The organism is Neisseria sicca (genome assembly GCF_003044565.1).
Classification (GTDB): Bacteria; Pseudomonadota; Gammaproteobacteria; order Burkholderiales; family Neisseriaceae; genus Neisseria; species Neisseria sicca_A.
The window spans coordinates 287028-344109 of sequence record NZ_POXG01000003.1 but is presented as its reverse complement, the minus strand read 5'-3'; the positions used below and the strand labels follow the sequence as shown (position 1 = coordinate 344109).

Below are 57082 nucleotides of genomic sequence, written 5' to 3'. Positions count from 1 at the left end.
GATATTTGACTGCCTAACCACCTTTAGCCTTACGCCATCCATAACTCGAAAGAATAAAAAATGTCTGCAAACCTGTCTTCAGCATTGGAAACCTTCAAACAGCAGCGTGATGCCGCCGAAGCGCATTATTTAAAAGCCAACCGCGTGTCGGTATTTTTCAGGGAATATACGGCGGCAGTCGAAACCTTGCTGGCGGCACTTTGGGACAAACATTTCCAAAACAGCGGTTTATGCCTGATGGCAACCGGCGGCTTCGGGCGCGGCGAGCTGTATCCTTATTCTGATTTGGATTTGGCGGTCGTGTCGTCTGAAACCGTTTCAGACGACCTCCAAGAGAAAATCGCGGCTTTTGTACAGGATTTGTGGGACATGAAACTTGCGCCGTCGGTCAAAAGCGGCAGCGTTGATGAGCTGTGTGAAAGCGTGCGCGATGATATTACGGGGGACACAGCGTTTTTAGAGGCTCGTTTTTTGTTCGGCAACCGCCAGACAGCAGACGAGTTGACGGAAAAAATGAACGCGCAACGCAATGTAGCGGCGTTTATCGAAGCAAAACTGGTGGAGATGGAACACCGCCATGCCAAATCGCAAGGCTCAGGGGCGGTGTTGGAACCGAACATCAAAAGCTGTCCGGGCGGTCTGCGCGACATCCACACCCTGCTTTGGATAGCGAAAGCGCAAGGTTTGGCAACCAATCTTCCTGCGTTGGTACAACAAGGTATTCTGACGCGCACCGAAGCCGGTATGCTTTCGCACGGCTACCGCCGCCTCGCCCACATCCGCATCCATCTGCATTTAAACGCGAAGCGCGCCGAAGACCGCCTGCTGTTCGATTTACAGCCGCAAGTCGCCGAAAGTATGGGCTATCAAGACTTGAATCTCCGCCGCCAAAGCGAAGAACTGATGCGCGTGTTTTACCGCGCGATTAAAACCGTCAAACAATTGAGCGGCATCCTCACGCCCATGCTACAAAGCCGCGTTTCTTCGACGCCGATGCGCGTTACCCTGCGGATTGACGACGACTACATCCAAGTGAACAACCAAATCGCCGCGCGGCACACCGATATTTTTTTCAGACGACCCGAACACATTTTCAAAATCGTCGAAATCATGCAGCAGCGCAACGACATTACCGCGCTCGAACCTCAAACCCTGCGCGCATGGTGGGGCGCGACGCGCAAAATCAACCGCAGCTTCTACCAAAATCCCGAAAACCGCCGCCGTTTCGCCGGCTTTTTCCGCAGCGGCAACGGACTGACCCAAACCCTGCGCTTTCTCAACCTCTACGGCGTGCTCGGCCGCTATCTGCCCGCATGGGAAAAAATCGTCGGTCTGCTCCAGCATGACCTGTTCCACATTTATCCTGTGGACGACCATATCCTCGCCGTCGTCCGCAACGTCCGCCGCCTTGCCCTAGACATGCACAGCCACGAGCTGCCCTACGCCTCCGCACTGATGCAGTCCTTTGAAAAACAAGACATCCTCTATCTCGCCGCCTTCTTCCACGACATCGCCAAAGGACGCGGCGGCGACCATGCCATACAAGGCATCGCAGACGCGCGCCAATTTGCCGCCGACCACTTCCTGACCGAAGAAGAAAGCGACCTGCTCGCCTGGCTGGTCGAAAACCACCTGCTCATGTCCACCGTCGCCCAAAAAGAAGACATCCAAGACCCCGACGTACTCGATGCCTTCTGCAAACGCGTACAAACCCACGAACGCCTCAGCGCACTCTACCTTCTCACCATTTCCGACATACGCGGCACCAATCCCAAACTGTGGAACGCATGGCGCGCCAGCCTGCTGGAAAGCCTGTTTCACGCCGCCGGACGCTACCTCGCAGGCAACGGAGGCAACCCGCACGCCCTCTTCGGCCGCCGCCAACAAGAAGCCGCCGAATTGCTTACCCGCGCCGCCGTCCCCGAAAAACAGCAGAAAAAACTATGGAACGCGCTCGGTTCTGCCTACTTCGCCCGCCATCAGTCCCGCGAAATCCTGTGGCACGCCGCCAACCTCGTACATGACTTTGAAACTCCCATCGTCCGCAGCCGCATCCTGCCCAAAAGCGACAGCTTTCAAGTCATGGTCTTCATGCCCAACGGTCCGCGCCTGTTCGCTCGCCTCTGCCGCATCTTCAGCCGCCACGGCTTCGACATCCTTGCCGCCCGCGCCTTTATCACCGAACACGACTACATCCTCGACACCTTCATCGTGCAAATCCCCTCGCAACACGCCCCCGAAGACTACCCCGACATCCAAAGCGCGCTCGAAGCAGAACTCAACAGCTTTATCCACGGACACACCGTTTCCGAAACCCAAAGCCACAGCCGCCGCATCAGCCGCCGCAGCCGCTACATGCCGATTGCACCGAGCATCACCATCACACCCGAAGAAGACTATCCCGACTGGTATTCCGTCGAAATCACCGCCGTCAACCGCCCCTTCCTGCTCGCCGACATGGCGGAAGTCTTCTTCGCCCACAACGTCAGCCTGCGTTACGCCAAAATCTCCACGCTGGACGAACGCGTCGAAGACAGCTTCATCGTCTTCAGCCCCGATTTGAAAAATCCGAAAACGCAGTCGTCGTTGAAACAGGCTTTGTTGGAACAATTGTCGGTGTGATGGGTGGATTTAAGGGAAAAGTAAGAGGTCGTCTGAAAACCTGTTTTCGATTTTCAGACGACCTCTGTTTTTGGTTTTGAGACAGTTTTCAATCAAAAACCTATTTCTTTTGTTCTGCCTGTCGATGTGAATCAACTTAGCCAACAGGCAATCGTTCACACTTTTTCACCCGTGTTTATAGTGGATTAAATTTAAATCAGGACAAGGCGACGAAGCCGCAGACAGTACAGATAGTACGGAACCGATTCACTTGGTGCTTCAGCACCTTAGAGAATCGTTCTCTTTGAGCTAAGGCGAGGCAACGCCGTACTGGTTTAAATTTAATCCACTATAAAGCTAATATAAATGTTCTCCTTATATCAAAAGGTCGTCTGAAACCCTATTCCCAGTTTTCAGACGACCTTTCTATCTATTCCTTTTAAGCCAATAATTCCCGCCAGCGTTTGACTTGGAAGCGCACTTGTTCCGGCGCGGTTCCGCCCAAGTGGTTGCGCGCGTTCAGGCTGCCTTCGGGTGTCAGTACGCCGTACACGTCGTCTGAAATCAAGTTGCTGAAACCTTGCAAGACTGCAAGCGGCAGTTCGCTCAAATCGACGCCCGCTTGATCGGCGTGGCGCACGGCTTGGGCGACGACTTCGTGGCTGTCGCGGAAAGGCATGCCTTTTTTTACCAAGTAATCTGCCAAATCGGTGGCGGTGGCGAAGCCCTGCATGACGGCGGCGCGCATATTGTCGGGTTTGACGGTCACGCCGCGCATCATATCGGCGTAAATCCGCAGTGTGTCGATGAGCGTGTCGGCGGTGTCAAACAGCGGTTCTTTGTCTTCCTGATTGTCTTTGTTGTACGCCAAGGGCTGAGATTTCATCAGGGTAATCAAGCCGATAAGGTGTCCGATGACTCGACCGGATTTGCCGCGCACGAGTTCGGGAACGTCGGGATTTTTCTTCTGCGGCATGATGGACGAACCCGTACAGAAACGGTCGGCAATGTCGATAAAGCCGAAACGCGGACTCATCCACAAAATCAATTCTTCAGACAGGCGGCTCAGGTGGATCATAATCAACGATGCTGCTGCGGTGAACTCAATGGCAAAATCGCGGTCGGATACGGCATCGAGCGAGTTTTGGCAGATTTGTTCAAAGCCCAGCAATTCGGCGGTGATTTCGCGCTGAATCGGATAAGTCGTACCGGCAAGGGCGGCAGCGCCGAGCGGCATACGGTTGACGCGTTTGCGACAGTCGGTCATGCGCTCGAAATCGCGTCCGAGCATTTCGACATAGGCGAGCATGTGGTGTCCGAAGCTGACGGGCTGGGCGACTTGCAGATGGGTAAAACCGGGCATGACGGTTTCGGCGTTTTGTTCCGCCAAATCGACCAAAGCCGTTTGCAGGCTTCGAATCAGGTCTTGAATAACGGTAATTTGATCGCGCAGCCACAGGCGGATGTCGGTGGCGACTTGGTCGTTGCGGCTGCGTCCGGTGTGCAGGCGTTTGCCCGCATCGCCGATTTTATCGGTCAGACGGCGTTCGATGTTCATATGGACATCTTCTAAATCCAGCGACCAAGAAATAGTACCGTCCTTGATTTCTGCTATAATCTCCGCCATTCCCTGACGGATCGCCGCCAAATCTTCTTCACTCAAAACACCTGATTGAACAAGCATTTGCGCGTGCGCCAGCGAACCCTGAATGTCCCACTCGGCAAGCCGTTTATCGAAATCGATCGAACCGGTGTATTTTTTTACCAGTTCGGAAACAGGCTCGTTGAAACGGCCAGACCAGGTTTTGTCCTTACTCATGGTTTCATCCTCAGATAAAATAACAGAGCCGATAAGGCTCGTATAAACGCATTAAAAGAAAACGGTTGGAAATATTTTATGTCTATTATACGTCAAATCAACAATACATTCGCCGCCCCGGACCTGCGCAATTCCGCGACAGTCGTGCGCCTTTTGATTATTGTCTTGGGCAGTCTGTTTTTTCTACCCTTAATCAGCGATTCCTCACTCTCCTATTCCGCAGAGATTTACCACCACTCCAAATGGATATTCCCCGTACTTTTGGGCATTTTGGTCAAAGCCTATTTCGTCAATATATTCGTACCTTCCATCAAAGAAGCACCCTACGGCGTCATTATTACCTATCTTTTGAACCTGTCGATATTTGTGATTGTTGATTTTATCGTTTTAAAAACGAATGGCAGATCGCTGTCGCAACATTTTTTCCTATTCAACCTGTTCCTGCTCGGGCTGATGTATTACGAAGGTTCGCGCCGCAACGGGCTTGCGCCTTCGGTTTCCGAAGCCCGCCTCAGCGCGCTGACCGCCCGTATCCGCCCGCATTTCCTGTTCAACAGCCTCAATGCCGCCATCAGCCTGATCCGCCTGCGCCCGTATGACGCGGAAACCCTGTTGGAAAACCTCGCCAACCTGTTCCGCGCCCAACTGCGTGACGGCAGCCAAAGCAGCACTTTAGGACAGGAAATCGAGTGGGCACAGGAATACATCGCCATCGAACAAATCCGTATGGGTCATATGCGCGTGCAGGTTATGTGGCAGCACCAAGCGCCCGATGACGCGGAAACGCCGCACCTCCTGCTCCAACCCCTTTTGGAAAACGCGGTCTTCCACGGCGTCGAATCGACCCACCGCCCCGGCATGATTACCGTGTTTACCAAGCTCAACAAATCATCCATTTACATCCGCATCGAAAACCCGTACACCCCGCCTGAAAGCAGCGAAAACGCCAAGCCGCACAAGGGCAACTCGATGGCGCTGCGCAACCTCAAAGAACGTCTGACACTGATGTACGACAACGACGCCAAAATCCAAAGCCGCCAACTCGACGGCATTTTCCGCGTCGACATCCGCCTGCCTTACCGCAAAAAAGCGTCTGATGTGAACAGACTGTTCGGTTGATACAAGCATTTCCCACCCATAGACTTCTACGGCAAGCGCACACTTCTCAATCAGATTTACACCGAAAGCCTCATCAAAAAGGTCGTCTGAAAAATTTCAGACGACCTCAAACAAACCACCGTCAACCTTATGAAAACCAAAACAATCTTAAAATGGCTTCCCGTGGTTTTGTCCGTCTTGGGCGCATTGGGTTACAGCTCGCGCGATACCGAAATCATCCGCTCCGGCGTGCAATTCGCTTCTGCGCTCACAGGCAGCAGCCATTTCGGCATGGAAGCCTTCGGCGCATTATTATCGGAAACCGTCAAATCAGGGTCGTCTGAAAATAATGCACACCAAAGCCGTCCGCACACTCAAAAACGCAATCCCGCCGCGCCCCATACCTATCGCGGCAAAATCTCCAAAATCCACGACGGCGACACGCTCCACGTTATCGACGAAGACGGCGCGAAACACAAAATCCGCATGGCGTATATCGACGCGCCCGAAATCAATCAGGCATACGGCACACGTTCGCGGGACAACTTAATTGACGCCGCCGACGGTAAAAAGGTGAAGGTACTCGTATTTGAAACAGACCGCTACAAACGTGAAGTCGCGCAAGTTTCCGTCGGCACAACCGATTTGAACCTCATGCAACTGCGCGACGGAGCGGCATGGCATTACGACAGCTACGCCAAAAAGCAGCAAAGCAAAACCGCCTACACCGACTACGCCGCCGCCCAAAAACAGGCAAAACAAAAACGCAAAGGCTTGTGGAGCGGTAAAAATCCCCAAGCCCCGTGGAACTTCCGCCGCGAAGAGCGCGAAGGGCAAAACGGCGGACACAACGACCGCCGTGAAGAATCAGGCGGACAATGGTTTGGGATTTGGTAACTAGCAGCTTTCGACATTTCATTTTTCAAGTGGATTTTTGTTCATAAAGCGGAAGATTCAAGGCGGAAACCGCAACAAGGTTGGACGCCTTGCGAGGATTTCCAACGCAGAAAATGCCGCTTTGGGGATAAAAAGGCACAGAAACTATTGAATGTCGACAGCCCATAGTATAAGCAAAGGTCGTCTGAAAAGCGTTTTCAGACGACCTTTTGACCTTTTAATGAATCCAACACATTAACGGCATTGCAGCCAAGTACGTTTGAGATGATCGACATCCGTCACTTTGCAGACATTTCCGGAGCAGTTGACCGAATAATCTACCTTGACCGGACTGCCCCATTGTTTGAAGCTGGCACGAATTTTGCCGTTGGACAAGGCAGACACGCTGACCTTTACTTCGGTTTCAGGATCCTGACTGTTCCATATCGGATCAGCCTCCACACACAAATCCGCCGACCGAGAAGCAGTACGGATGGCTTTTTTCAAAGAAGCATCTGCATATCGGTTCAAAATCTTCACGCCCGATTCATCATCGCGGCTTGCTTCTTGATAAATTTTCTTAACCAAATGAATCTTGGCGGCATTGTCTCCGCTTGCAAAAGAGACAGACGGCACCAGTAACGCAGCGAAAAGTATTGTCGCTATTTTGTTCATATTATGTTTTCCTAAAATCGAATCATGCCTAGCCTACCGCCCAATACCCTATTGAAACCATACTCAGTATTGACTTGGCAGGCATCAACCGTAAAAATACAAAAAGAATTATATCCATTGGATATGTTTTTTCAAACCGATTTAAACGTCATCAACACATTACCCATCCTATAAAGAGGTCGTCTGAAATGCCTGTCATGCTGATTGTCCGTCCGTCCGCGCGTGCGGGAGATGATGTGCGCACCTGTTCGCAGGCGGGGTGGAGCGCGCGGGTGTTGAGTCCGGTTGAAATCGAGCCGGATGAAACGGCGTTGCGCGGCTTGAAAGAACAGTTTTCCCGTGCGGACGCGGTATTTTGGGTCAGTCCGACGGCAGTTGAAACCGCTGCGCCGTATGTGGATTTTGCAGACGACCTGAAGGCTCAGATTGCGGTCGGTCAGGCAAGCGGTCGGGCGTTGGTACGCTGCGGCGCTAAAAATGTGTCTGTGCCGCAAGAAGGCAACGACAGCGAGGCAGTGTTGCGGCTGCCAGTTTGGGATACGCTGCCGCAGGGCGCACGCATATTGATTGTGCGCGGACGCGGCGGGCGCGATTTTTTGGCGGAGTCGTTAAAGAAAAAAGGCTTTGCGGTGGAAATCGCGGAAGTGTATTTCAGACGACCTAATGAATTGAATTGGCAGGATTTTGATGCCGAATCCATTGATGCCGCCTTTATCGCTTCGGGCGAACTGGTGCGCGGGCTGTTTACGCAGGTTCCGCCGCAATTTTCCCGATTCTTCGAATCCTTGTTATACTTCACCCATCATCCGCGCATAGCCAACGCGCTTCGCGAGGCGGGTGCGCGCCACATACGGGTCGTCGCTTCTTTGAAAGCGGCACTTTCATCATTTCCTAAGGAGCAAACCGATGAGCCGGTCTGAAGACAATCCATCCGAAGCAAACGAAGCCGGTCGGCCGATTATCGTCGACAGTCAGGGCAATGCGGGGTCGTCTGAAACAGCGGCTCCGAAAAAGGCAAAACAGCCTAAAACCTCCGAATACGCAGGAACACACATGTCTGAATCTAAAAATCTTCCCCAAAACCAACCCGCCCCCGTCATCATTAAACAATCCGGCGGCAGAGGGCTGGCAGCAGGCGCGCTGGTGCTGGCGCTGCTGGGTTTGGGCGTAAGCGGCTTTTTGTTTGTACAAGGGCAGAACGTTTTGAAAAACCAAGAGCTTTCGTTTAACCAAAAGCTCGATAAAGCTGCCTTGGGCGAATCTGAAAACGCTTTACTCCTGAAAGACCATTTAAACCGCCAAACCGCCATCCAAGCCGAAATCGACCGTTTGGGCAAAGCGCAAATGGCAAACAGCGAACAAATCCTGTTGACGCAAAAAGCGTATCAGGAGCTGACCAAAGGGCGCGTCAACTGGCTGGTTGACGAAGCGGAAACCATGTTGAACCTTGCCTCGCAGCAACTGCTGTTGTCAGGCAACGTACAAGGCGCAGCCGCAGTATTGGAACACATCGACGGCCGCCTGAGCCGTTTCGACCATCCCGAACTGCTGCCTATCAAACAAGCCGTCAGCCATGATTTGGCGGCATTGAAAAACCGTCCGTATGTCGATATTTCCGGCACGGCGTTGCGCCTCGACCGTTTGGAAACCGCCGTTTCCGGTCTGCCGCTGGTGTTGGACGGCGTATTGCAGCCGGGCGAGCAGGCGCAAAGCAACGGCGCATCTTCAGGCTCTTGGTGGCAAAACGCTTGGGATAAATCTTTGGTTGCGCTTAAAGGGCTGGTGGAAGTCCGCCGACTCGACAATAAAGACGCGATGCTGCTGTCGCCCGAACAGGCGTATTTCGTCCGCGAGAACCTCCGCCTGCGCCTTTTGGACGCGCGTACCGCGTTGTTGCAGCACAACGGCGAGGTTTATCAAAGCGATTTGAACTACGTCGAAGCGGCGGTCAGACAATACTTTGACGGCAAATCGCCCGCAACGCAGGCATGGCTGAAAGAGTTGTCCGAATTGAAAGCGCTGGATGTACGCATGATTTCAGACGACAGCTTGAAAGCCAGCCTCAGCGCAGTCCGCGCTTATCAAGACGGCACACGCGTTCCGGTCGCACTGCCTGAGCCTGTAACCTCCGCCGCGTCCGCGCCTCTGCCCTCCGCCGCTTCCGAAGCTGCCGCTCCTCAAACCGCCGCACCCGCAGGCGAAACTGCTTCTGCACCGAAAACCGCATCAGCTCCGAAGGCTCCCCATCCTGCCAAAGCAAGACCTGGTCCTGCGCAGAAACCTGCTCCAGCCGCCCAAACAGAAGCGAAACCTTTAGAAGCTCCGGCGCTGCCTTCCGAGACCAAGCCGCAAAACATTTCCGAGCCGGAAAAGAAAGCCGCTCCTGAAAAACAAAACCGCCCTGCCGCCGATGTTGAGACCAAAGGAGGCCGCGCATGAAAGCTGTCGTCTGGATTGTCGTTTTATTCGCAGCCGCAGTCGGTATCGTCCTAACTTCCGGTGTTTACACGGGTAATGTCTATATCGTCGTCGGACAAGTTATGATGCGGGTCAACCTGCACGCCTTTGTCTTAGGGTTGGTCCTTTTTGTCGTTGCCCTGTATTTCCTGATCAAATTCATCGTCGGCCTGATGAACATCCCCACCCGTATGCAGCGTTTCGGCACGGCGCGCAAAGGTCGTCAGGCAGCCGTCGCTTTGAACAGCGCAGGTTTGGCGTTTTTTGAAGGCCGCTTTGAAAAAGCGGAGCAAGAAGCCGCCAAAGTATTGGAAAACAAAGAAGCCGGCGACAACCGCAATCTCGCGCTGATGTTGGGCGCGCACGCCGCCGACCAAATGGAAAACTTCGAGCTGCGCGACCACTACCTGAAAGACATCGAAAAACTGCCGAACAAACAGCAGCTTTCCCGCTATCTGTTGTTGGCGGAATCCGCACTCAGCCGCCGCGATTATCCAACCGCCCTGGAAAATCTGAACGCCGCCGCGCGCATCCATCCCAACCTGTCCCGCCTCGCCCGCCTACAACTGCGTTATGCCTTTGACCACGGCGATGCGGAAGATGTGTTGGCGAAATCTGAAAAACTGATGAAAGCCGGCGCGATAAACGATTTTGAAGCGGAACAATACCAAAGCTGGGCATACCGCCGCCTGTTGGCGGAAGCATCAGACGCAGCTCGTCTGAAAGCCTGTCTGAAACGCATTCCCGAAGCACTCAAAGCGGACGAATTGTGTGTCGCCATTGCCGAAAAATACGAGCGTCTCGGACTCTATACCGAAGCCGTCAAATGGGTACGCCACTATTATCCGCAAAACCGCCGTCCCGAACTTTTGGAAGCCTTTGTCGAAAGCGTCCGCTTCTTCAACGAACGCGGTCAGCAAAAAGCCATCGACCTTGCCGATTCTTGGCTGAAAGACAAACCTGACGACGCGCCGCTCTTGATGTACCTCGGACAGCTTGCCTACGGTCGTAGCCTGTGGGGTAAAGCGCAAAGTTACCTCGAGGCCAGCATCGCCCTGCAACCGAGCATCGCCGCCCGCCTCATGCTGGCGCGTGTACTCGACGAAACCGGACAACCGCAAAAAGCTCAGGAACAACGGAAGTTGGTTTTGGAAGCCGTCTCCGAAGAAGAACGCCACGCAGCGTTGGAGCAGCATAGCTGAGTTTAGGAAAACACTCTTATCTAGGAGAATTTGATGGGACTTTCAGATTCCTTTAAGTCAAAGAAAGAAATATTTGAAATTGGAACGCCTGCTTATAATCAAAGGTTGATTGATGTTTGGAAAAAGAGCATTAAGGGAGATGAAAAATCTTGGGTGCTCTTTGAAAATGGAACTTGCGTCATTTTACTTGAGCCGGAAAAAGATTTAGCGAAACAAGCTAAAGAGATATTAAGCAAATGGGGCAGAGTTCAAACAGGATCACCATCTGCAGACTTTGGCATTATCACTTTAGACAGTGGCGATGGATATGCCGTTTCATGCCATCATCCCGAAATTTTTACCCTGGTCCTAAAAGAAGAAGGATTGGATGAAGATTTCAAAATCGGTATCGAAGGGCGTTCTAATCGCGATTGTGATGCTGAAGAACTCAAAGTTATCCATATCGAAGATAAACGCGCTATACAGACCTCGTAAAAGGCTGCTGCCGTTTAATCACCTACTGATGATTGTCCCTAGATAAATATGTTCGTCTCCCCCCTTTTCAGACGACCTTTCATTGCGAAAACCGCCGCAAAGGTCGTCTGAAAACCGTTTTCCTTCCCTGTTTTACAAACAAACTGAAAGCCCCACATGACCTCTTTGAAAAACGACACTTTTCTCCGCGCCCTGCTCAAACAGCCCGTCGAATACACGCCGATTTGGATGATGCGTCAGGCGGGGCGTTATCTGCCCGAATACAAAGCCACGCGCGCGAAAGCGGGCAGCTTCCTCGATTTGTGTAAAAACACCGAATTGGCAACGGAAGTCACCATCCAGCCCTTAGAACGCTTCGATTTGGACGCGGCGATTCTGTTCTCCGACATCCTGACCGTTCCCGACGCAATGGGCTTGGGACTGTATTTTGCCGAAGGCGAAGGCCCGAAATTCGAACGCGCCTTGCAACACGAAGCCGACATTACCAAGCTGCAAGTTCCCGATATGGAAAAACTGCAATACGTTTTCGACGCGGTAACTTCCATCCGTAAAGCATTGGACGGTCGCGTACCGCTTATCGGTTTCTCCGGCAGCCCGTTCACGCTCGCCTGCTACATGGTCGAAGGCGGCAGCAGCAAAGAATTCCGCACCATCAAAACCATGATGTACTCGCACCCCGATTTGCTGCACAAAATCCTCGACACCAACGCCCAAGCCGTTACCGCCTACCTCAACGCCCAAATCGACGCGGGTGCGCAGGCTGTGCAGATTTTCGACACTTGGGGCGGCGTCCTGAGCGACGCGGCGTTTAAAGAATTCAGCCTCAAATACATCCGCCAAATCGTTGCCGGATTGAAACGCGAAAGCGAAGGCAGACGCGTTCCCGTCATCGTGTTTGCCAAAGGCGGAGGACTGTGGCTGGAAAGCATGGCGGAAATCGGCGCAGACGCATTAGGCTTGGACTGGACGTGCAACATCGGCGAAGCACGCCGCCGCGTCGGCAACCAAGTCGCCCTGCAAGGTAACTTCGACCCGTTTGCCCTCTTCGGCACGCCCGAATCCATCCGCACCGAAGTCGCGCGCATCCTAGCCGACTACGGGCACGGCAGCGGCCATGTCTTCAACCTCGGACACGGCATCAACCAACACGCCGACCCCGAACACGCCAAAATCTTAGTCGATACCGTACACGAACTGTCGCGCCAATATCACGCCTGATTGAGCGCGTAACGTAAAAGGTCGTCTGAAACCAAGCTTCTTGAGCAGTTTTGGTTTCAGACGACCTTTTGTTTTGCGTTAGGTTAAAAGTAAAAATAAGACATTTTCTATTTAATCGACTGCATATTTACCAAAATCAAATCAGATTGATTTCACATATTTCAAAAGGTGGGTATGATAACGTTCTTTCAAAACTACCATTCCAATTTCAATAAAACCCACTTTTTTAGGGGCTGTCAACAGCCCCTCTAGGAACACATACATGAGTTTTCAAGACTATTTCGTCAATCTGATATTGAGCGGCGTGATGATTATCGGCGCTTATCAATTTTACTTCTATACCCAACGCCACCCCTTGCGCAAAGAGATTATTTGGAATTCCCCAATAGACGAAAAAATCCCTTTCCGCCCGCGTTGGTCGTGGATATACAGCTTCCTTTACTACCCCGCCATCCTCTACCTCAACATCATCGCCACCGACCACCGTCATTTCAACATGATGGCGTTCAGCTTCCTGATGTTGCTGTTTATGCAAATGCTGTTCTTCTGGCTGTTTCCCGTTTCCACTCCGCCGCATTGGCGCAGCATCAATACCGGCAAAACACCGTCTGAATGGTTTTTACAATTTGTTCAAAAGTTCGACCAAGCCAGCAACTGCTTCCCCAGTATGCACGTTTCCGTCGCCATGTTGACCGCCCTGCACGCGCTGCCGACTTTGGGTGCCGCCGCGTTCCTCTTTCCCGTATTGATTGCCCTGTCCTGCATCTTTACCAAACAGCATTACCTGATTGACCTGCCCGCAGGCGCGGCATTGGGCGGCTTTGCCTACTGGCTGTATCTTTTAGTGCTTTGACGCACCCAAGCCCGTAAAAACAAAACCTAAAAGGTCGTCTGAAAACGAGCGCAGCGAGTTTCGCTAAAAAGAAAAATACCCGCTTATCGGTGTAAACTCGTTTTTCAGACGACCTTTGTATATACTCATCATCTGAACCTTACCGTCTCAAACCAGTCAGATTCAAAAATATAGTGGATTAACTTTAAACCAGTACGGCGTTGCCTCGCCTTAGCTCAAAGAGAACGATTCTCTAAGGTACTGAAGCACCAAGTGAATCGGTTCCGTACTATCTGTACTGTCTGCGGCTTCGTCGCCTTGTCCTGATTTTTGTTAATCCACTATACATCCGCTCCCGCCATTCCTCCACCGCCTATCGAACATGACTTTTCTAAAAGACATCACCTGGACAGAAATCTTCATTTTCGCCCACACCTGCGCCGCACTCGGCTGCGTCTTGCGAGTGTTGTACAAACAAAAAAACATCGGCTCCACCTTCGCCTGGCTGATTATCCTCTTCCTATTCCCCGTCTTTGGTACCATCGCCTACCTGCTTATCGGCGAACCCCGACTCGGCACGGCGCGGGCAAAGCGCACGGGCGAGATGAACCGCTTCTACCAAAGCTTTGCCGAAAGCTACCTCTCCGAGATCTACCTCGGTGTCGGCGACAACGTCAAATCCCGTTATCACGGCATCAGCAGAGTCGCCGCCAAAGGAACGGGACTGGGCGCAACGCGCAACAACGCCATGACGCTGCTGTCCACCACCGATGAAATCATCGACACCATGCTTGCCGACATCCGCGCCGCCCGCCATTCCTGCATGCTCGCCTTCTACATCATCGAACCTGAAGGCAGGATAGAAGAACTGTTAAACGAACTCCTCGCCGCCGCCGACAGAGGTTTGGATTGCGCCATCCTTGCCGATGCCGTCGGCAGCAGCCGCTTTTTCGACAGCGGCTGGGTAGAAACCCTGTGCGAAGCCGGCATAGAAGTCCACGCCTCATTGCCCGTCGGCGTCTGGCGCACCTTCTTCACCCGCACCGATCTGCGCAACCACCGCAAAATCCTCGTCATCGACAGCAAAATCGGCTACACCGGCAGCTTCAACCTCGTCGATCCCCGCTTCTTCAAAAAAGATTCAGGCGTCGGCGAATGGGTGGACGTCATGATGCGCTGCACCGGCCCGATGGTACTCGAACTCTCCGCCGTCTTCTTTGCCGACCTCGCCGTCGAAACCGACGAAAACCTCGAAGGCGTACAACAATATCTGACACAGGCGCAAGAGCGCATTCCCGAAATCCTTCCCGAAAAAATGCAGCAGGGCGACATCGTCGCCCAAGTCATCCCCTCCGCGCCCGAACAAGGCAGCCACGTCATTTACGAAACCATCATCAGCGCGATTTACGCCGCCACCAAACAAATCACCATCACCACCCCCTATTTTGTCCCCGACGAACCCCTACTGATGGCATTGACCATCGCCGCCAAACGCGGCGTCAAAGTTACCCTGATTCTGCCCGATAAAGTCGATTCCTTCATGGTGCGCTACGCCTCCCGCGCCTACTACCCCATGCTGCTCGACGCAGGCGTCAAAATCGCCATGTTCAAAGGCGGACTTCTACACGCCAAAACCATGACCATAGACGAAGACTACGCCCTCTTCGGCACGGTCAACATGGACATGCGCAGCTTCTTCCTCAACCTCGAAATCAGCCTCGCCATCTACGACCGCGACATCACCAAACAAATCTGCAACCTGCAACGCGACTACCTCAAAAACAGCAGCTACATCACCGTCAAAGCATGGCAGCAACGCTCCAAATTCCGCGGGTTGATTGAAAACACCGTCCGCCTGATGAGTCCGCTGTTATAGGCAGGCTTACCGTTCGTACAAGACCAAAGGTCGTCTGAAAAGCTTGAAACCCTTTTCAGACGACCCTTTTGTTTGGATATAGTGGATTAACAAAAATCAGGACAAGGCAACGAAGCCGCAGACAGTACAAATAGTACGGAACCGATTCACTTGGTGCTTCAGCACCTTAGAGAATCGTTCTCTTTGAGCTAAGGCGAGGCAATGACGTACTGGTTTAAAGTTAATCCACTATAACAGTTGTCAGCCCGAAGACAGATAGATAATATAAACCGAATATTTTTCATCTCGCCCGCGCCCCGTAAACAAATATTCCCGGGCTTGGTGCTTGTAAAATTTGAATTAAAAGGCAATCAACAATGAAAAAGACTTGGAACCAAATACTTGAATCGGCGCAACCCGTGGTTGATTTTTTGTCATCAGACAGTTTCTTTTCCCGTCCTTATGATGGAGATCGTGAAAAGTTTATCGTTACCACCTCTCCGGAGGAAGCCAGATATCTGTTAGGCGACGAATGGGATGAGTGGGAGGAGATTATAGATACTCAGCAATTCTCGGGCTTGGAGGATTTCGATTGGCACTACTTGATTGGTGCTAAATTAATTAATACCAATTGCCTGGGAGCCCTAGATAAGGATTTTCATGGTGCAGATAAAAAGCTCACGATAGAGGGGGTAGTAAACCTACTGGAAGAAACAATGCCTGACAATATGAGGATTTTATTGAATTGTTACGCCAATAACTATATACCGGAGATTTGGAAAGATATCTTATATGTTTACCAACATAACGGTCTCCCTTGTGGTTGGAAAGGAGATTATCCGGAAGGGAAAATGATCATTTTTTCCAATGAATAAATGATGAGAAAACTGTACCCCGTTTGAAATCTTAATTCATGTGTATGGGTGGGCTTGAAAAGGTCGTCTGAAAAGTTCAAATCTATAGGAAATATTGAAATTTTTGATTCTGTAAAAAGAAAATAGATTAAATAAACGGCACCTTCATCATTTATTCTAAAACAGGGTCTCGAAACCGAATAATTTCTGAAATTAAAAGCGCCTATGATGTATTTTTATATAGATAGCAATAACATATGCAAGGTTGAACGTAAAAATTTAAAATCATCTGATGAAATGATTGCAGATTTTCTGGAAGAAGATGTTATGGGAGTAGCAAATACTGTTGATTTAATAATAGACAATATTAGTCAAGTCCAAAACGGTAAAATAGAAATTTGGGAAGGTACGGGTAATGCACACACAATTTCCATAACAAAAGATAAGATAAATATTTTTAACGAATTTACTGAAATGGATGTGACCATTTATGACTTTGGATACTTTTTGTCCCTTTTATATCAATGGAGAAAATTGATTGAAAGTAGGACCATAAATCAAACTTGATTTTTTGATCATTATTCACAAAGTTAGTTTGAGTCGAAGACCCAACATTTAAAAAGGTCGTCTGAAAAGCTTGAAATCCGTTTCAGACGACCTCTTAAAACAAACCCTGCTTACAAAGGAAATAACCGCATGAACCCCATCCGCTCCTTCTTAGACCATACTCCGCAAGTCCATGAGTCCTGCCTTATCGATGAAACTTCGGTCATCATCGGCAAAGTGTCGCTTGCCGAAGACGTATCCGTCTGGCCGTATGCCGTTTTGCGCGGCGATGTGAACAGCATCAGCATCGGCGCGCGCAGCAATGTACAGGACGGCAGCGTCTTGCACGTTTCGCACAAAAACGCGGAAAAGCCTGAAGGTTCGCCCCTTGTCATCGGCGAAGACGTTACCGTCGGACACAAAGTCATGCTGCACGGCTGCCGTATCGGCGATCGTGTGTTAATCGGCATGGGTACGACTATTTTGGACGATGCCGTCGTCGAAAGCGACGTAATGATAGGCGCTGGCAGCTTGGTACCGCCGCGCAAACGTTTGGAAAGCGGCTATCTTTATGTCGGTTCGCCCGTCAAACAAGTCCGCCCGCTGACGGACAAGGAAAAAGAGTTTTTGAAATATTCGTCCGCGCATTATGTGCGGTTGGCAGGACAGCACAAGCAGTCAAAATAAGCCCTCTGCGCGCCCTATCGCTATAATTGATGGGGCTTCGCTGTCTGCTCCCGATTTTCAGACGACCCATCCCGATACCGACCATGAACCCCGAAACCCTGCAAGATTTCCTGCATACCCACATCCCTGCGACCGCCCTGCTCGATCTAAGCGTCTTGGAAACTACGGCGGAACAAACCGTACTTTTCGCGCCCCACGCCCCCAACCGCAATCATAAAAATACTGCCTTCGGCGGCAGTATCGCGTTGGCGGCAACCGTCGGCGGCTGGGCAACTGTGTATCTCAACTGCCCCGAATCGGATGGCAATATCGTCATTCAAGAAGGCAGCACCCGCTACCTGCGCCCTGCACGAGGCGATCTGACCATCATCACACGCAGTCCGCCGGCTGAAGAGTGGCAAAAACTCAAAACCATGTTCGAGCGCCATAAAAAAGGAAAAATCGCCCTGCAAACCGAAATCTATTCGGAAAACGAATTGGCTGCCGTCTTTGACGGACGGTTTGTCGTATTGGGATAAGGTATCGGCTGTTTCATAGACAAAGGTCGTCTGAAATTTTCAGACGACCTTTTTATATCCAGCGGATGCCTGTTCACACCCACAACCACGCCCAAACGCTGCGCCCTTCGCCTTGCAGCAACACCAGCGTTCGGCAGGCGGAGGCTGTGTTCATACATTCCAACCCGATGCCGTGTGCGGCAAGTTCGGCGGCGATTTTCGGATGGAGGAACTGCTGCTTCTCCCCCGTGCCAATAATGATGACTTCGGGCAAACTGTCCGACTCGGAGGTCGTCTGAAACAGGTCGGCGGCAGTCAGTTCGGACGGCGTTTGCACGTTCATTGCTTCGATTTTGCCGTTGCGCCAGATGATGGGTGTGGTGTAGGTTTTGCCGCCCGCTTCGATTGCGCCCGCCCGATAAGCGGTCAGGCTCAGGGTTTCATCGGTTTTGTTTTCTTCAATCAGCATTTTTCTTCCGTTTCTTTCTCGGCTTGATATATCAATTTCAAACAGGCTTGCCGCCCTTTCGCCGCGTTCCGTAAAAAAGGTGCAAAATCAGGCAATTTCAGGTAGGATGGGCGACTTTAGCCTGCGCCTTCCGCCCTTGCAAAATCAGCATTATATCAATCTGCGGCGGCGGTGCGTTTCGGGCTTTCTGAATTTCTGTTTTTACTTTTTGATTTAAGAGAATCGGCTCACAAGGAGGCACAATGAAGCCAGTAAACATCGGTCTTTTAGGTTTAGGTACGGTCGGCGGCGGTACGGCTGCCGTGTTGCAGGACAATGCGGCGGAAATCAGCCGCCGTTTGGGACGCGAAGTGCGCATCAGTGCCGTATGCGACTTGAGCGAAGAAAAAGCCCGCCAAATCTGTCCGTCCGCAGCCTTCGTCAAAGACCCGTTCGAACTGGTGGCGCGTGAAGACGTCGATGTCGTCGTCGAATTGTTCGGCGGTACCGGCATCGCCAAAGATGCCGTATTAAAAGCCATTGAAAACGGCAAACACATCGTTACCGCCAACAAAAAACTGCTCGCCGAATACGGCAACGAAATCTTCCCGCTGGCGGAAGAAAAAAACGTCATGGTGCAATTTGAAGCGGCAGTAGCAGGCGGCATCCCGATTATCAAAGCCCTGCGCGAAGGCCTCGCCGCCAACCGCATCCGCAGCATCGCCGGCATCATCAACGGCACCAGCAACTTCATCCTCTCCGAAATGCGCGAAAAAGGCAGCGCATTTGCCGACGTATTGAAAGAAGCGCAGGCATTGGGCTATGCCGAAGCCGACCCGACCTTCGACATCGAAGGCAACGACGCAGGCCATAAAATCACCATCATGAGCGCGCTGGCATTCGGTACGCCGATGAACTTCCCCGCCTGCTACCTCGAAGGCATCAGCAAACTCGACAGCCGCGACATCAAATACGCCGAAGAACTCGGCTACCGCATCAAACTTCTGGGTATCACCCGCAAAACCGACAAAGGCATCGAATTGCGCGTCCATCCAACCCTGATTCCCGAAAGCCGCCTCTTGGCAAACGTCAACGGCGTGATGAACGCCGTGCGCGTCAACGCCGATATGGTCGGCGAAACCTTATATTACGGCGCGGGCGCGGGCGCATTGCCGACCGCTTCCGCCGTGGTCGCCGACATCATCGACATCGCCCGCCTGATTGAAGCCGATACCGGCCACCGCGTACCGCATCTGGCGTTCCAACCCGCCCAAGTCCAAGCGCAAACCATCCTGCCTATGGACGAAATCACCAGCAGCTACTACCTGCGCGTCCAAGCCAAAGACGAACCGGGTACGCTGGGGCAAATCGCCGCGCTTTTGGCAAAAGAAAACGTGTCCATCGAAGCCTTAATCCAAAAAGGCGTGATCGACCAAACCACCGCCGAAATCGTGATTCTGACCCACAGCACGGTCGAGAAAAACATCAAGCGCGCGATTGCCGCCATTGAAGCATTAAACTGCGTGGAAAAACCGATCACCATGATCCGTATGGAAAGCCTGCATGACTGAGCCGAAAAACGAAATGTCCGCCGAAGAGCAAGCCGCGGCGCGTAAAAAAGCGAAAGCCAAAATCCGCACCATCCGCATTTGGGCATGGGTCATTTTGGCACTGCTCGCCGCGACTGCCCTGCTCTCGCAATGCGCCATGTCCAAACCGCAGGCGAAGCAGAACATCTTTGAATCTTGCGTGAAAAACATCCCCTTTGCCGAAAAATGGCAAAACGATTTGAAAGCAAGAGGCTTGGATTCAAACAACAGCAAACTCGCCGCCGATTACTGCACCTGTATGTGGGACAAGCCTTTGGACAAGCTCTCTGAAGAACAAATCCGTTCATTGGGCAAACTCAGCCCGCAAGAACAGCTCGACCTGCTTGGCGGCGCGCAAGCGTTTGAAGATCGCGACAGGCAGTGTGTGGCAGGTTTGAAGGCAGAATAATCCGGTTTTAACATAGCAAAAAGGTCGTCTGAAAAAACTCCGTTTGTTTTTTCAGACGACCTTTTTATTAATAAGGGATTCACTGCACATCAGGATGGAACAACAAACTATGCTCGTGCGGTCGGTTTCTTCCCTTCCAACCATGCCTTCAGTTTTTCCTCATCCAAAAACCAATGGCAGATTTCTTCGTCCCCATCCAATAACACGGGGACAAGTTCGTTATACTTTTCTTCTAAAACAGGGTCTTCATCGACATCGAAGATTTCCAACTCAAAACCGAATGCCTCTTGATACGGCTTGAGCTGTTCACGCATTTTGTGACAGAGACTGCAATATTCTCGAAACATCAGGGTCAGCTTCATGGCGGATGCTTTGCGGTGTGGTAAACGAAAAACGGATTGTAAGATAAAGGCTGCCGTCAATGCAAAGGTCGTCTGAAACCCTGATTGCGGTTTCAGACGACCTTTGATAATGCTTTAGACAAGATTAGGATTGCACATTGATACCGGCGGTAACTGTCGTTTGTGCACTGTTGGCATTCAGGAAGGAAGCCGCCAGTTCGCCGCAGCAGCCGCAGCAAGTGGCAACGCCCAATTGAGCCTGCAAATCGCTCATGGTACTCGCGCCTGCAGCGATGGTTTCTTTGATGTCGTGGTCGGTAATGGCGTTGCAAATGCAAACAAACATGATGTGCTCCGTGTTTTCTTTCGCTCAGTATTGATAGTGTGTTTTATTCTTAAACGTAAATATAAATAAAAACAGTTTGCATTGCAAGACCGGTTCGAACGGTTTTATTTGGTAATTTTCTATTGATTTTCTTGTTTCGATTGATTCAATAGATTGGAACCATATTCTAAAAACAACCAAGCCGCGCACGTCATCGAGATTCACAGCAAATAAAAAAATACAGGCTGCGCAACGGCAAGCCTGTATTTTTTATCTTTTCATTTTGCAATACCGCTATTTCCCTTTCACATCAATTACCCACACTTCCGACTGCGAACCCAAGCGCAGCGGAATCCCCCAGAAACCGTAGCCGGACGTGACAAAAAAATGTCTTCCGCCGATTTCCTCGTAGCCGTAGGCAAGGCGGTAGAGTGTGTGCACAATCAGGTTTGCCGGCGCGATTTGACCGTTGTGGACATGACCGGAAACTTGAACGTCAATAGGCAGCTTGGCGTGCGCCTCGACTTCGGTCGGGCGGTGATCCATCAACAAAACGGGCTGGTCGGTATTGTGGTTTTCCAGCAACTGAGAGACAGACGGACGGTCGTGGTCCAAATCGTCGTTGCGGCCGACGAGCAGGAAAGCATCGTGTTGCAACACTTGGTTGCCGAGTACGGTAATGCCTGCCGCTTCGAGGTCATGGCGGATGCGCGCGCTGTCGCCGAACATATCGTGATTGCCCAAAGTCGCGTAAACGCCCAGCGGCGCTTTCAGACGACCCAGATGCGGCTGCATATTCTCTTTGCGGTAGGCATCGACGTTGTCGTCCATCAAATCGCCCGGCAACAGGATTAAATCGACTTTTTCGCGGTTCATGATGTCCACCAGCTTATCCAGTTGCCGCGCGCCGAACAAAATCCCTAAGTGCAGGTCGCTTGCCATGCCGATACGCAGCGGTTTGTCCATTTTCTTATCGATCACGACGGTCTGATGACGGACGACGGGCGTATAGGCGTTGTACATCCCCAAGCCGACCAAACCTAATACGAACAGCGGCGCAAACAAGCGCAGACTGCGCGACAGCGATCGGCTTGCCACAAATTTGCGCAGCAGCAGAAACAGAACAAACGTCGCCAGTGCCGCATACATCACAAACAGCAGCAACACCATCCAAAACGCCATGATGCGGAACATAAAATGTCCCAATTCCAACAAAAGCCCCGCCAACAGGCCGTTAGTCACGAAATACGACACCCCCATCAGCCAACGCCTGCCCGCCTTGCCGACCACCGGCGCGAACAGCCATTGCAACGAACGCCCCAGTCCGAACGTGAAAAGCTGGAGCAATACAATCATAATCAAAAACATCGTACCGAACATAAAGCGAACCTGTTGAAAATCAAAAAACAAACGGCGGATTCTATCATATCCGCCCTTTCAGACGAGGTCGTCTGAAAACCTTAAGTGCTATAATACCGCCTGAAAAATCCAATAAACCGAAAAGGAACCACAATGCCCCGCCCGCAAACCGCCATCATCCCCGATCACGCCCAAGCCGGCATATTTATCGAAGCCGACATCCGCGACGGTCGCTACGATGACATCAAAACCGCCTGCCGAAGCTCGCTTGAAGCTTTGGCGAAGCTGAAAACCCGCTTTCCCGAAGATATTTTAGGCATGACCATCGCCTTCGGCAGCGACGCATGGAAAGCATTCGGACACGCAGAAGAAGGCAGCGAAATCAAACCCTTCCCCGTCATGGGCAACGGTCTTGCCCCCTCAACCCAACACGATATCTACATCCACATCCAAGCCTACCGCCAAAAAGCCGCCTTCGCACTCGCACAATCCGTCTTTGCCGCGTTCGGCGACAGCATCAGCATCGCCACCGAAGAACACGGCCTGCGCCTTTATGAAGACCGCGGACTGGACGGCTTTGTCGATGGAACTGAAAACCCGCAAGGCGATGAAAACGTCCGCAATGTCGCCATTATTCCCGAAGGCCGACCCGATGCCGGCGGCAGCTACGTCCTGCTGCAAAAATACCTGCACGACCTGAAAAAATGGGATGCCGTCCCCGTTGCTGAACAAGAAGCCAGCGTTGGCCGCAGCAAAGAAGCGAATGAAGAGTTCAGCAAAGACGTGCGCCTGCCCGATTCGCATTTAGGCCGCGTCAACCTGAAAGAAAACGGCGTGGGTCTGAAAATCGTCCGCCGCAGCCTGCCCTTCGGCAAAATCAGCGGCGAACACGGCCTGATGTTCACCGCCTACTGCCACACCCTGCACAACATCGAAGTGCAGCTTTTACATATGTTCGGCGATGCCGACGGCAAAACCGACCTGCTGCTCAAGCATCTTTCCACCGCCGTGTCCGGCGCATATTACTACGCCCCTTCGGTCGAGCGTTTGCAGGATTTGTAAAACCGCATTGCCGATGTGAAATATTGAAGCCCTAAGACGAAAGGTCGTCTGAAAACTTGAGATTCAGGTTTTCAGACGACCTTTTTCATGACGTTTGTAGGAAATTCAATTATTATCCCCACCTGATTTCAAAGCTAATAATAAAAAGGGAAACAGTTTTGCTGAAATATTATGGATTACCGTTTTGGGCAGTCGGCGTCATTGCCTCGTTCGCTTTGCCGTCCGTACCGCATTGGGCTGTGTGGCTGGCAGCAGCATTGGTTTTGCTGGCGGCTTCGCGGCGGTTTGCGGTGGCAGGAATGATGCTGTGCGTCCTACTTGGCGCAGCTTACGGCGTGTTTCGGACGGAAGCGGCTTTGTCGTCGCAATGGCCGCTGAACGGAGCTTCGGAGTCGGTGTTGACGGTTGAAGTCGCGGATATGCCGCGCGGTGACGGGCGGCGGGTGCAGTTTGCGGCGAAGGCGTGGACGGAGGACGGGCGGCAGTTTGATTTATTGCTGTCGGATTATCAGAAACGCGATTGGGCGGTGGGCAGTCGCTGGAAGGTGTCGGCACGGCTCAAGCCGGTTATCGGCGAAGTGAACCTGCGCGGGCTGAACCGCGAAGCTTGGGCGTTGGCAAACGGTTTGGATGGCGCGGGTACGCTGGGCAAAGGCAGGAGCTTGGTTCGCAAGGGCGGCAGTGTCGGCTTGGCGGTGTGGCGTGATGCGATCAGCCGTCGTTGGCAGGCGGTCGGGGCGGGAAGTCCCGATTTTTCGGACGGTATCGGTCTGATGCGGGCTTTGAGCATAGGCGAACAATCGGCGTTGAGGCCCGAACTGTGGCAGGCGTTCCGACCTTTGGGCTTGACGCACCTGGTCAGCATTTCGGGGCTGCACGTTACGATGGTGGCAGTTTTGGCGGGTTGGCTGGTCAAACTGATTTTCAGACGACTGCCTTGGATACCGGCAAAACCGCGCATGTGGATTTTGGTGGGCGGCGCGGCAGGGGCTTTGTTTTATGCACTGCTGGCGGGCTTTTCCGTGCCGACGCAGCGAAGCGTCTTGATGTTGGCGGCGTTTGCCTGGGCTTGGTGGCGCGGCAGTCTGTCTTCGGGTTGGGCGGCGTGGTGGCAGGCTTTGGCGGTGGTGTTGCTGATTGATCCGTTGGCGGTTTTGGGTGTCGGCACTTGGCTGTCGTTCGGCTTGGTTGCCGCCTTGATTTGGGCTTCGGCAGGTCGTCTGAAAGAACGTGGCTGGCGTTTGGCTGTACGCGGACAATGGGCGGCGACGGTGTTGTCGGTGGTATTGTTGGGCTATATTTTTGCGTCGTTGCCCATCATCAGCCCTTTGGTCAATGCGGCGATGATTCCTTGGTTTTCTTGGGTATTGACGCCTTTGGCGCTGCTGGGGTCGGTGTTGCCGTTCGCGCCTTTGCGATGGGCGGCGGCAGGTTTGGCGGAATACACTTTGCGCGGCTTGGTTTGGCTGGCGGAGGTATCGCCTGAATTTGCCGTAGCCGCCGTGCCTGTGCCGCTGTTGGTTTTGGCTTTTGCAGCGGCTTTGCTGTGGCTGTTGCCGCGCGGTCTGGGTTTGCGACCGTGGGCTTGTTTGGTGTTGGCTGGATTTGTGTTTTACCGCCCAGACCGTTTGGATGACGGGTTGGCGCGGATTACCGTGATGGACGCGGGACAGGGGTTATCGGTGTTGGTACAGACGCGCGACCGCAACCTGCTGTTTGACACGGGTACGGCGCAGGCGGCGCAAACGGGTATCGTGCCAAGCCTGAACGCCATGGGCGTGCGCCGTTTGGACACGCTGATTCTGTCTCATCACGACAGCGACCACGACGGCGGTTTGGACGCCGTTTCCGATATTGAAATCGGCGAAACGCTGGCGGGGCAGCCTGAGTTTTATCCGAACGCAAAACTTTGCGCCGAAGCGCAATGGCAATGGGACGGCGTGGATTTCGAGTTATTGAGGTCGTCTGAAAACCCGGCCGGCGAAGACAATGACAAAAGCTGCATCTTGCGCGTCGTTTCCGACGGACAGGCATTGCTGGTTACGGGCGATTTGGGCGTCAAAGGCGAAGCGGGGCTGGTAGAACGCTACGGCAGCTCGCTGTACAGCCAGGTTTTGATATTGGGACACCACGGCAGCAATACGGCTTCATCAGGCGGCTTCCTCAACACGGTCGCCCCCAAATACGCCGTCGCTTCCAGCGGCTACGCCAATGCCTACAAACATCCGACGCCCGCCGTCCAAACCCGCGTCCGCGCATACGGCGCGACTTTGTTGCGGACGGATTTGTCGGGCGCGCTGGTGTTTGAATTGGGCGGCGATGAAATCTTTAAAGGTCGTCTGAAAAAGGATAAGTTTTATTGGCAGAAAAAGCCGTTTGAGTAAATGTGTCTGCTGTATGGTATAGTGGATTAAATTTAAATCAGGACAAGGCGACGAAGCCGCAGACAGTACAAATAATACGGCAAGGCGAGGCAACGCCGTACTGGTTTAAAGTTAATCCACTATAGAACGGATTTTCAGACGACCCCGAAGCATGATGAAGAAAAAATATAGTTATCCTTGCTTTATGTGAATCCAGTTGTGGATATATTGGATTACTTTTTGATACTAAAAGGAAAAATAATACTGCCCAAAAAACAGGCAAGGGCGAAATAGAGATTTCAGACGACCTTCATCACGCGATTGCGATCATCCGATTTTATTTGCCGTCGCCCAAATGGCGGCGGTAAAACCGGTCGATATCCGCTATCGCCTTTTTATCATTCGGCCTCAAATCGATTTTCAAATCGGCAAGCCGTATCAGCATCAGGTCTTCTTGTTCCGCCACAGCGCAGCTGACTTCCCCGCTGCTGCGCAGATGGGTGATGAGTTCGTCCAACTGCCGCAGGGCGTTTTCGTAGGCGACATTTTGTTTGTCTTCTGCCATAGGGATTCCGTTTCTTATAGACAATATAGTGGATTAAATTTAAACCAGTACGGCGTTGCCTCGCCTTGCCGTACTATTTGTACTGTCTGCGGCTTCGTCGCCTTGTTCTGATTTAAATTTAATCCACTATAAAAAAATGGCGGGGAATCAATCCCGCCATCATTCTACGGCATAAGCCGTGCATTTAATTAAGCAGCCTGAATGTTAGCAGCTTGTTTGCCTTTAGGGCCGGTGGTTACGTCGAAAGATACGCGTTGACCTTCTTTCAGGGTTTTGAAACCATCCATGTTGATCGCTGAGAAGTGAGCGAACAGATCTTCGCCACCTTCATCAGGAGTGATGAAACCAAAACCTTTAGCGTCGTTAAACCATTTTACGATACCGGTTGCCATTAGAAACTTCCTATACTTAAAAATTAACAAAATCAGCAAAATAAGGCATACAGCAAACTTAAACGTTCAGCGTTTCTCCCTAGCTTTATATACTTGGTCGAATGCCGGCTTCTGCTTAACCGTCTTTTTACATTTGTTAAGTCAAAACGTCAAGCCATATAAGGGAAAAAGTGCGAAAATGGCGGAAACAGACCAAAATACAACAGAAATTGAAATCAAACTCTATAATCACTATATTTATAGATTCATTTGGTATCAAACCTTTCAAAAGGTCGTCTGAAAACAAACCCTCTTCCATAAAGCCATAAATATTTATGAACAACCTAAACACACATCACGAATCCGATACTCTTTTAAGCGACCAAAAAACCGCCCCGCCGAAACGTTACGGCGTATTTTTGCTGAACGACGATTACACCACGATGGAATTTGTCGTCGAAATCCTGACCGAAATCTTTATGCTCGGACAGGAGCAGGCGGTGGCGGTGATGCTTTTGGTTCATCACGAAGGCAAAGGCTTGTGCGGCACTTACACACGGGACATCGCCCAAACCAAACAACAACAAGTCATGCAGCATGCAAAAGCCGAAGGGCATCCGCTGCAATGTATTGTCGAGGAGATTTAATATGCTTTCACCCGAATTGGAACAGATTTTGCAGCAGCTTTACCGCGAGGCGCGTAAAGCTCATTATGAATTTATCAGCCTCGAGCATCTGCTTTTGGTGTTAATCGAAGAAGATGCCTCCATCCCCAACGTCCTCAAGCTCTGCGGCGCGGATTTAAAAGTGGTGTCCGAACAACTCGCCGCCAGCGTTGCCGAAAATACCCCACAGATTCCCGACCACCTTTTAGATACGGTCGAAACCCAGCCCACACTCGGCTTCCAACGCGTCATCCAGCGCGCAATGGTGCATACCCAATCCGCAGGCAAAGGTTTGGTCGAGCCTTTGGACGTTTTGGTGGCGCTGATGAGCGAAACCGACAGCCACGCCGTTTATTTCCTCAAGCTGCAATCGGTTACGCGTTTTGAAGTTTTGCGTTGCATTGCCCACGGTGCAACCGAAGACGATGAACACAAAAGCTTTTCAGACGACCCCGACAATGATTCAGACGACCCCGTCGAGTCAAAAAGCGGTTCGTTGTCGGACTACACTGTAAACCTCAATGCCGAAGTCAAAGCCGGCCGCATCGACCCCTTAATCGGCAGAAAACACGAAATGGAACGGCTGGTGCAAATCCTCTGTCGCCGCCGCAAAAACAATCCGCTTTTAGTCGGCGAAGCAGGCGTGGGCAAAACCGCACTGGCGGAAGGCTTGGCGCATCAAATCGTCAACGGCGATATTCCCGACGCGCTCAAAGAAGCGGAAGTGTACGCGCTGGATATGGGTTCGCTTTTGGCGGGTACAAAATACCGCGGCGACTTTGAAGCGCGGGTCAAATCCGTCTTGAAACAGCTCGAAAAAATCCCGCAAGCCATTTTGTTTATCGACGAAATCCACACCATCATCGGCGCGGGCAGCACCAGCGGCGGCACGATGGACGCGTCCAACCTGCTCAAACCCGCGCTGGCGAAAGGCTCGCTGCGCTGCATCGGCGCGACCACTTACGACGAATACCGCACCATTTTCGACAAAGACCACGCCTTAAGCCGCCGCTTCCAAAAAATTGACGTGGTCGAACCCACCGTCGCCGAAACCGTGCAAATCCTGCGCGGCTTGAAGCCGATGTTCGAAGGCTTCCACCAAGTCCGCTACACGCAAGGCGCACTCGAAGCCGCCGCCGAACTCTCCGCCCGCTACATCAACGAGCGTTTCCTGCCCGACAAAGCCATCGACGTGATGGACGAAGCAGGCGCGGCGCAACGGATTTTGCCCAAATCCAAACAGAAAAAAGTCATCGGCAAAGCGCAAATAGAAACCGTCATCGCCAAAGTCGCGCGGATTCCTGAAAAAACCGTGTCGAACGACGACAAACAAGTGCTGCAATTCCTCGGCCGCGATTTGAAAAACATGGTTTACGGTCAGGAAAACGCCATCGACGCGCTGGTTGCCGCCGTCAAAATGTCGCGTTCCGGTCTCGCCCTGCCCGACAAACCCATAGGTAGCTTCCTCTTCTCCGGCCCGACCGGCGTCGGCAAAACCGAAGTCGCCAAACAGCTTGCCTACTCGATGGGCGTACCGCTGCAACGTTTCGACATGTCCGAATACATGGAGCCACACGCCGTATCGCGCCTCATCGGCGCACCGCCGGGCTACGTCGGCTTCGACCAGGGCGGTCTTTTGACCGAAGCCGCCAACAAACATCCGCACTGCGTATTACTCTTGGACGAAATCGAAAAAGCCCACCCCGACATTTTCAACGTCCTCCTGCAAGTCATGGACGCAGGCAAACTGACCGACAACAACGGCAAGAGTGCCGATTTCCGCAACGTCATCCTGATTATGACTACCAATGCAGGCGCGGAAAGCCTCAGCCGCCCCAGCCTCGGCTTTACCGCCAAGCGCGAACGCGGCGACGAAATGCAGGCGATCAACAAACTCTTCACGCCCGAGTTCCGCAACCGCTTGGACGCGATTATCCCGTTTGCACCCTTGTCCGAACCCGTCATCGCCAAAGTCGTGGACAAATTTCTGCTCCAGCTCGAACACCAGCTCCTCGACAAAAAAGTCGAAGCCGAATTCACGCCGGCATTGCGCAAATATCTGGCGGAAAAAGGTTTCGACCCGCAAATGGGCGCGCGCCCGATGCACCGCCTGATTCAGGAAAAAATCCGCAAACCGCTCGCCGACGAACTCCTGTTCGGCAAACTCGCCGACGGCGGCTTCGTGCGGATAGACTGGGATGCGGCAAAAGAAGAAGCCGTGTTGAAATTCAAGAAAAACAAAGCCAAACCTGAAGCAGCAGCGGTTTGACGGATAAAGGCAAAAAGTCGTCTGAAAACGAAATTTCCGTTTTCAGACGACCTTTTTCAATGGAATCGTTTAATTCCGCGAATGGTGTTCGTCAATGATGTTTTTTAGGCGGATGTTGGCGACGTGGGTGTAGATTTGGGTTGTGTTGATGTTGGCGTGTCCGAGCATGAGCTGTACGGCGCGCAAATCGACGCCGTGGTTGACGAGGTGGGTGGCGAAGGCGTGGCGAAGGCCGTGCGGGCTGAGGGAGGTGATGCCGGCGGAGTCCGCATAATTTTTGACAATCATCCATGCGAGTTGGCGGGAGATGCCACTGCGTTTTTGGCTGACGAAGACTTCATCGCAGATTTTGTTTTTGAGCAGCAGCGGGCGCGATTCGGCGCAATAGCGTTCGACCCAGTAAACGGCTTCTTCGCCCATAGGCACGATGCGCAGTTTGTCGCCTTTGCCTATGGTGCGGATGCAGCCGCGGTTGAGGTCGAGGTCGCCCAGTTGGAGCTTGACGGCTTCGGTTACGCGCAAACCTGTGGCGTACATGACTTCGAGCAGGGCTTTGTCGCGCAGGCCGTGCGGCGTGTCGGTATCGGGCGCGGCAAGCAGGTTTTCGATTTGCGCTTCGGTAATCAGTGTAGGCAGTTTTTGCGTCTGTTTCGGGGCTTTGAGGAAACGGGTCGGGTTGTCCGTCCGACGCTCGGTTTCTTCCAGCCAGGCGTATAGGCGTTTGCAGGCGGACAAGGCGCGCGCCTGCGAGCTGTGTTTTTCGTCCGCCGCATAGACGACATCCGCCAAATCGGCAGCTTCGGCATCCAGCCAGGTATGCCCGCCCGCTTCCAAACGCGCGGCGATTTTTTCCAAATCGCGGCGGTAGCCTTGCAAGGTGTTGTGGCTGAGACGGTCTTGCAGCCACAGCGATTCGAGCAGTTTGTCTATGAGTTCGTCGGTCATGGGGTTTTACGGGCAGTCCGAAGATGGTGTATCGTGGATCGAATATGAATCAGGACAAGCAACCCTGCCCTGATTGACGTCCATTATAAAAGGTCGTCTGAAAATGAAAACCTGCTTGGACAGAACCCGCCAAGCTCGTTTTCAGACGACCTTTTGCTGCATTATCGGTTTATCGGGACAGAGTTTCCAAAACTTCCTGCGCGTGTCCGGCGACTTTGACTTTGCGCCATTCGTGGATGATTTCGCCGTTTGCGTCCAATACGAAGGTGCTGCGTTCAATGCCCAAAGACTCTTTGCCGTACAGCTTTTTCAGCTTGATCACATCAAACATTTTGCACACGGTTTCGTCTTTGTCGCTCAACAATTCAAAATTAAAGCCTTGTTTGGCGCAAAAATTCTGATGCGATTTCACGCCGTCGCGCGAGATGCCGACGACGGTATAGCCGAGTTCTTTGAATTGCGGCAAACGGGCGTTGAAATCCAAGCCTTCGGTGGTGCAGCCGGGCGTGCTGTCTTTGGGGTAGAAATAGACAATCAGCGGCAAATGTTTGGCGGAATCGAAGTCGTTGCCGCTGCTTGAGGGCAAAGTGAATCGGTATTGGGTCATGATGTATCCTTTCAGACGACCTAAGACGGAAATGTATAGTGGATTAACTTTAAACCAGTACGGCGTTACCTCGCCTTAGCTCAAAGAGAACGATTCTCTAAGGTGCTGAAGCACCAAGTGAATCGGTTCCGTACTATCTGTACTGTCTGCGGCTTCGTCGCCTTGTCCTGATTTTTGTTAATCCACTATAGTAGCGGATCAGGAAATAAAATGAATCCCCAACATAGCCGCTTCGGCGTTTCACCTTAATCTTGCAAACTGCGTCAGCGCTCGCTCAAATTCAGATAATTGCGCGTTCCCTGCAAATCGTTCAGCGCATTAAGCAACAGTTGGAAATGTTCGTCATTGCCCTGCAAGTCCAACTCGTCGGCATTGACGGTCAGCAGCGGGGCGTTTTGATAAAGGTGGAAAAACTGGCTGTATCCCTCGTGTATCCGCCCCAAATAGCCTTCGGGGAAAAGATTGATGATGCCGTCGCCGCGTTTTTGCAGGCGTTTGCGGTTGCCGTCCACGGCGGTTTGCAGGTAGATCACCAAATCGGGCGCAGGATACTGCGGCAGGATTTTTTGTTTCAAATCGGCGAAGAGCTGCTGCTCGTCTTCATTCAACACGACCGGCGTGAAAATCCGGTCCTTTTCCAACAGGAAATCGGCGACGACCATGCCGCCTTGTGCGTATTCGTTTTTGATGATGTCCACGCTTTCGGCGCGGCGCATCAGGAAAAAAAGCTCGGTTGCCAAGCCGTGATGGGAGGCGTTGGCGTAAAACTTCATGAGAAAGGGGTTGTGTTCGGGTTTTTCCGCCAGCGACATCGCGCTGAAATGTTCTGCAAGGCGGCGGCTCAAGGCGTTTTTCCCGCTGCCGATGGAGCCTTCGACGACAATATAACGGTAGTTCATGGTTTGATTAATGATATTGTTTTGATATTTTGGAAAGAGGCATTTTATCAGACCGACGGAATTTGCCCAAACCTGCCGCCGTCCTTCTTGAAAGGTCGTCTGAAAAAGGAAACTTCCAAGCCATTTCCCTTTTCAGACGACCTCTTGAATAGAGCTTGCGTTCAATACAGGATTGACGGCAAGCAAGTATGTTCATTTTACCGACAGGCTGAAAACGGTAAACCCGTCCTGCCTCAAACGGCTTCCAACAGGCGTATTCCTTCATCGCCCAAAGCAGCCGCCAAATCCGCCGCCCGTGCGTGTCCGCCCAAAACAAAATCAGGCAGGATTTCAACTAACGGCTTCATCACAAAGCTGCGTTCGTGCGCGCGCGGATGCGGCAGGGTCAGATGCGGGTCGCTGCTGAAAATGCCGTCAAAGTCGATGATGTCCAAGTCTAACGTGCGCGGGGCGTTTCGGAACGTGCGTTCCCGCCCGAAATCTGCCTCGATGCGGTTCAACACGGCAAGCAGCGAAACGCCGTCCAATGATGTTCGGACGGAACAAACGGCGTTGACAAAATCAGGCTGATCGTCGTAGCCGACCGGCGCAGTTACATACAGCGAGGACGTTTTTTCGATTTGAATCTGCGGATGCACCTCCAGCGCGGACAAAGCGGCGCGGACTTGGCGGGCGGGTTCGGCAAGGTTGCTGCCCAAGGCGATGACGGCAAAATGGGTTTGCGGCATTTTCAGACGACCTCTTTAAAACGGCAGCGTTTTGGTTTTGGCAAGATAGACGATGCAGCCGACGCAAGCCATCGACAAAACATAAATGGCGTAAAACTTCGGCGAACGCGGACGGGAGCGCATCATGACCATACCCAGCCCGATGTAAACCAAGAGCAGCAAGATTTTGCTGCCGAGCCACGGCGAATTGAAGGGCGAAAAGTGGGTAATCTTCATCAGCCACAAGCCGGTAAAGAGCAGCATGGTGTCGTTGAGATGGGGAAGGGCTTTCCAGATGCCCGCCAAAGGTTTGTCGGGATGCCGCCAAAGCAGAAAGAAGCGGATATTGAACACCAAAATGGTGATGGTAACGAAAATCTGATGGCTGTATTTTACAAACAGATATTGCATAGCGGTCGCACGTTATTGTTTTTGAAAGAAGCGTCTATTCTACCGCAAACATTCATTCTTGACGTAACTTTTCAAACGCCAACAAATACGGCGGGCGGTTGCGGCGGTTGATAAAGCCGTAGCGCAAAACGGCAAATTCATCCTGCGGCAGCTGCCGCGCCCAATCTTCGATTGCCTGCGCTTCATACAGCCCCGCCTCATGTCCCGGATATAAGACGGCAACCGCCAAACCGCCCGTTTTCAGCAGCGATAAGGCGGATGACAATGCGCGGATACTGGTTGCCGCTTCTGTCGTACAGCTTTTATCGCCGCCGGGCAGCCAGCCGAAATTGAATACCGCCGCGTCCAACGGTTCGCGGATATGGGCGGCAAGGTTTTCATGTCCGTCCCATATCAGTTCCACCCTATCCGTTATGCCCGCTTCTTCCAAACGCATTCGCGTGTTTGCCAATGCCTGCTCTTGCACGTCAAACGCCCACACTTTCCCGCCGCTACCGACTGAACGCGCCAGCATCAGCGTATCGTTGCCGTTTCCCGCTGTGCCGTCCAAAGCGCGGGCATCGGGTTTCAAGGCTTGTTTGAGAAGCGTGTGTGCAAAAGGGAGGATGTTTTCAAGCTGCATAAGATGAAACCGTCCAGAGGTCGTCTGAAAATAAAAATACCTTACCGGTCAAGCGGTAAGGTATCAGAATCGATTAATGCGTTACATACATTATTCGGCAGGTTGCACGGTCTCAACTTGAACCGGGGCAGCCGCAGCGGCTTGGGGTTTGTTCTCGTGTTGCAGGCTCACGGCACGGGCAGGAACGATAGTTGAAATCGCGTGTTTATAAACCATTTGGGTAACGGAAGTATTACGCAGCAGAACGACGTATTGGTCAAACGACTCGACTTGGCCTTGCAGTTTGATACCGTTGACCAGATAAATCGAAACCGGAACGTGCTCTTTACGCAACGCATTCAAAAAAGGATCTTGTAACATTTGTCCTTTAGCTGTCATATTCATAAGCTCCATTATTATGATTTTGAAATCGTTTTGAAAACGAACATGAGTCGGATTGTAGACCCGAACGAGAAAAATTACCAACTATTTTTCCGTAAGAATATGCAAACATCTATCAAACAACGGGCTTCTCAACAATTTTCTACCCCAATGTATTAAAAATTCATTTCAATACAAACAATTTTTGCAACCAGACACACGACGGAGGATTTGGATTTTCAGACGACATTGACATCAAACAAAATCTTTTTATTACAAAATCTTAGCAAATTATAGTGGATTAAATTTAAACCAGTACGGCGTTGCCTCGCCTTGCCGTACTATTTGTACTGTCTGCGGCTTCGTCGCCTTGTCCTGATTTAAATTTAATCCACTATACTTTTCAAAAGGCTTCATCACCGACCGCCCTATTCGCCCGAACGCAATCTAAAAGGGGCACGCCTCGCGGCGCGCCCCTCGTTCCGTCAGATTTATTTGCTGTGCTGTTTTTTCACGCTGACTTTGGTTTTCTTTTTAAAACGGTTTTTCTCTTCCTTGCGCCCCTCGCGTTTTTCGATGCGGTTGCTCAGGCTGACGCGGCGCAGCGGTTTTTTCTTCGGTTTGTCTTCCGCATTTTCATACGGGTTTTCGGAAACATTGTATTGAATCCGCAGCGGCGTACCTTGCAAATTGAAGGCTTTGCGGAACGTCTGGGTCAGGTAGCGCGTATAGCTGTCGGAAATCGCGTGCAGAGAATTACCGTGTACCACAATCACGGGCGGGTTCATGCCGCCTTGGTGAGCATAGCGCATTTTCGGGCGTACCAAACCTGCGCGCGGCGGCTGTTGGCGTTCGATGGCGCTTTGCAGGACGCGGGTAATTTTCGGCGTCGGCATCTTAATCATGGCGGCGTTGTAAGCTGCCTGAATGCTGTCGAACAATCCGTCGATGCCACGTTCTTTCAATGCGGAAATGAAATGGAACTTGGCAAAATCGAGGAAATAGAGTTTGCGGGAAATGTCGCGTTTGATCTGTTCGCGCCGCTCTTCACTGATGCCGTCCCATTTATTGACGGCAACCACCAGCGCGCGCCCTGCTTCCAAGGCGAAACCGGCAATCGTGGCATCTTGGTCGGCGATGTCCTGCTGCGCGTCTAATACCAAAACGGCAACGTTTGCCGCCTCAACCGCCTGCATCGCTTTGATAACGGAGAACTTTTCCACCGCCTCATCGACTTTGCCGCGACGGCGCACGCCTGCGGTATCGATGATGGTAAACGGTTTGCCTTCGCGTTCGAAATCGATGTGGATGCTGTCGCGCGTCGTGCCCGCCATATCGAAGGCAATCACGCGCTCTTCGCCGAGAATGGCGTTAACCAGCGTGGATTTGCCGACATTCGGACGACCGATAACGGCAAAAACGGGATGCTTTACATCGGCTTCTTCGGCTTCAGGTTCAGGGAAGTTTTCTAAAATTTCTTCAATTAAGTAATACACGCCGTCGCCGTGCGCACCGGAAATAACGTGCGGCTCGCCCAATGCCAGCTCGTAAAACTCAGCGGCAAGCACGGCTCTGTTGCCGCCCTCGCCTTTGTTTACCGCCAGATAAACAGGGCGCGGGCTTTGGCGCAGGCGGTCAGCGATGATTTTGTCTTGCGGGGTCAGTCCGGTGCGGCCGTCCACCAAAAACACGACGGCGTCGGCTTCATCGACAGCCTGCAAAGTCTGCTTCGCCATTTCGTGCAAAATGCCGCTGTCCACAACCGGCTCGAAACCGCCGGTATCAATGACGAGATAAGGTTTGCTGCCGATTTTGCCGTGTCCGTAATGGCGGTCGCGGGTCAAGCCGGGCAGATCGTGCACAAGCGCGTCTTTGGTGCGCGTCAGGCGGTTGAACAAGGTGGATTTGCCGACGTTTGGGCGGCCGACAAGGGCGATGGTGGGTTTCATAATGAGGTCTTTCTGTGTCAAGTGTCGGTTCGGAAGCGAACCTGCAACACGAGCAGGTGTTTTCAAAACACGGTAGGTTAAAAAGGATAAGGGGTTGTCTGAAAATATAGTGGATGGAAATTGCAATGATACGGCGTTGCCAACCCCTTACGTACTGGCTGACGTTGCCGCCTTGTCTCATTTTTATTTTAATCCGCTATATAAAGTGGAACACAATTAAAACAGACAAGGCTTGTCGGAAAGATTCCGACAAGCCGCATACGTCTCTCAATTTTTCAGACGACCTTATTTTTGCGAATCCAGCTTCATTTGCAACAATTCGCGTTCGATAGCGTCTTTAGGCAGCTTTTCCAAAGCCTGCTGATAGCTTTGCGCGGCTTCTTTGGTTTTGTTTTGTGCAGCGTAAACATCGCCTTTCGCTTCCAAAAGCAGCGGCTCGAAATCGGCTTCGACTTTGGTGTTCAATGCTGCAATCGCGGCATCGTATTTTTTCTGCTGCAACAAAACGATACCCAAACGCTGCGCCGCCAATGCTTGAACCAGCGGGGCTTTTTGGTTTTGCAGCACCCAGTTCAAATGACCTTCGGCCACGTCGTAACGGCGGGCATCAAATTCAGTCGCAGCCGCCATCAGCGTTGCTTGCGCGGCGGCGATGGAATCCGAATAGTTTTGCTGAAGATTGGTCAAATCGGCGTTAACTTCGGCTTGTGAGGCTTTTGCCTGCATTTTATCGACGATTTTCGCCAATACCGCAGCAGCTTCCTGATTTTTCGAGGCTTTATGGCTTTTATACATGGTATAGCCCAAATAGCCCAACGCCGCCGCCATCAACAGGGCAAACAGCCATCGGCCGGTACTTTTCCAAAAGTATTTAAAATTGTCTAACTCTTGTTGCTCTTCAAGATGGGCTGCCATTTATGCGTTCTTCCATTGTTGTAAAGTGTGGATTAAATCGTCGGCGGCGACGGTTTGCTGACCGTGTACGCCGTTCATGTCTTTGAGCGTAACCGTACCGTTCGCCAATTCGTCTTGCGCGACAATCAGGGCAAAGCGCGCGCCGCTGTTGTCGGCTTTTTTCATTTGCGCTTTCAGGCTTTGATAGCCGGAATGCTGCATCACGTTGAAACCTTGTGCGCGTAGGGCTTGCGCGTATTTCATTACTTGCAAATCCGCACCCTCGCCCTGATGCATGGCGTACACGTCAGGCGCGGCATTGACTTCCAGCGAACCGTATTCGCTAACCAGCAGCAGCAAACGCTCGATACCCATTGCAAAACCAATGGACGGAGCGGGCTTGCCGCCGAGTTCTTCAATCAAACCGTCGTAACGTCCGCCGCCGCACACCGTCGCCTGCGCGCCGAGTTTGTCGGTCGTCCATTCAAAAACGGTCTGGTTGTAATAATCCAAGCCGCGCACCAGTCGCGGGTTTTCAACGTATTCAATGCCCAAGCCTTCCAGCATGGCTTTGAAACGGCTGTAATGGTTGCGCGATTCCTCGCCCAGATAATCGGTCAGATGCGGCGCGGCATTGCAGATTTCCTGCAAATCGGGATTTTTGGAATCCAAAACGCGCAACGGATTGGTTTTCAGACGACGTTTGCTGTCTTCGTCCAATTTGTCTTCATAACGGGTCAGATATTCGACCAAAGCCGCACGGTGCGCCGCACGTTCTTCGCGATTGCCCAAGCTGTTGATTTCCAAAGTCAGGTAATCGCGGATACCCAGTTTGTCCCACAAATCCGCTGACATCGCGATGATTTCCGCGTCGATGTCCGGACCTTCAAAACCCAACGCCTCGATACCGACTTGATGAAACTGGCGGTAACGTCCTTTTTGCGGGCGTTCGCGGCGGAACATCGGCCCCATGTACCACAGCTTTTGCGGGCTGTTGTACAACAGGTTATGCTCGACCACCGCACGCAGGCAGGATGCCGTACCTTCCGGTCGCAGGCTCAGGCTCAAAGAATCGTTGGAGTCGGAAAAAGTGTACATTTCCTTGCCAACCACATCGGTTTCCTCGCCGATGGAGCGGACAAACAAACCCGTCTGCTCAACAATCGGCGTACGGATTTGCTGATAACCATAAGCACGCGTCCAGCGGCCGACCACATCTTCAAACGCCTGCCAAAACGCGGCGGTCAGTTTGAAATCTTTCTGTTCGACGGGCAAAAGGTCGTTCATGCCTTTGACGGATTGGATTTTTTGTGCCATTTCAAATAGGGATACCGGAATCAAAATAGTCGGCAATTATAGCTGATTTTTAAGGAGTTGTGAGGTTTCGGCGATGAAGGACTTGGGCAAAAAGGTCGTCTGAAAACCGGAGCGGCGATTTTTCAGACGACCCATATATTCCAAGCAGCCGAAATACGGCGAGGATGGCATTGTAGCCTTTTTATTTTGTTTTATAGTGGATTCACTTTAAACCAGTACGACGTTGCCTCGCCTTAGCTCAAAGAGAACGATTCTCTAAGGTGCTGAAGCACCAAGTGAATCGGTTCCGTACTATCTGTACTGTCTGCAGCTTCGTCGCCTTGTCCTGATTTAAATTTAATCCACTATACTATACAATCCCATCATCCTTACCAACCCACCCGCCCAAACCGTGAAAATCCTCATCCTCGGCAGCGGACAGGTCGGCTCGACCGTCGCGCAAAACCTCGCCTCCGTTTCCAGCAACGACGTTACCGTTATCGACATTGACGAAAAAGCCCTGCAACACATCGGCAGCCGCCTCGACGTCCAAACCATACTCGGCAACGGCGCATCCCCGTTTATCCTCGAACAGGCGGGCGCAGCGGACTCCGACCTCCTGCTCGCCCTGACCCGCAGCGACGAAACCAACATCGTCGCCTGTAAAATCGCCGCCGATCTCTTTAATATCCCCAGCCGCATCGCCCGCGTGCGTTCCAGCGAATATCTGGAATACCCCTACCCTGAAAACGACGATACAGAAAACGGCGGCCTTACCGTCTTCGACATCACCGAAACCATCAGCCCCGAACAGCTCGTTACCGAACAGCTCGTTGGGCTGCTCAGCTACACCAGCGCATTGCAGGTATTGAGGTTTGCCGGCGACAAAGTCCGCATGGTCATCGTACAGGCGCGTAAAGGCGGGCTGCTCGTCAACCGTGAAATTGCTGACATCAACCAACACCTCCCCGAAGGCGCGGACTGCCAAATCTGCGCCATATACCGCAACAACCGCCTTATCGTCCCCACGCCGCAAACCGTCATTATCGAAGGCGACGAGGTACTTTTTGCCGCCGACATCAGCAGCGTCAACATCATCATGCGCGAACTGCGCCCCAAAGAAGCGCGTACCCGCCGCATCATGATTGCCGGCGGCGGCAACATCGGCTACCGCCTTGCCAAGCAGCTCGAATCCAAATACGACATCAAAATCGTCGAACATAACCCCCGCCGCGCCGAGTGGCTCGCCGAAAACCTCGACAACACCCTCGTCCTGCAAGGCAGCGCCACCGACGAAACGCTGCTGGACGAAGAATACATCGACGAAATCGACGTATTCTGCGCCCTGACCAACGACGACGAAAACAACATCATGTCCAGCCTGTTGGCGAAAAACCTTGGTGCAAAACGCGTTGTAACCATCGTCAACCGCTCCAGCTACGTCGATTTGCTCGAAGGCAACAAAATCGACATTGTCGTGTCGCCGCACCTCATCACCATCGGCTCCATCCTCGCCCATATCCGCCGAGGCGATATCGTTGCCGTCCACCCACTCAGACGCGGCACTGCCGAAGCCATTGAAGTTGTCGTCCACGGCGACAAAAACACTTCCGCCATCGTCGGCAGGCGCATCAGCGGCATCAAATGGCCGGGCGACTGCTACATCGCCGCCATTGTCCGCGCCGAAACAGGCGAAGTCATCATGGGACACCACACCGACGTCCTCGTTCAAGACGGCGACCACATCATCTTCTTTGTCTCCCGCCGCCGCGTCTTACCCGAACTCGAAAAACTCATCCAAGTCAAAATGGGCTTTTTCGGCTAACCGTCAGAGGTCGTCTGAAAACCTGTTGCAGCGCAGTCAAAACCTTTTTCAACTTTGTTGAAGCCGCGCTTTCAGACGACCTGACACAAATTATCCAATATCATCCGTTTCCACATCCGATACCAAAAGGAAAATCCATGTTCCGCCCGATTCTTGCCGCCCTCATGCTCGCAACCGTCCTGCCCGCCGCAGCCGAAACCAATACCCTTCATTACAACATGGTCGAGTTTGCCGAATCCGCCAATCTCGAAATAACCCGCGATACCATGACCGCCCACTTCAGCATCAATGCCGAAGGCAAAGACCGCGCTACGGTTAACAAAGCGTTTCAGAAAAAATTCAACGACTTCAACAAAGCCGTACAAAACAACAAACTCCAAACCGAGCTCCTCAGCCGCAGTGCCAGCCCGCGCCATGAATACAACAACAACGGCAAACGCATCCAAACAGGCTGGGAAGAAGTTGCTTCGTTCAAAGTCGAAAGCAAAGACTTTGACGCCATCAACCGCCTGACTGACGAGACGCTGCAATCTGCCACTCTCGACCACATCGGCTTCAGCATCTCCAAAGAAAAACGCGAAGCCGCCGTCGATCAAGTCAGCAAAGCCGCCATCCTGCGCTTCAAAGACCGTGCGCAAGATTTGGCGAAAACACTCGGCTTTTCCAACTACAAAATCGTCAAACTCAATTTAGGCCACATTGGCAACCGCTCCATCGACGACCGTTTAGGTTTCGCCCGTACCAAAATGATGAGTGCCGAAGCTGCTGTTGCTAGAAGTGCGGCAAGCGACGAAAACAACGCTATCCAAGCCCCTTCTCCCGGCTCAGAAGAAATCAGCATCACAGTCAACGGCTTGGTGCAGATGTAAAATACTCTCCAAACAAAAAGGTCGTCTGAAACCCAAACCGGTTTTCAGACGACCTTTTTCTATGCCAACAATCAAGCCAAGCTGACTTCCAAGTTATCAATCAGGCGCGTTGTTCCCAAGCGGGCGGCGGCGAGGACGACGAGGGCTTTGTCGCCGGTGCGTGCGACGGCGAGGCTCTCGGCATGGCGGATTTCGACGTAATCAACCACCCAGCCCGCTTCGGTCAGGCGGCGGACGGTTTCCGTTTCCAGTCCGACGTAATCGAGATTGCCGTTTTTGAGTTCGGCGGCAACGCGTTGCAATTCGCGGTACAGACGCGGGGCTTCGGCACGTTCGGCTTCGCTGAGGTATTGGTTGCGACTGGAAAGCGCGAGTCCGTCGGAAGCGCGGCCGGTATCGACGGGAACGATGTCGATATTGAAATTCAGGTCTTCGACGAAGCCTTTGATAATCGCCAACTGCTGATAGTCTTTTTTGCCGAAACAGGTGGTATTAGGCTGGACGATGTTGAACAGTTTGCTGACGACAGTAGCGACACCGCGGAAATGCCCGGGGCGGAATTTGCCGCACAATTCGTTTTGAAGGTTGGGCGGTTCGACGTTGAAACGTTGCTCAACATGGGGATACAGCTCTTTTTCGTCGGGCGCGAATACGACGGCCACGCCTTCGTTGGCGAGTTTGTCGGCGTCTTGCTGCAAGGTGCGCGGGTATTTGTCGAAATCCTCGCCCTGCCCGAATTGCAGACGGTTGACGAAAATGCTGACAACGACGTTGTCGGCGCGTTTTTTGGCTTCGCGAACGAGGGCGAGATGGCCTTCGTGCAGATTGCCCATAGTCGGAACAAAGGCAACCTTGCCTGCACTTTTGCGCCATTCGCGTAATTCTTTAATGGTATGAATGATTTGCATGGTGGAAAATGTCCTTTATCTTTTTCGGGGATTGCGGCGCACAGCCGCTGTGTTTTGTCAGCCCGAAAATCACGCGCCGATTATACGCTGGGAACACGGACAAACAAAGGTCGTCTGAAATTCGGTTTTCTCGATGAAACCCTTTTCAGACGACCTTTTTTAGTTGTAAGTATCAGGCAAACGAATGTTCCGCAGCGGGGAAGGTTTTGGCTTTGACTTCATGGACATAGGCTTGAACGGCGGCTTGAACGCTGTCTTTGCCCTGCATGAAGTTTTTGACGAATTTGGCGGTTTTGCCCGGGAAAATGCCGAGCATATCGTGCATAACCAAAACTTGTCCGTCGCAATCCACGCCCGCACCGATGCCGATGGTCGGACAAGAAACAGTTTCGGTTACTTTTTTCGCCAATTCCGCCGGCACGCATTCCATCAGTACGATGGCGGCACCCGCTTGGTCGTGTGCTTTTGCATCTGCCAACAAAGCTTCCGCCTTATTGCCCCGCCCTTGCACTTTATATCCGCCAAACGCAAACACGGACTGCGGAGTCAAGCCGATATGGGCGCAGACAGGAATGCCGCGCATTTGCAGGAATTCGGTGGTTTCCGCCATCCAAACACCGCCTTCGAGTTTGACCATATGCGCGCCCGCCGCCATCAGTTCGGCAGCGGCGGCAAACGCCTGTTCTTTACTCTGCTGATACGCACCAAAAGGCAAGTCGCTGACAATCATCGCGTTTTCCGTACCGCGCGCGACGTTTTCGGTGTGGTAACACATATCGCGCAGGCTGACGGGCAGCGTGGATTTGCGTCCCTGCACGGTCATGCCCAAGGAATCGCCTACCAGCAAAACATCGACGCCGGCATTATCCATCAGCGCGGCAAAGCTAGATTCATAGGCGGTCAGCATGGCGATTTTTTCGCCTTCTGCCTTCATCTTTTGCAGTGTGTTCACAGTAATCATGGAATGTGTTCCGCCTTTTTTCAGACGACCTTTTAAATGGAAACGGGCTATTATAGTGAAATGCCCGCCGCCCTGCCACCATCCGCCCGAACGGCAGACGCAAAACAGCCCGACTGCTTTCACAATCGGGCTGTTTGATTGGTGCCGGCACCAAGAGTCGAACTCGGGACCCCCTGATTACAAGTCAGGTGCTCTACCAACTGAGCTATACCGGCTTACTGAAATACCTTGCGGCACCTTCAGCGATAAACTGGTGCCGGCACCAAGAGTCGAACTCGGGACCCCCTGATTACAAGTCAGGTGCTCTACCAACTGAGCTATACCGGCAAAGAAGCCGAATTATGCCGTTAACTGCCCCGCTTGGCAAGAGCTTGTTGCCCACAAAGTAAATTTTTATAAAAAACATCTGATTTAAAAAGAAATTTATTTCAGGCGTAATGATTACCCCATATATAAACCAAGCCGCTCAGACATATCCGCACAAGGTCGTCTGAAAAACACAAGCACAAAAAGCATTTCAGACGACACTCTGATAAAATATACCCCTTTCCCTCCATCCGTCCTACACCATGCCACGACACCCCTACCGCCGCCTGCGCCCCGCCAAGTCCGATCTGCCCGAAGTCGGCATTTCCGAAGAAGGCAACATCCGCTCGTTGCATCTGGGCAGCGACACCATCCAAAGCTCGATGAACCTCGACCATCCCGCCGAACTGGTTTTATCGTACAGCCGCGCAATGATGGGCTGGCTTCTGTTTGCGGAAAAAACGCCGAAACACATCACCCAAATCGGCTTGGGCGGCGGCTCGTTCGCGCGCTGGATAGACAGCTACCTGCCCGACACCAAGCAAACCGCCGTGGACATCAACCCGCAGGTTATCGCCGTCGCCCGCAGCCTGTTCGAGCTGCCGTTTGAAGGGGAAAACTTCGAAATCGTCGAAGCGGACGGCGCGGAATACATCAAGGTGTTCCGCCACAATACCGACGCGGTGCTGGTGGACGGCTTCGACGGCGAACAAATCATTGACGCGCTGGTGGAAGAACCCTTCTTCCAAGACTGCCGCCACGCCCTCTCGCCCGACGGCGTGTTCGTCACCAACTGGTGGAGCGGCGACAAACGCTACCAACGCTTCGTCGAACGCCTGCTCAACGTCTTCGAAGGCCGCGTGTTGGAGCTGCCCGCCGAAAGCCACGGTAATATGGCGGTGATTGCATTCCAACGCAGCCCGAAAGAACAAAACCTCGACAAGCTGAAAAAACGCGCAGAAAAATTAAGCGAACAATACGGCTTGGATTTCAAACGGATGTTGAACGATTTGAAAGCCAGCAACCCAAACAACGGCAAACATTTTTATCTGTGAGACAAACAGGTCGTCTGAAAACCCAAATACAGATTGGACGACGGCAACACCTGATAAAGCAATAACCCCGCCCTCACAGCACACACAGAATATAGTGGATTAACTTTAAACCAGTACGGCGTTGCCTCGCCTTGCCGTACTATCTGTACTGTCTGCGGCTTCGTCGCCTTGTCCTGATTTAAATTTAATCCACTATATATAAAGGAAAACCCATGTTGAAACCTGACATCATCCAAATATCCGGTCCTGTCGGTCTGCTCGAAACCATCTTCCTGCCCGCCGCGCAAACGCCCGCACGCGGCGTGGCAGTCATCAACCATCCCAACCCGCTGCAAGGCGGCACGAACACCAACAAAGTCATCCAAACCGCTGCCAAAGCCTTATCGCAACTCGGTTTCCACTGCTACCTGCCCAATCTGCGCGGCGTAGGCAACAGTGAAGGCACACACGATTACGGACGCGGCGAAACGCAAGACTGTATCGCCGTCATCGACTACGCCCGCGCGCAACATCCCGAAGCCGAACAGTTCGCATTGTCGGGCTTCTCCTTCGGCGGCTATGTCGCCACCTTCGCTGCCCAAGAGCGCGAACCGGATTTGCTGTTGCTCATCGGCGCGGCAGTACACCACTACACCGACCGCCCCGAGCCTGCTTCCGTCCCCGATGTAAGCAAAACCCTGATGATTCATGGCGCGGAAGATGAAGTTGTTGAAATCAGCAAGGCTTGGACATGGGCGGAGCCGCAAGGTCTGCCGGTCATCACTATCGCCGGTTCTTCCCATTTCTTCCACGGCAAACTCATCGTCCTACGAGATACCATCGCCCGATTCGTGCCGTCGGTTTTACAACAAAAATAAACGGGGCAGTCCATTAATAATATGTAGCCAAACATTGCTGCGCAGCTTGTCAACATTGCAACAAACATGACAAACAACACAGCATGACCGCCGTTTTAATTGCCTGAACAATATTTTCAGACGACCCCGCTGACTATATAATTCCGCCTATTGCCTTTATTTTAACGATCCAGAATCCAATCATGCGTTACAAACCTCTTTTACTCGCCCTGCTCATCGGTTTCGCTTCTCCCTCTTTCGCCGCCAAAGACGTGCCCAAAGAGAAGGCTGCGCCTGTCAAAAAAAGCGTCAAAGCCAAAAAGGACACTGTCGAACCTGCTAAGAAAGAAGCAGTCAAAGACAAAGCAAAGCCTGCCGCCAAAAACGCTAGGGACAAGGCAGACGACAAGCCCGTAGCCAAAAGCAAAAAAGAAACTGCCGAAGCGGCGAAAAACGAGCGTACTAAAGAACGCAAAAATGGCAAAGAAGCCAAAAAACAAGATAAAACCGACAAAACCAAAAAAGGCGAAGCCAAAGCGGAAGAGAAAGCAGGCAAAGCCGTCCCCGCAAAAACCGAACCTGTAAAAGGCAAAGACAAAGCGGCAGACAAACCCGCAGCCAAAAATAATGTAAAGGCAAAAAAAGAAGCTGCCGAGTTGCCTAAAAAAGACGAAGCAGCGGCAAAACAGGACAGAAAAGCCGTCGAGAAAAAAGCGAACAAAGCCGATAAGAAAACCGCTGCCGCCGATTCAGACGACTTCAAAGCCGCAGTAACCGCCGCCGCCAATGATTTGGAAAGCAAAAAATCGCTGCGCAGCCGCAACGAAGGTTTCATCATCCACGTCAACACCACGTTGAAACAATTGCAGCAAAGCCGTATCAACCTGTCCGCCATCAACCGCCAACAGCGCGACGCATGGGACAAGTTTCAAAAACTCAATGCGGATTTGAACCACCTGAAAACTCAGGTTTCCAACACGCGCGCGCAAATTTCCCGCTTTGTTTCGGGCAATTATAAAAACAGCCAGCCCAACGCCGTTGCCCTGTTCCTGAAAAATGCCGAGCCGGGTCAGAAAACCCGCTTCCTGCGTTACACCCGCTATATCAACACTGCCAACGAGCAAGTCATCAAAGACCTTGAGAAGCAGCAAAAAGAGCTGGCAGCGCAAGAGCAGAAAATCAACAACGAGCTGGCATACTTGAAAAAACTTCAGGTCAACATCCAATCCTCGCTGCGTCGACACGGTGTAACCAACACCGCCGAACAAGCGGAAAGCCGCCGCCAAAATGCGCAAATGGCAAAAGATGCGCAGAAAAAAATCAACCACAAAGAAAACGAACAACGCCTGAACAACTTGTTGAAAGACTTGGATAAACGCAAAGCCGAGCAACGCCGCCAAGAAGCCGAAGCGCGTAAAAAAGCCGCCGAAGCCCGTCTTGCCGCCGCTGAAAAAGCGCGCAAAGACCGCGCCGCCGCCGCGCAAAAAGCCGCCGACGAACGCGCCGCCATGTCCAACCTGACCGCCGAAGACATGAACATCCGCGCGCCTTCCTACGTCAGAATCAGCAATGCCAACAGCTTCAGCCGCATGCAGGGTCGTCTGAAAAAACCGGTAAGCGGCACGCTTGCCGGACTCTTCGGACAAGACCGCGGCGACGGTGAAGTTTGGAAAGGCGTGTTCTACCAAACGACTCCGTCAACCGTCAGCAGCATCGCCGGCGGTACGGTTACCTACGCCGATGAATTGGAAGGTTTCGGCAAAGTCATCGTCATCGATCACGGCGACGGCTATGTCAGCATCTATTCAGGTTTGAGCGAAATCGAAGTCGCCAAAGGCTACGCCGTAGCCGCAGGCAACCGCCTGGGCATCAGCGGAACCCTGCCTTCGGGCATGGAAGGCCTGTATCTGGAAGTCCGCTACAACGGGCAGGCAATGAACCCGCTCTCCTGGATAAGCTGACCTGCAAACCGGTTTGACACTTTCAGACGACCTTTTGCCGCATCACGGGGTCGTCTGAAATTTAACAACCCGCCCCGACGGCTCTATATTCAAAAGCTTTTACACCCGCGCAGATATTTTTTACGCTAATCCTGTTGTTTATCAAGCGTAAATCGCATACAGTCTTGCGGACGTAAATTCAGGTCGTCTGAAGCAATATTTCCCCTCCCGTTTCACAGTCATTGCGGTCTGAAATGAAATAAGACAAAAAGAAAGCTATTCATAATGTCAACATCCACTTTGAAAAAAGTCGCACTCTACACACTCGGCGCATTCAGCGGTGTCGCCCTCAGCTTGAGCGTTCAAAGCTTTGCCGCCGAAAAAGATAAAAAAGACAACGAAACCCTGCCCGTACAATCCATCCGCAACATGGCGGAAGTTTACGGACAGATCAAAGCCAATTATTACCAAGACAAATCCGACGCCGATCTCTTTGAAGGTGCGATGAAAGGCATGGTGTCCGACCTCGACCCGCATTCCGAGTATTTGGATAAAAAAGGCTTTGCCGACATGAAAGAATCCACCAGCGGCGAATTCGGCGGCTTGGGTATGGAAATCGGGCAGGAAGACGGATTTATCAAAGTCATCGCCCCGATTGAGGATACGCCCGCCGAGCGCGCAGGCGTGAAAAGCGGCGACTTCATCGTAAAAATCGACAACGTTTCCACACGCGGTCTGACTACCAGCGAAGCCGTGAAAAAAATGCGCGGCAAACCGGGTACCAAAATCACCCTGACCCTTTCGCGCAAAAATGCGGATAAACCCATCGTCGTCAACCTGACCCGCGCCATCATTAAAGTCAAAAGCGTCCGCCACCACCTGCTCGAACCGGGCTACGGCTACATCCGCGTGTCCCAATTCCAAGAGCGCACCGTGGCAGCCATCAACGAAGCTGCCAAAGCATTGATTAAAGAAAATAAAGGTGCGCCGCTCAAAGGTCTCGTCCTCGACCTGCGCGATGACCCGGGCGGCTTGCTTGACGGCGCGGTCGGCGTCTCTGCCGCCTTCCTGCCCGCAGATGCAAAAGTCGTCAGCACCAAAGGACGCGACGGTAAAGAAAGCTCGGTATTGAAAGCCCGTCCCGAAGACTATATCCGCGTGAGCGGCAAAGACCCGCTGGCAGATCTGCCTGCCGAGTTGAAAACCATCCCGATGACCGTGTTGATTAACTCAGGCTCCGCCTCCGCTTCCGAAATCGTTGCAGGCGCGCTGCAAGACCACAAACGCGCCGTCGTCGTCGGTACGCAAAGCTTCGGCAAAGGCTCGGTTCAAACCCTGATTCCGCTGTCCAACGGTAGCGCAGTCAAACTGACCACCGCGCTGTATTACACGCCGAATGACCGCTCGATTCAGGCGCAAGGCATCGTTCCCGATGTTGAAGTCAAAGACAAAGACCGTGCCTTTGAAAGCCGCGAAGCCGACCTCGCCGGACACATCGGCAACCCGCTCGGCGGTGAAGACGTCAACAGCAGCAACGAAATCAGCACCCCTGATTCAAACGAAGCTGCCAAAGCCGATGAAAACGCCAAGTCCAAAAAAGGCAAGGACAAAGATAAAGACGAAGACCTCTCCAGCCGTCGTATTCCTAATCCTGCCAAAGACGACCAGCTCCGCAAAGCCTTGGATTTAGTGAAAAATCCAGCCGAATGGCAGAAGTCTTTAGGTTTGGCGGCGAAAAAACCGGCTCCGAAAAAAGACAAGAAAGACGGTAAAGACGAAAGCAAATAAGCTCAGTCCGAATCCTTGAAAAAAGGTCGTCTGAAAACGCTATCAGTTTTCAGACGACCTTTTCACACTTCAAAAATCCCATAGGGAAAACATCATGGCAAAAGCCCCCAAAACCATCTACCAATGCACCGAATGCGGCGGCACTTCCCCGAAATGGCAAGGCAAATGCCCGCATTGCGGCGAGTGGAACACGCTTCAGGAAAGCCTGGCCGCACCCGAACCGAAAAACGCCCGCTTCCAATCTTGGGCGGCGGATACCTCGACCGTCCAATCCCTCTCCACCGTTACAGCTACCGAAGTGCCGCGCAATCCGACCGGCATGGGCGAACTCGACCGCGTATTGGGCGGTGGCTTGGTCGATGGCGCGGTTATCCTGCTCGGCGGCGATCCCGGCATCGGCAAATCCACGCTGCTGTTGCAAACCATCGCCAAAATGGCGCAAAGCCGTAAAGTGCTGTACGTTTCCGGCGAAGAATCCGCCCAACAGGTCGCCCTGCGCGCGCAACGTTTGGAACTGCCCACCGAAGGCGTGAACCTGCTTGCCGAAATCCGCATGGAAGCGATTCAGACGGCCTTGAAACAGCATCAGCCCGAAGTTGTCGTCATCGACTCCATCCAAACCATGTATTCCGACCAAATCACCTCCGCCCCCGGCTCCGTATCGCAGGTACGCGAATGCGCCGCCCAACTGACGCGCATGGCGAAACAAATGGGCATCGCCATGATACTGGTCGGACACGTTACCAAAGACGGCGCGATTGCCGGCCCGCGCGTGCTGGAACACATGGTCGATACCGTGCTGTATTTCGAGGGCGACCAGCATTCAAACTACCGCATGATACGCGCCATCAAAAACCGCTTCGGCGCGGCAAACGAACTGGGCGTGTTCGCCATGACCGAAAACGGTTTGAAAGGCGTGTCCAACCCGTCCGCCATCTTCCTTGCCAGCTACCGCGACGACACGCCCGGCTCGTGCGTTTTGGTCACGCAGGAAGGCAGCCGCCCGCTTCTGGTCGAAATTCAGGCATTGGTCGATGACGCGCACGGCTTCACCCCCAAACGCCTCACCGTCGGCCTCGAACAAAACCGCCTCGCCATGCTGCTCGCCGTCCTCAACCGCCACGGCAGCATCGCCTGTTTCGACCAAGACGTGTTCCTCAACGCCGTCGGCGGCGTCAAAATCGGCGAGCCCGCCGCCGACCTCGCCGTCATCCTCGCCATGCTCTCCAGCTTCCGCAACCGCCCGTTGCCCGAAAAAATGGTCGCATTCGGCGAAATCGGTTTGAGCGGCGAAGTCCGCCCCGTCGCACGCGGACAAGAGCGGCTCAAAGAAGCGGAAAAACTCGGCTTCAAACGCGCCATCGTCCCCAAAGCCAATATGCCGCGCAACGAAAAAGAGTTTCCGAATCTAAAAATCTTCGGCGTTTCCAGCCTTCAGGAAGCCATCGAAATCTGCCGCGATGCGGAAAATTGACAGACAGCAACATGAAAGGTCGTCTGAAAACCTATTCCCAGTTTCAGACGACCTTTTCATTCTCCCTTACTCAATGCTGTTATAATTCGTAAATCAAGTAAAACAACGACTTCAAAAGGAAAAATATGACGCTTAAGCCCCCCGTCCGAATCGCCGTTACCGGCGCCGCAGGTCAAATTGCCTATGCGACCCTGTTCCGTATCGCCGGCGGCATTATGCTCGGACGCGACCAACCCGTTATCCTGCAACTGCTCGACCTGCCTCAGGCGCAGCAGGCATTGCGCGGCGTGATCATGGAAATGCAGGATTGCGCTTTTCCGCTCCTTGCCGACATCTTCGCCACAGACGACCCCGAAGTCGCCTTCAAAGATGCTGACATCGCCTTGTTGATCGGTGCGCGCCCGCGTACGCAAGGCATGGAGCGCGCAGACCTGCTGCACGCCAACGCTGAAATTTTCAAAGTACAAGGTGCGGCGTTGAACAAAGTTGCAAACCGCAACGTCAAAGTCCTCGTCGTCGGCAATCCCGCCAACACCAACGCCTACATCGCCATGAAATCCGCGCCCGACATCCCGCCGGAGAACTTCACCGCCCTGATGCGTCTCGACCACCACCGCGCCGTCAGCCAAGTTGCCGAGAAAATCAACCGCCCGATTCCCTCCATCGAGCAAATGTGCGTCTGGGGCAACCACAGCCCGACCATGTACGCCGACTACCGCTACGCCACCAGCAACGGCGAGTCCGTCCAAGACATGATTACCGAACCCGATTGGAACACCGAAGTCTTCATGCCGAAAATCGCCGGACGCGGTGCCGCCATCATCGCCGCGCGCGGTTCGTCGTCCGCCGCCTCCGCCGCGAACGCCGCCATCTACCACCTGCGCGACTGGCTGCTCGGCAGCAGCGGCAAATGGATCACGATGGGCGTCCCCTCCGACGGCTCTTACGGCATTCCTGAAGGTTTGGTTTTCGGCTTCCCCGTCGTCTGCGACGAAGGCAGCTACCGCATCGTCCAAGGCTTGGATTTGTCGGACGAATTCAGCCGCAAGCGCATCGCCGCGACACTGGCGGAGCTGGAAGAAGAACGCGCCGCCATACAAGATATGCTTTAAAAGATCGAGGTCGTCTGAAAACCGGTTTTCAGACGACCTCGACTGACATGAACACCACGGAGTCCCCATGACCACATTGGCAAACAAAAAACTCGCCGTCCTCATCGACGCCGACAACGCCCCCGCCGACATCATCGACCGCCTGCTCGAAGAAGTTGCCAAATACGGCATCGCCAGCGTCAAACGCATCTACGGCGACTGGAGCCACGGCCTTTCCAAATGGAAAGCCGCCCTCCTGCCCCACGCCATCATCCCCGTCCAACAATTCGCCTACACCAAAGGCAAAAACGCCACCGATATGGCATTGGTCATCGACGCGATGGATTTGCTATACAGCGGCAATTTCGACGGCTTCTGCATCGTATCCAGCGATTCCGACTTCACCCGCCTGGCAAGCCGCCTGCGCGAAAGCGGGCTGACCGTGTACGGTTTCGGCGAAAAGAAAACGCCCGAAGCCTTCCGCAAAGCCTGCGACAAATTCATCTACACCGAAATCTTCCATCCCGAAAAACAACGCCAAGAAAAAGAGAAAAACAACGGCAAAAACAACCCCGCCGCCGCCCCTGACGCACTGTCCCTGCTCAAACGCGCCGTGCGCGAAAACGCCGATGACCTCGGCTGGGCAAACCTCGGTCCCATCGGCAGCTACATCAGCAAAATCAATCCCGATTTCGACTCAAGGCTGTACGGCTACGGCAAACTCTCCGACCTCATCAAATCCTTCGACATCTTCGAACACCGCACCGACAACAACCAACTCCAAGTCCGCCGCCGCAAGTCCGCCGACAAACCGGCAGAAAGGTCGTCTGAAACCCCGGTGGTAACCCATCAGGCAGAAGAAACCGTTTCAGACGACCCCAACGCCGCGCGAAAACGCAAAACGCGCGGCAAGCAACCCAGCCCAGCCAAGAACGAAAACACCGCGCCAAGCCCAGCGGCAGACACCGCACAGCCGACACCTGCCAAACCCGAACCCGCCGCCAAAAGCAGCAAACTGCCCGTAACCCGCGTTATCCCCGCCGTACAGCAGGCCGTCGATACCCACGCCGACGAACAAGGCTGGGCGCGTTTGAGCGACATCTCCAAGCAACTGACCGCAGAAGGTACCGACCCGCAGCAATACGGCTTTGAAACCATAAACCACCTCATCCACGCCATTTACACCGACTGGCTGGAAATCAAAAAAGCCGGCCGCGGCGAACGCCTGCGCGTCAACAAACGCTTTACCGCCAAAGGTTAGACCATAGGTTTCAAGGCGAAAGACAATCTGCCGCCCAATCTGAAGAGGTCGTCTGAAAACCTCAAAACCGTTTTAACTTCGTTGAATCTGCACTTTCAGACGACCTTTTCAAAATCTATCTTCTAAACCAAAAATAGAAAAGGAGAATCCATGACCACCCGTCATCAACTGAACAACACCGAATTGGCAAACCATATCTTTTTAGAGGGTATGTATGACGACGATTATTTCCCGCCCGAACTCGTGCAAAAAGGAGAAAACATCCTAGTCGAACTGTGCCGCCAAATCGAAACCGAGCAGCCTGAAAATCTCGACGCACTATATAAACTGACCCACGCAGCTACCGAACGCTTTAACGAATTGGCGGAAGAGTTTGATGAAAACGACAGCGAAATCGAAACCGTCGCCAGAGACACGATTGCCACCGATATGGAATACATCGCCCAAAGTTACGGCTTTGAAGATGCAGACATCGAAGAACTGGTTGCCCCGCGAGATTGGTAAGTATGGTTGACCAAAAGGTCGTCTGAATTTTTCAGACGACCTTTGATGTTAAAATAGTCCTTCCAAAACACACACCATTTTTCATGAATATTCTCGAAGCCTTATTATTATTGGTCCTGCTGATTGTCATCAGCGCATTCGTTTCCTGTTCCGAACTCGCGCTCGCCTCGGCGCGCAAAATCAAATTGCAAGTCATGGCAAAAGACGGCGGCGACACGCGCGCGCTGGATGTGCTCAACATGCAGCAGCAGCCGGGCAGTTTCATCACCGTTGTCCAAATCGGTTTGAATGCCGTTGCCATTCTCGCCGGTATCGTCGGCGAAGCGGCGGTGCGCCCTTATTTCGGCAGTTTGTTGGCAAATGCGGGCAGTTGGGGCAGTACCGCCGCGTCGCTGCTGACGTTCGCGCTGGTAACCGGCAGCTTCATCCTGATTGCCGACCTGATGCCCAAGCGCATGGCGATGACCCATCCCGAAGCGGTGGCGGTTCGCATCGTACGGCCGATGATGTTCTTGATTTTTATTCTAAAGCCTTTCGTTTGGACATTTGACGGGCTGGCGAACACGATATTCAAACTCTTCAAAATCTCCACTGTCCGCCAAGAGCAGCTGACTTCGGAAGACATTTACGCCGTCGTCGATGCGGGCGCGCAGGCGGGCGTATTGAAGCAGCAGGAACACTACCTGATCGAAAACATTTTCGACATGCAGGCGCGCACGGTGACCTCCACCATGAGTACGCGCGAATACATCGCCTATTTCGATAAAAACGACAGCAGCGATACCGTGTTGGAAATGATGTCGGAAAAACCGCACAACAAATTCTTGGTCTGCGACGGCGATTTGGAGCGCGTCATCGGCTACATCGAATCGCACACGCTATTGACCTTATTTTTAAAAGAAAAAGACGTACGCCTGACCGACAAGCGCGTGCTGCGCAAAGCCTTGTTTATTCCCGACACGCTGTCGCTTTACGATGTCTTGGAAACCTTCAAAACTTCCGGCGAAGACTTTGCCGTGGTGGTGAACGAATACGCGCTGGTGGTCGGCGTGGTCACGTTGAAAGACGTAATGAGCATCGTCATGGGCGAGCTGGTCAATACCGAAGAAGAGCCGCAAATCATCCGCCGCACCGAAGATACTTGGCTGGTGGACGGCGCAACCCCTCTCGCCGACGTCATGCGCGCGTTGGATATCGAAGAATTTCCCAATTCGGAAAACTACGAAACCATCGCTGGCTTTATGATGTATTCCCTGCGCAAAATCCCGAAACGCACCGATTTTTTGGTTTACGCGGGCTATAAATTTGAAATCATCGACACCGAAAATCTGAAAATCGACCAGCTTTTGGTGTCTAAACAAAGCGATACAGTAGAAAAAATATAGTGGATTAACTTTAAACCAGTACGGCGTTGCCTCGCCTTAGCTCAAAGAGAACGATTCTCTAAGGTGCTGAAGCACCAAGTGAATCGGTTCCGTACTATCTGTACTGTCTGCGGCTTCGTCGCCTTGTCCTGATTTAAAGTTAATCCACTATATAATCAGCCGCAGCAACCATCAGAAAACTCAAAAAATAAATTTCAAGGACAAATCATGACGGCGAATACCGAACCACAAAAATACGCCCGCAGCCTGCACGCACCCATCAGCTTGGGCACAACTTCAGACGACCGCTTTATGCCGCACGGCTACCTCACGCATTTCGCCTCCCTGCCGCAATTGGTATTGACCGAAAAACTGGACGGACAAAACAACTGCTTCTCCGCCCACGGCCTCTATGCCCGCAGCCATGCCGCCCCTACCCAGCATCCGTGGGACAAACCGCTGCTGCAACGCTGGCAGCACATCAAAAACGACTTGGGAGACCTCGAACTTTTCGGCGAAAACATGTACGGTATCCATTCCATCGCCTATTCGCAGTTGGAAAGCTATTTTTACCTGTTTGCCGTCCGACGCGGCGGACATTGGCTGTCGTGGGAAGAAGTCAAATTCTATGCCCAGCTGTTTGATTTCCCCACAGTCCCCGAACTTCCCATCGTGCAGCCGCTTGCCGACTTCACCCAAAAATACGCCGACGAAGACACCGCCTTAGCGCAATGGTTGACCGCCAATTTGGGCGCAAGCTGGACAGACAGCGTGCAAACCGCAGGCAAACTCGGCGGCTACGACCCGAAAACAGGCGAGGCGTGCAGCGAAGGCTTCGTCATCCGCAACGCCGCCGACTTCGCCACCAACAACGGCAACCTGCCCGTACAGTCCAACGAATTTGACAACCTCTTCAAACTCGTTCGCGCCAAACACGTTAAAACCGATGTGCATTGGACAAAAACTTGGAAGCCCGCCCGCCTTATCGACTACGACAAATACCATTGGCAAAGCTGGCAGTTTCAGACGACCTGAAGTCAAACCATCCAATAATAAGAAAGACTACCATGTGGACATTCCCTCACTACACACCCGGCAAACTCCCCGACTGGCAAGCCTTGGAAGACCGCTTCAGCTGGTTTGCCGACATGAAAAACGTGCCGCAGGATCCTGAATGGCACGCGGAAGGCGATGTATTCGTCCATACCAAAATGGTATGCGAAGCCCTGCTGCAACTGCCCGAATTCCAAGCACTCGGCGAGCAGGAGCAACATATCTTGTTTGCCGCCGCTATGTTGCACGACGTAGAAAAACGCAGCACCACCAAACGCGAAATCCAAGGCGGCAAAGAGCGGATCGTGTCGCCGCACCATGCCAAAAAAGGCGAACACACCGCCCGCACCTTGCTTTATACCGAACTTGCCGCACCGTTTGCCGTACGCGAAGCGATAGCCAAACTCGTGCGCCTGCACGGGCTGCCGCTGTGGGCAATCGACAAACCGAATCCGGAACGCGCCGCCATCGCCGCTTCTTTGCAGGTCAATACCGCCCACCTTGCCATGCTTGCCAAAGCCGACATTCTGGGCCGCACCTGCAACGATCAACAGGATATCCTGCTGCGCATCGACTTGTTCCGCGAGCTGTGCGAAGAAAACGGCTGCTGGGGCAAAGCACGCAATTTTGCCAGCGATTACGGCCGCTATCTCTACCTTAACGGCCGCAGCGAAATGCCCGATTACCAACCGTTTGATGACCGAACCTTTGACGTGTACGCCATGTGCGCCATAGCGGGCAGCGGCAAAGACAGCTATATCCGGCAACACCTCGCCCATCTGCCCATGCTGTCGCTGGACGACATCCGCCGCGAGCGCAAACTCGACCCCGCCGATCCGAAGCACACCGCCGAAGCCGTGCGCTTGGGTAAAGAGCAGGCAAAAGAATACCTGCGTGCCCGCACGTCATTTGTCTTCAACGCCACCAACCTCAACCGCGACCTGCGCAGCAAGTGGCTGCCGATGTTCGCCGACTACGGCGCGCGGGTACACCTGATTTATTTGGAAGTGCCTTACACGCAATTGCTGTCGCAAAACCGTAACCGCGAACATTCCGTGCCGAATGATGTGATACACCGCATGATCAATAAGCTGGAAATTCCCGATTACAGCGAAGCGCATACGGTGGATTTTGTGGTTTCTGATTAAGCAACCCTCATCCGAAGTGCGGCTACCAACCATACAGCAAACGATTTTCGCATCAATCGATTGCCGTCTGCGACTTCATGGGTTGGTCTGGAATTGAATATAAAAGGTCGTCTGAAAATCAGTTTTTCAGACGACCTTTTATTTTAAAGCTTCAAACCAATGTCGATTATCCGACTTATCCGCAATTCGCGGTTTTCAGACGACCTTGAGTTCTAAAAAGGTCGTCTGAAACGCTGGTGCTGCTTTATTAATGCAGATTTCTAAACTGCTCGAGGAAGGCGGGAATACCGGGCAGCATGCCGACTGCGCCCATTGCTGCGCAGAGAATGACAAAGCCGACGGTAGGTACGACGACGCGACCCATAAACCCGAGTTCCGCGCTGCGTTCTTTACTACCGATCAAGCCCAAGTTGTCCAACAGCATGGTCAGCGACCAGCCGAAAACGGGGTTGACCAGTGCAGAGGAGAAGACAACGATGGCGGCGGATTGGGTGGTTTTGCCCTTGCGCGTCATTTCCATACCTGCTTCCAAAAGCGGGACATAGACGCCGA

General features: G+C 52.7%; 56 protein-coding genes, 2 tRNA genes and 1 pseudogene (2 of these 59 only partly in view). 34 read left to right on the top strand and 25 right to left on the bottom strand.

Features of this window, described 5'->3' with window-relative positions; translation table 11 throughout:
- Positions 1–9, top strand: the 3' end of a protein-coding gene (locus DBZ16_RS08825; RefSeq protein WP_107813714.1) for a helix-turn-helix domain-containing protein. 309 nt of this gene lie to the left of the window's left edge; only the last 9 of its 318 coding nucleotides appear in the window; its start codon lies beyond the left edge, outside the window; it ends in the stop codon at positions 7–9.
- A 51-nt stretch (positions 10–60) separates the two neighbouring features.
- Entirely contained in the window at positions 61–2622 is a 2562-nt protein-coding gene (gene glnD / locus DBZ16_RS08820; RefSeq protein WP_107813713.1) for a [protein-PII] uridylyltransferase, read from the top strand.
- Positions 2623–3040: 418 nt separating this feature from the next.
- Here glnD and argH read toward each other — a convergent pair whose 3' ends face one another.
- Positions 3041–4420, bottom strand: a complete 1380-nt coding sequence (gene argH, locus DBZ16_RS08810; protein ID WP_107813712.1) for an argininosuccinate lyase — start codon at positions 4418–4420, stop codon at positions 3041–3043.
- Positions 4421–4498: 78 nt separating this feature from the next.
- On the opposite strand from argH, the gene DBZ16_RS08805 reads away from it, so the two are divergent.
- Complete coding sequence (locus DBZ16_RS08805) at positions 4499–5539, top strand: sensor histidine kinase (protein ID WP_107813711.1); 1041 nt, start codon at positions 4499–4501, stop codon at positions 5537–5539.
- 129 nt (positions 5540–5668) lie between these two features.
- Positions 5669–6415 carry a thermonuclease family protein gene (locus tag DBZ16_RS08800; RefSeq protein WP_107813710.1) on the top strand — a complete coding sequence of 249 codons (747 nt, stop codon included), beginning with the start codon at positions 5669–5671 and terminating at the stop codon, positions 6413–6415.
- Positions 6416–6649: 234 nt separating this feature from the next.
- Here the strand turns inward: DBZ16_RS08800 and DBZ16_RS08795 are convergent, their stop codons facing one another.
- Positions 6650–7069 (bottom strand): hypothetical protein, encoded by a 420-nt coding sequence (locus DBZ16_RS08795; RefSeq protein ID WP_107813709.1) that lies wholly within the window; start codon positions 7067–7069, stop codon positions 6650–6652.
- Between the two features lie 188 nt (positions 7070–7257).
- Here DBZ16_RS08795 and DBZ16_RS08790 point away from each other — a divergent pair, with 188 nt between their 5' ends.
- From DBZ16_RS08790 to DBZ16_RS08740, 11 genes are all read left to right on the top strand, one after another.
- Positions 7258–7989 carry a uroporphyrinogen-III synthase gene (locus tag DBZ16_RS08790; protein ID WP_107813708.1) on the top strand — a complete coding sequence of 244 codons (732 nt, stop codon included), beginning with the start codon at positions 7258–7260 and terminating at the stop codon, positions 7987–7989.
- Complete coding sequence (locus DBZ16_RS08785; protein ID WP_167390279.1) at positions 7976–9508, top strand: uroporphyrinogen-III C-methyltransferase; 1533 nt, start codon at positions 7976–7978, stop codon at positions 9506–9508. Before DBZ16_RS08790 ends, DBZ16_RS08785 begins: the two co-directional genes overlap by 14 nt.
- A complete protein-coding gene (locus DBZ16_RS08780; RefSeq protein WP_107813707.1) occupies positions 9505–10728 on the top strand; it encodes a heme biosynthesis protein HemY in 1224 nt (407 codons plus the stop codon). Before DBZ16_RS08785 ends, DBZ16_RS08780 begins: the two co-directional genes overlap by 4 nt.
- Positions 10729–10761: 33 nt before the next feature.
- Complete coding sequence (locus tag DBZ16_RS08775; protein ID WP_070513674.1) at positions 10762–11202, top strand: hypothetical protein; 441 nt, start codon at positions 10762–10764, stop codon at positions 11200–11202.
- A gap of 156 nt (positions 11203–11358) precedes the next feature.
- Positions 11359–12420, top strand: a complete 1062-nt coding sequence (gene hemE, locus DBZ16_RS08770) for a uroporphyrinogen decarboxylase (protein ID WP_107813706.1) — start codon at positions 11359–11361, stop codon at positions 12418–12420.
- Positions 12421–12682: 262 nt separating this feature from the next.
- Complete coding sequence (locus tag DBZ16_RS08765) at positions 12683–13273, top strand: phosphatase PAP2 family protein (RefSeq protein ID WP_107813705.1); 591 nt, start codon at positions 12683–12685, stop codon at positions 13271–13273.
- A 361-nt stretch (positions 13274–13634) separates the two neighbouring features.
- Positions 13635–15128: a cardiolipin synthase gene (gene cls, locus DBZ16_RS08760; protein ID WP_107813704.1), complete on the top strand. Its 1494-nt coding sequence runs from the start codon at positions 13635–13637 to the stop codon at positions 15126–15128.
- A gap of 356 nt (positions 15129–15484) precedes the next feature.
- Positions 15485–15982 carry a hypothetical protein gene (locus DBZ16_RS08755; RefSeq protein ID WP_107813703.1) on the top strand — a complete coding sequence of 166 codons (498 nt, stop codon included), beginning with the start codon at positions 15485–15487 and terminating at the stop codon, positions 15980–15982.
- Between the two features lie 204 nt (positions 15983–16186).
- Entirely contained in the window at positions 16187–16528 is a 342-nt protein-coding gene (locus tag DBZ16_RS08750; RefSeq protein ID WP_240600309.1) for a hypothetical protein, read from the top strand.
- A 129-nt stretch (positions 16529–16657) separates the two neighbouring features.
- Positions 16658–17194: a gamma carbonic anhydrase family protein gene (locus DBZ16_RS08745; RefSeq protein ID WP_107813701.1), complete on the top strand. Its 537-nt coding sequence runs from the start codon at positions 16658–16660 to the stop codon at positions 17192–17194.
- 83 nt (positions 17195–17277) lie between these two features.
- Positions 17278–17712, top strand: coding sequence for a YiiD C-terminal domain-containing protein (locus DBZ16_RS08740; RefSeq protein ID WP_167390278.1), 435 nt, complete (start codon positions 17278–17280; stop codon positions 17710–17712).
- Positions 17713–17785: 73 nt separating this feature from the next.
- Here DBZ16_RS08740 and DBZ16_RS08735 read toward each other — a convergent pair whose 3' ends face one another.
- Complete coding sequence (locus DBZ16_RS08735) at positions 17786–18160, bottom strand: Mth938-like domain-containing protein (protein ID WP_107813699.1); 375 nt, start codon at positions 18158–18160, stop codon at positions 17786–17788.
- Between the two features lie 242 nt (positions 18161–18402).
- Here DBZ16_RS08735 and DBZ16_RS08730 point away from each other — a divergent pair, with 242 nt between their 5' ends.
- Together DBZ16_RS08730 and DBZ16_RS08725 are read left to right on the top strand one after the other, a co-directional pair.
- Positions 18403–19710, top strand: a complete 1308-nt coding sequence (locus tag DBZ16_RS08730; protein WP_107813698.1) for a homoserine dehydrogenase — start codon at positions 18403–18405, stop codon at positions 19708–19710.
- On the top strand, positions 19703–20137 hold the full coding sequence (locus DBZ16_RS08725) for a hypothetical protein (protein WP_107813697.1): 435 nt from the start codon (positions 19703–19705) through the stop codon (positions 20135–20137). The genes DBZ16_RS08730 and DBZ16_RS08725 overlap by 8 nt, the downstream gene beginning before the upstream one ends.
- A gap of 107 nt (positions 20138–20244) precedes the next feature.
- Here DBZ16_RS08725 and DBZ16_RS08720 read toward each other — a convergent pair whose 3' ends face one another.
- The 3 genes from DBZ16_RS08720 to DBZ16_RS08705 form a co-directional block, all read right to left on the bottom strand.
- The gene (locus DBZ16_RS08720) at positions 20245–20499 is read right to left on the bottom strand and encodes a glutaredoxin family protein (RefSeq protein ID WP_107813696.1); all 255 of its coding nucleotides are present in this window, start codon (positions 20497–20499) and stop codon (positions 20245–20247) included.
- A gap of 124 nt (positions 20500–20623) precedes the next feature.
- Positions 20624–20824 carry a (2Fe-2S)-binding protein gene (locus DBZ16_RS08715; protein WP_003755307.1) on the bottom strand — a complete coding sequence of 67 codons (201 nt, stop codon included), beginning with the start codon at positions 20822–20824 and terminating at the stop codon, positions 20624–20626.
- Between the two features lie 273 nt (positions 20825–21097).
- Positions 21098–22183, bottom strand: coding sequence for a metallophosphoesterase (locus DBZ16_RS08705; protein WP_107813694.1), 1086 nt, complete (start codon positions 22181–22183; stop codon positions 21098–21100).
- Between the two features lie 132 nt (positions 22184–22315).
- On the opposite strand from DBZ16_RS08705, the gene DBZ16_RS08700 reads away from it, so the two are divergent.
- A complete protein-coding gene (locus DBZ16_RS08700; RefSeq protein ID WP_107813693.1) occupies positions 22316–23224 on the top strand; it encodes a Dyp-type peroxidase in 909 nt (302 codons plus the stop codon).
- A 158-nt stretch (positions 23225–23382) separates the two neighbouring features.
- A complete protein-coding gene (locus DBZ16_RS08695; RefSeq protein WP_107813692.1) occupies positions 23383–25608 on the top strand; it encodes a DNA internalization-related competence protein ComEC/Rec2 in 2226 nt (741 codons plus the stop codon).
- A gap of 316 nt (positions 25609–25924) precedes the next feature.
- Here DBZ16_RS08695 and DBZ16_RS08690 read toward each other — a convergent pair whose 3' ends face one another.
- Together DBZ16_RS08690 and DBZ16_RS08685 are read right to left on the bottom strand one after the other, a co-directional pair.
- Positions 25925–26152, bottom strand: coding sequence for a branched-chain amino acid ABC transporter (locus DBZ16_RS08690; RefSeq protein ID WP_107813691.1), 228 nt, complete (start codon positions 26150–26152; stop codon positions 25925–25927).
- Between the two features lie 188 nt (positions 26153–26340).
- A complete protein-coding gene (locus DBZ16_RS08685; protein ID WP_003682902.1) occupies positions 26341–26544 on the bottom strand; it encodes a cold-shock protein in 204 nt (67 codons plus the stop codon).
- Between the two features lie 314 nt (positions 26545–26858).
- Here DBZ16_RS08685 and clpS point away from each other — a divergent pair, with 314 nt between their 5' ends.
- Together clpS and clpA are read left to right on the top strand one after the other, a co-directional pair.
- Positions 26859–27170, top strand: a complete 312-nt coding sequence (gene clpS / locus DBZ16_RS08675; RefSeq protein WP_107813690.1) for an ATP-dependent Clp protease adapter ClpS — start codon at positions 26859–26861, stop codon at positions 27168–27170.
- A gap of 1 nt (position 27171) precedes the next feature.
- Positions 27172–29457 carry an ATP-dependent Clp protease ATP-binding subunit ClpA gene (gene clpA / locus DBZ16_RS08670; protein ID WP_107813689.1) on the top strand — a complete coding sequence of 762 codons (2286 nt, stop codon included), beginning with the start codon at positions 27172–27174 and terminating at the stop codon, positions 29455–29457.
- Between the two features lie 69 nt (positions 29458–29526).
- Here the strand turns inward: clpA and xerD are convergent, their stop codons facing one another.
- The 12 genes and pseudogenes from xerD to DBZ16_RS16525 all read right to left on the bottom strand — a co-directional run bounded on the left by xerD (position 29527) and on the right by DBZ16_RS16525 (position 38339).
- Positions 29527–30402, bottom strand: a complete 876-nt coding sequence (gene xerD / locus DBZ16_RS08665; RefSeq protein ID WP_107813688.1) for a site-specific tyrosine recombinase XerD — start codon at positions 30400–30402, stop codon at positions 29527–29529.
- Between the two features lie 169 nt (positions 30403–30571).
- On the bottom strand, positions 30572–31009 hold the full coding sequence (locus DBZ16_RS08660; protein WP_107813687.1) for a peroxiredoxin: 438 nt from the start codon (positions 31007–31009) through the stop codon (positions 30572–30574).
- 263 nt (positions 31010–31272) lie between these two features.
- Positions 31273–31908, bottom strand: coding sequence for a deoxynucleoside kinase (locus DBZ16_RS08655; protein ID WP_107813686.1), 636 nt, complete (start codon positions 31906–31908; stop codon positions 31273–31275).
- A gap of 233 nt (positions 31909–32141) precedes the next feature.
- Complete coding sequence (gene folK / locus DBZ16_RS08650) at positions 32142–32636, bottom strand: 2-amino-4-hydroxy-6-hydroxymethyldihydropteridine diphosphokinase (protein WP_107813685.1); 495 nt, start codon at positions 32634–32636, stop codon at positions 32142–32144.
- A gap of 15 nt (positions 32637–32651) precedes the next feature.
- Positions 32652–33026, bottom strand: a complete 375-nt coding sequence (locus DBZ16_RS08645) for a SirB2 family protein (protein WP_003762962.1) — start codon at positions 33024–33026, stop codon at positions 32652–32654.
- A gap of 52 nt (positions 33027–33078) precedes the next feature.
- On the bottom strand, positions 33079–33648 hold the full coding sequence (locus DBZ16_RS08640) for a class I SAM-dependent methyltransferase (RefSeq protein WP_107813684.1): 570 nt from the start codon (positions 33646–33648) through the stop codon (positions 33079–33081).
- Between the two features lie 90 nt (positions 33649–33738).
- Positions 33739–34026, bottom strand: a complete 288-nt coding sequence (hfq, locus tag DBZ16_RS08635) for an RNA chaperone Hfq (RefSeq protein WP_029609698.1) — start codon at positions 34024–34026, stop codon at positions 33739–33741.
- A gap of 276 nt (positions 34027–34302) precedes the next feature.
- Positions 34303–34410 (bottom strand): annotated as a pseudogene (locus DBZ16_RS15875) (IS5/IS1182 family transposase); the annotation flags it as partial.
- Positions 34411–34499: 89 nt separating this feature from the next.
- Positions 34500–35957, bottom strand: coding sequence for a ribosome biogenesis GTPase Der (gene der / locus DBZ16_RS08630; protein WP_003762980.1), 1458 nt, complete (start codon positions 35955–35957; stop codon positions 34500–34502).
- Positions 35958–36242: 285 nt separating this feature from the next.
- Positions 36243–36872: a YfgM family protein gene (locus tag DBZ16_RS08625; RefSeq protein WP_107813683.1), complete on the bottom strand. Its 630-nt coding sequence runs from the start codon at positions 36870–36872 to the stop codon at positions 36243–36245.
- Positions 36873–38168 carry a histidine--tRNA ligase gene (gene hisS / locus DBZ16_RS08620; protein ID WP_107813682.1) on the bottom strand — a complete coding sequence of 432 codons (1296 nt, stop codon included), beginning with the start codon at positions 38166–38168 and terminating at the stop codon, positions 36873–36875. It abuts the gene before it with no gap.
- A gap of 36 nt (positions 38169–38204) precedes the next feature.
- On the bottom strand, positions 38205–38339 hold the full coding sequence (locus DBZ16_RS16525) for a hypothetical protein (RefSeq protein WP_276308305.1): 135 nt from the start codon (positions 38337–38339) through the stop codon (positions 38205–38207).
- Between the two features lie 220 nt (positions 38340–38559).
- Here DBZ16_RS16525 and trkA point away from each other — a divergent pair, with 220 nt between their 5' ends.
- On the top strand, positions 38560–39972 hold the full coding sequence (gene trkA, locus DBZ16_RS08610) for a Trk system potassium transporter TrkA (protein WP_107813681.1): 1413 nt from the start codon (positions 38560–38562) through the stop codon (positions 39970–39972).
- Positions 39973–40109: 137 nt separating this feature from the next.
- On the top strand, positions 40110–40841 hold the full coding sequence (locus DBZ16_RS08605) for an SIMPL domain-containing protein (RefSeq protein WP_107813680.1): 732 nt from the start codon (positions 40110–40112) through the stop codon (positions 40839–40841).
- 71 nt (positions 40842–40912) lie between these two features.
- Here the strand turns inward: DBZ16_RS08605 and panC are convergent, their stop codons facing one another.
- The 4 genes from panC to DBZ16_RS08580 all read right to left on the bottom strand — a co-directional run bounded on the left by panC (position 40913) and on the right by DBZ16_RS08580 (position 43037).
- On the bottom strand, positions 40913–41749 hold the full coding sequence (panC, locus tag DBZ16_RS08600) for a pantoate--beta-alanine ligase (RefSeq protein WP_107813679.1): 837 nt from the start codon (positions 41747–41749) through the stop codon (positions 40913–40915).
- Between the two features lie 172 nt (positions 41750–41921).
- Positions 41922–42710 carry a 3-methyl-2-oxobutanoate hydroxymethyltransferase gene (gene panB / locus DBZ16_RS08590; RefSeq protein WP_107813678.1) on the bottom strand — a complete coding sequence of 263 codons (789 nt, stop codon included), beginning with the start codon at positions 42708–42710 and terminating at the stop codon, positions 41922–41924.
- A 139-nt stretch (positions 42711–42849) separates the two neighbouring features.
- Positions 42850–42925, bottom strand: a tRNA-Thr gene (locus DBZ16_RS08585).
- 36 nt (positions 42926–42961) lie between these two features.
- A tRNA-Thr gene (locus DBZ16_RS08580) sits at positions 42962–43037 on the bottom strand.
- 242 nt (positions 43038–43279) lie between these two features.
- On the opposite strand from DBZ16_RS08580, the gene DBZ16_RS08575 reads away from it, so the two are divergent.
- The 11 genes from DBZ16_RS08575 (at position 43280) to DBZ16_RS08515 (ending at position 56530) form a co-directional block, all read left to right on the top strand.
- Positions 43280–44071 (top strand): polyamine aminopropyltransferase, encoded by a 792-nt coding sequence (locus tag DBZ16_RS08575; RefSeq protein WP_107813677.1) that lies wholly within the window; start codon positions 43280–43282, stop codon positions 44069–44071.
- A gap of 212 nt (positions 44072–44283) precedes the next feature.
- A complete protein-coding gene (locus tag DBZ16_RS08565; RefSeq protein WP_107813675.1) occupies positions 44284–44928 on the top strand; it encodes an alpha/beta hydrolase in 645 nt (214 codons plus the stop codon).
- Between the two features lie 182 nt (positions 44929–45110).
- On the top strand, positions 45111–46868 hold the full coding sequence (locus DBZ16_RS08560) for a peptidoglycan DD-metalloendopeptidase family protein (RefSeq protein WP_107813674.1): 1758 nt from the start codon (positions 45111–45113) through the stop codon (positions 46866–46868).
- 264 nt (positions 46869–47132) lie between these two features.
- Positions 47133–48635 (top strand): S41 family peptidase, encoded by a 1503-nt coding sequence (locus tag DBZ16_RS08555; RefSeq protein WP_107813673.1) that lies wholly within the window; start codon positions 47133–47135, stop codon positions 48633–48635.
- A 94-nt stretch (positions 48636–48729) separates the two neighbouring features.
- On the top strand, positions 48730–50109 hold the full coding sequence (gene radA / locus DBZ16_RS08550; RefSeq protein WP_107813672.1) for a DNA repair protein RadA: 1380 nt from the start codon (positions 48730–48732) through the stop codon (positions 50107–50109).
- 125 nt (positions 50110–50234) lie between these two features.
- Positions 50235–51221 (top strand): malate dehydrogenase, encoded by a 987-nt coding sequence (locus DBZ16_RS08545; RefSeq protein WP_107813671.1) that lies wholly within the window; start codon positions 50235–50237, stop codon positions 51219–51221.
- Between the two features lie 67 nt (positions 51222–51288).
- Positions 51289–52461, top strand: coding sequence for an NYN domain-containing protein (locus DBZ16_RS08540; RefSeq protein ID WP_107813670.1), 1173 nt, complete (start codon positions 51289–51291; stop codon positions 52459–52461).
- Positions 52462–52611: 150 nt separating this feature from the next.
- On the top strand, positions 52612–52965 hold the full coding sequence (locus DBZ16_RS08535) for a DUF5713 family protein (RefSeq protein WP_107813669.1): 354 nt from the start codon (positions 52612–52614) through the stop codon (positions 52963–52965).
- Positions 52966–53048: 83 nt separating this feature from the next.
- Positions 53049–54350 carry a hemolysin family protein gene (locus DBZ16_RS08530; RefSeq protein ID WP_107813668.1) on the top strand — a complete coding sequence of 434 codons (1302 nt, stop codon included), beginning with the start codon at positions 53049–53051 and terminating at the stop codon, positions 54348–54350.
- Between the two features lie 207 nt (positions 54351–54557).
- Positions 54558–55364, top strand: a complete 807-nt coding sequence (locus DBZ16_RS08520; RefSeq protein WP_107813760.1) for an RNA ligase family protein — start codon at positions 54558–54560, stop codon at positions 55362–55364.
- A gap of 32 nt (positions 55365–55396) precedes the next feature.
- Positions 55397–56530 (top strand): AAA family ATPase, encoded by a 1134-nt coding sequence (locus DBZ16_RS08515; protein WP_107813667.1) that lies wholly within the window; start codon positions 55397–55399, stop codon positions 56528–56530.
- A gap of 247 nt (positions 56531–56777) precedes the next feature.
- Here DBZ16_RS08515 and DBZ16_RS08510 read toward each other — a convergent pair whose 3' ends face one another.
- Positions 56778–57082, bottom strand: the 3' end of a protein-coding gene (locus DBZ16_RS08510) for a DUF3360 family protein (RefSeq protein ID WP_167390277.1). The gene runs 1162 nt beyond the window's last position; the window shows 305 of its 1467 coding nt (coding positions 1163–1467); its start codon lies beyond the right edge, outside the window; the stop codon is at positions 56778–56780.

What these genes read in the sequence shown, in the direction of transcription:
- DBZ16_RS08800 (WP_107813710.1), top strand. Translation starts at nt 5,669, where the DNA reads ATGAAAACCAAAACAATCTTAAAATGGCTTCCCGTGGTTTTGTCCGTC.
- DBZ16_RS08715 (WP_003755307.1), bottom strand. Translation starts at nt 20,824, where the DNA reads ATGTTTGTTTGCATTTGCAACGCCATTACCGACCACGACATCAAAGAA.
- DBZ16_RS08625 (WP_107813683.1), bottom strand. Translation starts at nt 36,872, where the DNA reads ATGGCAGCCCATCTTGAAGAGCAACAAGAGTTAGACAATTTTAAATAC.
- clpS (WP_107813690.1), top strand. Translation starts at nt 26,859, where the DNA reads ATGAACAACCTAAACACACATCACGAATCCGATACTCTTTTAAGCGAC.
- panC (WP_107813679.1), bottom strand. Translation starts at nt 41,749, where the DNA reads ATGCAAATCATTCATACCATTAAAGAATTACGCGAATGGCGCAAAAGT.
- DBZ16_RS08690 (WP_107813691.1), bottom strand. Translation starts at nt 26,152, where the DNA reads ATGGCAGAAGACAAACAAAATGTCGCCTACGAAAACGCCCTGCGGCAG.
- panB (WP_107813678.1), bottom strand. Translation starts at nt 42,710, where the DNA reads ATGATTACTGTGAACACACTGCAAAAGATGAAGGCAGAAGGCGAAAAA.
- DBZ16_RS16525 (WP_276308305.1), bottom strand. Translation starts at nt 38,339, where the DNA reads ATGCCATCCTCGCCGTATTTCGGCTGCTTGGAATATATGGGTCGTCTG.
- DBZ16_RS08655 (WP_107813686.1), bottom strand. Translation starts at nt 31,908, where the DNA reads ATGAACTACCGTTATATTGTCGTCGAAGGCTCCATCGGCAGCGGGAAA.
- DBZ16_RS08560 (WP_107813674.1), top strand. Translation starts at nt 45,111, where the DNA reads ATGCGTTACAAACCTCTTTTACTCGCCCTGCTCATCGGTTTCGCTTCT.
- DBZ16_RS08575 (WP_107813677.1), top strand. Translation starts at nt 43,280, where the DNA reads ATGCCACGACACCCCTACCGCCGCCTGCGCCCCGCCAAGTCCGATCTG.
- DBZ16_RS08775 (WP_070513674.1), top strand. Translation starts at nt 10,762, where the DNA reads ATGGGACTTTCAGATTCCTTTAAGTCAAAGAAAGAAATATTTGAAATT.
- DBZ16_RS08755 (WP_107813703.1), top strand. Translation starts at nt 15,485, where the DNA reads ATGAAAAAGACTTGGAACCAAATACTTGAATCGGCGCAACCCGTGGTT.
- DBZ16_RS08720 (WP_107813696.1), bottom strand. Translation starts at nt 20,499, where the DNA reads ATGAAGCTGACCCTGATGTTTCGAGAATATTGCAGTCTCTGTCACAAA.
- DBZ16_RS08745 (WP_107813701.1), top strand. Translation starts at nt 16,658, where the DNA reads ATGAACCCCATCCGCTCCTTCTTAGACCATACTCCGCAAGTCCATGAG.
- DBZ16_RS08645 (WP_003762962.1), bottom strand. Translation starts at nt 33,026, where the DNA reads ATGCAATATCTGTTTGTAAAATACAGCCATCAGATTTTCGTTACCATC.
- DBZ16_RS08520 (WP_107813760.1), top strand. Translation starts at nt 54,558, where the DNA reads ATGACGGCGAATACCGAACCACAAAAATACGCCCGCAGCCTGCACGCA.
- DBZ16_RS08780 (WP_107813707.1), top strand. Translation starts at nt 9,505, where the DNA reads ATGAAAGCTGTCGTCTGGATTGTCGTTTTATTCGCAGCCGCAGTCGGT.
- DBZ16_RS08540 (WP_107813670.1), top strand. Translation starts at nt 51,289, where the DNA reads ATGACCACATTGGCAAACAAAAAACTCGCCGTCCTCATCGACGCCGAC.
- DBZ16_RS08705 (WP_107813694.1), bottom strand. Translation starts at nt 22,183, where the DNA reads ATGTTCGGTACGATGTTTTTGATTATGATTGTATTGCTCCAGCTTTTC.
- radA (WP_107813672.1), top strand. Translation starts at nt 48,730, where the DNA reads ATGGCAAAAGCCCCCAAAACCATCTACCAATGCACCGAATGCGGCGGC.
- clpA (WP_107813689.1), top strand. Translation starts at nt 27,172, where the DNA reads ATGCTTTCACCCGAATTGGAACAGATTTTGCAGCAGCTTTACCGCGAG.
- DBZ16_RS08535 (WP_107813669.1), top strand. Translation starts at nt 52,612, where the DNA reads ATGACCACCCGTCATCAACTGAACAACACCGAATTGGCAAACCATATC.
- DBZ16_RS08805 (WP_107813711.1), top strand. Translation starts at nt 4,499, where the DNA reads ATGTCTATTATACGTCAAATCAACAATACATTCGCCGCCCCGGACCTG.
- DBZ16_RS08605 (WP_107813680.1), top strand. Translation starts at nt 40,110, where the DNA reads ATGTTCCGCCCGATTCTTGCCGCCCTCATGCTCGCAACCGTCCTGCCC.
- DBZ16_RS08785 (WP_167390279.1), top strand. Translation starts at nt 7,976, where the DNA reads ATGAGCCGGTCTGAAGACAATCCATCCGAAGCAAACGAAGCCGGTCGG.
- DBZ16_RS08545 (WP_107813671.1), top strand. Translation starts at nt 50,235, where the DNA reads ATGACGCTTAAGCCCCCCGTCCGAATCGCCGTTACCGGCGCCGCAGGT.
- DBZ16_RS08565 (WP_107813675.1), top strand. Translation starts at nt 44,284, where the DNA reads ATGTTGAAACCTGACATCATCCAAATATCCGGTCCTGTCGGTCTGCTC.
- DBZ16_RS08795 (WP_107813709.1), bottom strand. Translation starts at nt 7,069, where the DNA reads ATGAACAAAATAGCGACAATACTTTTCGCTGCGTTACTGGTGCCGTCT.
- DBZ16_RS08750 (WP_240600309.1), top strand. Translation starts at nt 16,187, where the DNA reads ATGATGTATTTTTATATAGATAGCAATAACATATGCAAGGTTGAACGT.
- DBZ16_RS08555 (WP_107813673.1), top strand. Translation starts at nt 47,133, where the DNA reads ATGTCAACATCCACTTTGAAAAAAGTCGCACTCTACACACTCGGCGCA.
- argH (WP_107813712.1), bottom strand. Translation starts at nt 4,420, where the DNA reads ATGAGTAAGGACAAAACCTGGTCTGGCCGTTTCAACGAGCCTGTTTCC.
- hfq (WP_029609698.1), bottom strand. Translation starts at nt 34,026, where the DNA reads ATGACAGCTAAAGGACAAATGTTACAAGATCCTTTTTTGAATGCGTTG.
- DBZ16_RS08725 (WP_107813697.1), top strand. Translation starts at nt 19,703, where the DNA reads ATGACTGAGCCGAAAAACGAAATGTCCGCCGAAGAGCAAGCCGCGGCG.
- cls (WP_107813704.1), top strand. Translation starts at nt 13,635, where the DNA reads ATGACTTTTCTAAAAGACATCACCTGGACAGAAATCTTCATTTTCGCC.
- DBZ16_RS08730 (WP_107813698.1), top strand. Translation starts at nt 18,403, where the DNA reads ATGAAGCCAGTAAACATCGGTCTTTTAGGTTTAGGTACGGTCGGCGGC.
- der (WP_003762980.1), bottom strand. Translation starts at nt 35,957, where the DNA reads ATGAAACCCACCATCGCCCTTGTCGGCCGCCCAAACGTCGGCAAATCC.
- DBZ16_RS08735 (WP_107813699.1), bottom strand. Translation starts at nt 18,160, where the DNA reads ATGCTGATTGAAGAAAACAAAACCGATGAAACCCTGAGCCTGACCGCT.
- DBZ16_RS08700 (WP_107813693.1), top strand. Translation starts at nt 22,316, where the DNA reads ATGCCCCGCCCGCAAACCGCCATCATCCCCGATCACGCCCAAGCCGGC.
- DBZ16_RS08660 (WP_107813687.1), bottom strand. Translation starts at nt 31,009, where the DNA reads ATGACCCAATACCGATTCACTTTGCCCTCAAGCAGCGGCAACGACTTC.
- DBZ16_RS08640 (WP_107813684.1), bottom strand. Translation starts at nt 33,648, where the DNA reads ATGCAGCTTGAAAACATCCTCCCTTTTGCACACACGCTTCTCAAACAA.
- DBZ16_RS08765 (WP_107813705.1), top strand. Translation starts at nt 12,683, where the DNA reads ATGAGTTTTCAAGACTATTTCGTCAATCTGATATTGAGCGGCGTGATG.
- DBZ16_RS08530 (WP_107813668.1), top strand. Translation starts at nt 53,049, where the DNA reads ATGAATATTCTCGAAGCCTTATTATTATTGGTCCTGCTGATTGTCATC.
- DBZ16_RS08740 (WP_167390278.1), top strand. Translation starts at nt 17,278, where the DNA reads ATGAACCCCGAAACCCTGCAAGATTTCCTGCATACCCACATCCCTGCG.
- hisS (WP_107813682.1), bottom strand. Translation starts at nt 38,168, where the DNA reads ATGGCACAAAAAATCCAATCCGTCAAAGGCATGAACGACCTTTTGCCC.
- folK (WP_107813685.1), bottom strand. Translation starts at nt 32,636, where the DNA reads ATGCCGCAAACCCATTTTGCCGTCATCGCCTTGGGCAGCAACCTTGCC.
- DBZ16_RS08790 (WP_107813708.1), top strand. Translation starts at nt 7,258, where the DNA reads ATGCCTGTCATGCTGATTGTCCGTCCGTCCGCGCGTGCGGGAGATGAT.
- xerD (WP_107813688.1), bottom strand. Translation starts at nt 30,402, where the DNA reads ATGACCGACGAACTCATAGACAAACTGCTCGAATCGCTGTGGCTGCAA.
- DBZ16_RS08685 (WP_003682902.1), bottom strand. Translation starts at nt 26,544, where the DNA reads ATGGCAACCGGTATCGTAAAATGGTTTAACGACGCTAAAGGTTTTGGT.
- DBZ16_RS08515 (WP_107813667.1), top strand. Translation starts at nt 55,397, where the DNA reads ATGTGGACATTCCCTCACTACACACCCGGCAAACTCCCCGACTGGCAA.
- glnD (WP_107813713.1), top strand. Translation starts at nt 61, where the DNA reads ATGTCTGCAAACCTGTCTTCAGCATTGGAAACCTTCAAACAGCAGCGT.
- hemE (WP_107813706.1), top strand. Translation starts at nt 11,359, where the DNA reads ATGACCTCTTTGAAAAACGACACTTTTCTCCGCGCCCTGCTCAAACAG.